This is a genomic window from Pseudomonas sp. Fl4BN1, assembly GCF_009908285.1.
Taxonomy (GTDB): Bacteria; Pseudomonadota; Gammaproteobacteria; order Pseudomonadales; family Pseudomonadaceae; genus Aquipseudomonas.
In genome coordinates this window covers 56,637-113,875 of the sequence record NZ_JAAARM010000019.1, presented here as the reverse complement: position 1 = coordinate 113,875, position 57,239 = coordinate 56,637, and the positions used below count along the sequence as shown (strand labels likewise).

The following is a 57,239-nucleotide window of genomic DNA, read 5'->3' as shown; positions in this document are numbered from 1 at the left end:
GATGTGCAGGCAGACGAATCCCAACTGGCCATGATCATCATGGGCCAGTCGCACATCCATGTGCACGTCGGCATCAGGACCCAGATGGATATCCGCTTCAAAGGCGCGCTCGGGATCTCCCAGCCAGGGATCGGGGCGCTCGATCAGCAAGCCCTTGAGGGACAGGTCCAGCAGTCGCACCGGCCAGCGGTGGGGGCCCTGGCTCAGTTCGGTCTTTGCATCGAAGGCGATGCGTTTGAAGCGTCGGCGGTTGGTGTATTGCTCGCTCATGGACAGGCCCTCTGAGTGGTGCACTGACTATAGACTCCGGTTTATGACTGTCGCTACAACCCGCACCGCACCTTGGGCGATAGTCGTCAGAACCCTTGCCGAGGCATCTGCAACTGAAAGTCCTGACCGAGGTTTCTCGCGTAAGGCGGTTCAGCTGAAAATGTTCCGAAAAAACCTGCTCATAAGCTAAAAGAAGGCTCTAGACCAACGTGGGGGTGGTCTTTGGTAGCAGTAGCGCTACACTCGCAGACGCGGTCTTTGTGTCCAACCTGGCTGGAATATAAAAATGAAAAACAATAATAGCCTGGCACGCCATATTCCCTGGCTGCTGCTGGCAATCGTAGGAGCGTGCGCCCTCGGCGTCGTTGCATTACGTCGCGGAGAAGCAATTAACGCCTTATGGATTGTGGTGGCTGCAGTGGCCATCTATCTGGTGGCGTACCGGTATTACAGTCTGTTCATCGCCAACAATGTGATGCAGCTGGACCCGCGTCGAGCCACCCCCGCCGTAGTCAACAATGATGGTCTGGACTATGTGCCGACCAACAAACATATTCTCTTCGGTCACCATTTCGCGGCCATTGCTGGTGCCGGCCCCCTGGTGGGCCCGGTCCTGGCGGCGCAGATGGGCTACCTGCCCGGAACCCTGTGGCTGATTGCCGGTGTGGTCCTGGCTGGTGCGGTTCAGGACTTCATGGTGCTGTTCCTTTCCACCCGGCGTAACGGCCGCTCCCTAGGCGACATGGTCCGTGAGGAAATGGGCCGTATCCCGGGGACCATTGCGCTGTTCGGCTGCTTCCTGATCATGATCATCATCCTCGCGGTGCTGGCGCTGATCGTGGTCAAGGCCCTGGCCGAGAGCCCGTGGGGCATCTTCACGGTGATGGCGACCATCCCGATCGCCGTGTTCATGGGCGTCTACATGCGTTACATCCGCCCGGGCCGGATCGGCGAGATCTCGCTGATCGGCGTGCTGCTGCTGCTCGGCTCCATCTGGCTGGGGGGCCAAATAGCGGCCGATCCGGTGTGGGGCAAGATGTTCACCTTTACCGGCATCCAGATCACCTGGATGTTGATCGGCTACGGTTTCGTCGCTGCGGTGCTGCCGGTGTGGTTGATCCTGGCCCCTCGCGACTACCTGTCGACCTTCCTCAAGATCGGTACCATCATCGCCCTGGCGATCGGCATCCTGATCACCATGCCCGAGCTGAAAATGCCGGCCCTGACCCAGTTCACCGACGGCACCGGCCCGGTGTGGAAGGGCGGCCTGTTCCCGTTCCTGTTCATCACCATTGCCTGCGGCGCGGTGTCCGGCTTCCATGCGCTGATCGCTTCGGGGACCACGCCCAAGCTGCTGGATAACGAAGCCAACGCTCGTTACATCGGTTACGGCGGCATGCTCATGGAGTCCTTCGTGGCGATCATGGCCATGGTTGCGGCCTCGGTAATTGAGCCCGGTGTGTACTTCGCGATGAACAGCCCGGCGGCAATTGTCGGCGCTGATGTGGTCTCTGTGGCCCAGACCGTCAGCAGCTGGGGCTTTATCATCAGCCCCGAGCAGTTGCAGGCGGTGGCCAGGGACATCGGTGAAAACACCATCCTGGCTCGTGCCGGCGGTGCGCCGACCCTGGCGGTGGGGATCGCGCAGATCCTTCACCATGTGCTGCCGGGCGAGAACACCATGGCGTTCTGGTACCACTTCGCAATCCTGTTCGAAGCGCTGTTCATCCTGACGGCGGTGGACGCCGGTACCCGTGCCGGGCGTTTCATGTTGCAGGATTTGCTGGGGTCTTTCGTTCCGGCGCTCAAACGCACCGAGTCCTGGACCGCCAACCTGATCGCCACTGCAGGCTGCGTGGCCATGTGGGGCTACCTGCTGTACCAGGGCGTGATCGATCCGCTGGGCGGTATCAATACCCTGTGGCCACTGTTCGGCATCTCCAACCAGATGCTCGCCGGTATCGCCCTGATGCTTGGCACCGTGGTCCTGATCAAGATGAAGCGTCACCGCTACATCTGGGTCACTCTGTTGCCAGCTGTCTGGCTGCTGATCTGCACCACCACCGCGGGCTTCATCAAGCTGTTCGATGCCAACCCGGCGATCGGCTTCCTGTCGCTGGCGAAGAAATACAGCGATGCTTTGGCCAGTGGCCAGATCCTCGCTCCGGCCAAGGACATCACGCAGATGCAGCACGTGATCTTCAATGCCTACACCAACGCGACCCTGACGGCATTGTTCCTGCTGGTGGTGTTCAGCATCCTGTTCTACGCGCTCAAGGTCGGTATCGCGGCCTGGGGCAGCAAGGAGCGTACGGATAAAGAGTCGCCCTATCAGGCTTTGCCGGACGCGTAACTGAGGATTGCAAATATGTTCAATGACCTGAGTCGCCTCGGTAAGTACCTCGGTCAGGCCGCGCGCTTGATGGTCGGCATGCCCGACTACGACAACTACGTCGAGCATATGCAAACCAAGCACCCGGACAAGCCGGTGATGTCGTACGAGGCGTTCTTCCGTGAACGCCAGGAAGCTCGGTACGGCGGCAAGGGCGGTCCGAAGTGCTGTTGAAGCACTGCGTTTAAGCCACACCCATGTAGGAGCCGGCTGGCCGGCGATAGCGATCTCATCGACGCCATCGCCGGCCAGCCGGCTCCTACGTTTTTATGCGTGGGAGATCCTGTTTTGCAAAGTCCTATTCCCGTCACCGTGCTCAGTGGTTTTCTTGGTGCCGGAAAGACCACCTTGCTGCGCTACCTGCTCAAGGCCGAACACGGCTTGAAGATTGCCGTGATCGAAAACGAATTCAGCGATGCCGCTATCGACACCCAGTTGCTGGGCGACGAGCCGGTCCAGGTCATGACCCTGTCCAATGGTTGCGTCTGCTGCACCATCCACACTGATCTGACCAAGGCCCTGTACCTGCTGCTGGAGCGCCTGGACAGCGGTGAGATCGCCTTCGACCGGTTAGTGATCGAGTGCACCGGGCTGGCGGATCCGGCGCCAGTGGCGCAGACCTTCTTCATCGATGAGGAACTGCGTGAGCGCTATATCCTCGATGGCATCATCACGTTGGTGGACGCCAAGCACGCCGAGTTCCACCTGACCCAGACCATCGCCCAGGCGCAGATCGGCTTTGCCGACCGCCTGCTGGTGAGCAAGCGTGACCTGGTGGATGACGCCGCGTTCGATGCCCTCAGCCAGCGCCTTACGCGGATCAATCGCCGGGCCCCGATCCACGTGGTCGAGCACGGCCAGATCGACCTGGCGCAGATGCTGGATGTCCGGGGATTCAACCTCAATGCCGACCTGGGCGGCGGTATCAGCCTGCGGCCGGTGAACACTGCGCCGTCGCTGGATCGGATTTCCAGCCTGGTGCTGCGTACTGGGCAGGCACTGGACTTGGATCGTCTCAGCGGGTTCATGAATGAACTGCTGGAGGACCATGGCAAGCAATTGCTGCGCTACAAGGGCGTGTTGAACATCATCGACGAACCCCGGCGGATGGTGTTCCAGGGCGTGCTCAAGTTGTATGGCTTCGATTGGGATACCGAGTGGGCCGAGGGTGAGGCGCGGGAAAGCGTGATGGTGTTCATTGCCGACGATTTGCCGGAGCAGAAGATCCGCCAGGGCTTTGAGCGGATGCTGGCCGGCTGAGGCTGTCGTCAGCCGGCGGAGCTCCACCCTTCCTAGAGGTTGCCTAGCAGTCGCTGCTCCAGGTGTTCGAGGTGCCGGTTCATCAGGGCCTCGGCCGCTGCCGCATCGGCATCCTGCAGTGCATCGATAATGGCTGAGTGTTCTTGCCAGGCGCAGTAGTTGCGAGCCTGGCCTTCGATCTGGGCAATCGCCAGGGAGGTCAGCGGCACCAGGCTGCCGAGGAAGTGTGCCAGTGGCCCGTTGCCGGCGATGTGCGCCAGTTGCAGGTGGAACTCCCCGGAAAGCCGGATTGCCGTGCCGCGCTGGTTGCGCTCGATGGCTTCGCGTTCCTGGGCGATCAACTGTCGTAGGGGCTGCAGCTGGCGTCGGGGTTGCTGGCAGGCCAGGCGCACCAGGGTGATTTCCGTCAGGCGTCGGGCATGCAGGATCTGCCGGGTCTGTTCCAGGTCCGGGGCGGCGACCTGGGGCCGGTGATTGGGCCGCAGGATGATCACCTGCTGGTGCGACAGGCGCGCCAGCACCTGGCGGATGATGCTGCGGCTGACGCCAAAGGCCTGGCCCAGGCTGTCCTCGGTGAAGCGGCTGCCGGGGGCGATGCGTTGTTCGAGAATGGCGTCGAAAATCTGCGGGTAGACATCGTCCACCAGCAGCGTTTTCTCGCCGCACTGGCGCCGCGGCAGGCTGGCTACCAGGGTGAAGGGATTATTTTTCAGGGCGTAGCTGACCATGGCCTGTCTCCAGTCCAGTTGCTGACACAGGGGGAGATTACGAGGCGTTCGAGCCTAGGTGATCGTCCGGAATATTCAGTTCGATGCCCATGCGCAGGCCTTCCTGGAGAATGTGCCGGCGCATCTCGGCGCTGGCTAGGGCACTGTTCTTGTTGCGGATCGCCCGCACCACGGCTTCATTTTCCTCCAGGCGCTCGGCCAGGTGCTGCGGCGAATTGCGCAGGATCTGCGCACTTTGCTTGAGGGCATTGCTGGTCTGTTGCACCACGTTCTGGAAGATCGGGTTGGAGGTCAGGGTGAACAGCTCCTCGTGGAAGGCAACATAGGCGTTGACCCCGGCTTCGCTGTCATTGGCCTCCAGGGCCTCACGCATGTCCATCAAGGTCAGGCGCAGTTGGCCAACCTCCTTGCTGCTGATGGATTGCGCCACCAGCCCGACGATGAACGGCTCCAGGGTATAGCGCAGTTGCAGCACGTCTTCGAGGCTGGCGCCGGCCACTGCGCTGTCGGCGTTCTGGGCTTCGCCCAGGGGCGCGTCCAGCACCACCACGCCTTTGCCGGGCATCGAGCGCACCAGGCCCAGGGTTTCCAGGACAATCACTGCTTCGCGCAGGCTCGGGCGGCTGATGCCCAGTTGCTCGGCCAATTCACGTTGCCCTGGCAGCATGTCGCCGGAGCGCCACTGGCCTCGGGCCAGGGCGGCCCGGAGCTTTTCTACCACTGAATTCACAACCGTTGACGAGCTGATCACTGTTGACTCCATGAGCTATCGATAGCGCGATGTTCCCGCGCTGATTGTTGTGCCTGCCTGCGGCTGGCACAAGGTCGGATCAAAATTCCTGCTGGTGGGCGCCAGCAATCGGTTTTCGTGCCTGGAAGGTATAACCCTGCTGCCCGCTCAGGACCTTATTGGCGCGTTGTACGTCGATGTCCTTTTCCCAGCGGGCGATGGCCACGGTGGCCACGCAGTTGCCGATCAGGTTGGTCAGCGCGCGACCGATACCCATGAACCAGTCCACTGCCAGCACCAGCACCAGGCCCACCACCGGAATCGCCGGAATCGCGGTCAGGGTCGCCGCCAGAATCACCAGGGCCGAACCGGGAATACCGTGGGCGCCTTTGGAGGTGATCAGCGACACCAGGAGGATGGTCAGCAGGTCCGAGATGGACAAGGGCGTGCCGGTGGCGTTGGCGATGAACACGATGGCCAGGGTCAGGTAGATGGAGAAACCGTCCAGGTTGAACGAGTAACCGGTGGGAATCACCAGGCCCACGGTGGAGCTGCCAATCCCCAGGTGCTCCAGCTTGCGCATGATCTGCGGCAGGACCACGTCGGAGGAGGCGGTACCGAGGACGATCAGCAATTCTTCCCGCAGGTATTTGATGAAGGGCAGCATGCGCAGGCCCGATAGGCGCATCACCAGCCCGAGGACCACTGCGACAAAGGCGAAGCAGGTCAGGTAGAACAGGCCCACCAAACTGCCCAGGTGCTGCAGCGAGTCCAGGCCGTATTTGCTGGTGGTGAAGGCGATGGCGCCAAACACGCCGATGGGCGCCAGGCGCACGATCATGCCCATGATGCGGAAAATCACGTGGCTCAGCTCATTGATCAGCCGGGAGATACCGGAAGCGGCTTCGCCCACCAGGTTCAAGGCGCTACCGAACAGCACCGAGAACAGCAGCACCTGGAGGATATTGTTTTCAGCAAAGGCGCCGATTACCGAGGTCGGAATCAGGTCCATGAGGAACTGGGTGGTGGTGTGCATGTGCTGGCTGCGCTGGGCGATATCGCTCATGTCCGCAGGGGACAGCTGCTCCAGGTGGATGTTGGCGCCGCTGCCGATACCGGTGCTGAAGGCCATGATCAGGCCGATCACCAGGGCAATGGTGGTGAGTACTTCAAAGTAGATCACTGACTTGAGGCCGATGCGGCCGACCTTCTTCAGGTCACCAGCGCCGGAGATGCCGCTGACCACGACGCAGAACACGATCAGGCCGATCAGCATCTTGATCAGCTTGATGAAGCCATCGCCCAGTGGTTTGAGTTGTGAAGAGTATTCGGGGAGGGTGAGTCCGCAGACGATGCCGAGCATCAATCCGAGCACAACCTGGAGGAAAATCGAACGCGAGCACCATCTGAGCATGGGGAGAATCCTGGTCGGTGTCCTGTCTGCCGTGCGCTATCTAGGCGCAGCGGATGGAGGACTTAATTATTGTGGTCTTACCGGTATGTCCAGTGCAGGCGCAGTCTACGCTCGGGTTTTATGGGTTTACAAGAGGGGTGTCGCAAATTTGCATGACCGGTCTTACCAGTTGGAATCCTCTGGTCAGTCATGACCTGCGAAAAACAGGTGGGTGTGGTCGGGGGGGATTTTGCAGGCGTAAAAAAGCCCGGCGCAGGGCCGGGCTTCTCGTACTGCGATCTGCGGGCTGATTAAGCGCCGTACACCGGCAGCTTCTTGCAGATGGCTTTGACTTTCTCGCGAACCGCGTCGATGACCGACTGGTTGTTCAGATCAGCCAGGATGTCGCAGATCCAGCCAGCCAGCTCTTTGCACTCGGCCTCTTTGAAGCCGCGAGTGGTCACGGCTGGAGTGCCGAAGCGCAGGCCGGAGGTGACGAACGGGGAGCGTGGGTCGTTTGGTACCGAGTTCTTGTTCACGGTGATGAAGGCGGCGCCCAGAGCGGCGTCGGCGTCTTTACCGGAAATGTCCTGCTTGATCAGCGAGAGCAGGAACAGGTGGTTTTCAGTACCGCCGGAAACCACGTCAAAACCGCGCTCGATGAACACGCCGGCCATGGCCTTGGCGTTCTTCAGCACTTGCTGCTGGTAGGTCTTGAACTCAGGCTGCAGGGCTTCCTTGAAGCAGATCGCCTTGGCCGCGATCACGTGCTCCAGTGGGCCGCCCTGGGCGCCCGGGAATACTGCGGAGTTGAGTTTCTTCTCGATGTCGGCGTTGGCGCGAGCCAGGATCAGGCCGCCACGTGGACCGCGCAGGGTCTTGTGGGTGGTGGTGGTCACCACGTCAGCGAATGGCACCGGGTTCGGATAGATGCCTGCGGCAACCAGACCGGCCACGTGGGCCATGTCGACGAACAGGTAGGCGCCGACTTTGTCAGCGATTTCGCGGAAGCGCGGGAAGTCGAGGATCTGCGAGTAGGCAGAGAAACCGGCCACGATCATTTTCGGCTTGTGCTCGACTGCCAGGCGCTCGACTTCGTCGTAGTCGATCAGGCCGTTAGCGTCGATGCCGTATTGAACGGCGTTGTACAGCTTGCCGGAGGACGAAACGCTGGCGCCGTGGGTCAGGTGACCGCCGTGGGCCAGGCTCATGCCCAGGATGGTGTCGCCGCCTTGCAGCAGGGCCAGGTACACGGCGCTGTTGGCTTGGGAGCCGGCGTGCGGCTGGACGTTGGCGTAATCGGCGCCGAACAGTTCCTTGGCGCGATCGATGGCCAGCTGTTCAACCACGTCGACGTATTCGCAGCCGCCGTAGTAGCGCTTGCCTGGGTAACCTTCGGCGTATTTGTTGGTCAACACCGAGCCTTGAGCTTCCATCACCGCTGGGCTGGTGTAGTTTTCCGAAGCGATCAGCTCAATGTGCTCTTCCTGACGCTGAGCTTCTTGCTCCATGGCGGCAAAGAGATCTGCGTCGTACTTGGCAATAGTCAAATCACGGCTGAACATGGCGGTCCTCAAGGATCGGGGGCAGAAAAGGGAGGCATTCTACCCCAATGGGTTTTAGATGGCATATGAAAGGACATCATGTCGCAGACAAGTGGCCTTCACGTCACGGCTTAGCTCCCGTAGGAGCTGGCTTGCCAGCGAAGAGGCCCCTGAGAGCGCCTTCGCCGGCAAGCCGGCTCATACAGAGGGTCGGGGTCAATCGAACATGAACAGGGCGTCGTTGCTGAACTGCGCCTCGAAGCGGTTGGCCGGCATCGGCCGGCCGAACAGGTAGCCCTGGACTTCGTCGCAGCCATGCTCACGGAGGAAATCCAATTGCTCGTGGGTTTCCACGCCCTCGGCGATCACCGCCAGGTTCAGGCTGTGGGCCATGGCGATGATGGCGCGGGCGATCTGCGCATCCTGTTCGCCGGACGGCAGGCCGTCGACGAAGGTACGGTCGATCTTCAGCACGTCGATGGGGAACTGCTTGAGGTAGTTCAGTGATGAGTAACCGGTGCCGAAGTCGTCCACCGCGATGCTCAGGCCGAGGTTCTTCAGGCCGTCGAGGATCTGCATGGCTTCGCTGACTTCGCGCATCAGGATACTTTCGGTCAGTTCCAGTTCCAGGCACGCCGGCGGCAGGCCGGTGTCCTTGAGGATGGTGGCGATACGCGTGCCCAACTGGCCATCGGAGAACTGCCGGGCCGAGATGTTCACCGAGACCTTCGGCACCCGCACCTTGGCTTGATGCCAGGCCTTGAGTTGACGGCAGGCTTCACTGATTACCCAGTCGCCCACATCCACCACCAGGCCCAGCTCTTCCAGTACCGGAATGAAGTCCCCCGGCGGCACCAGCCCGCGTCGTGGATGGCGCCAGCGCAGCAGCGCCTCGGCACCGGTCAGGCGTTTGCCGTCACCGCTGAATTGCGGTTGGTAATACAGCACGAATTCTTCCTGCTCCAGGGCGTGGCGCAGGTCGCTTTCCAGCTCCAGACGTTCCAGGGCGCTGGCGTTCATGTCCGCCTGGTAGAACTGGAAGTTGTTCTTGCCGCGCTCCTTGGCGTGGTACATCGCGGTGTCGGCGTTCTTCATCAACTGGCTCAGTTCATTGCCGTCCTGAGGGCTCAGGGCAATGCCGATGCTGGCGGTGACGAAGAACTCCCGACCTTCCAGGACAAAGGGTCTGACCAGGCTGGCAAGGATCTGCTCGGCCACATTAATCGCCCGGTTCAGAGCCATTTCCCGGCTGGATCGGGGTTGCAGGAGCAGGGTGAATTCGTCGCCGCCCATGCGCGCCACGGTGTCGTCATTGTCGACGCAGCCCAGCAGGCGGGTGGCCATTTCCTTGAGCATGCGGTCGCCGGCGGCGTGGCCCAGGGAATCGTTGATCGGTTTGAAACGGTCCAGATCGAGGAACATCAGCACTACCCAGGACTTTTGTCGCTCCGCTGATTGCAAGGCCGTGTGCAGGCGGTCCTGGAACAGTGTGCGGTTGGGCAGGTGAGTCAGGGCGTCGTAGTAGGCCAGGCGATGAATCCGCTGTTCGCTGGCCTTGCGCTCGCTGATGTCACTGAAGAAACACACGTAACTGGCCAGGTCGCCTTCATCGTCGAGCACTGCCGTGATCCCGACCCAGGCCGGGTAGTGCTCGCCATTGCGCCGTTTGAGCCAGACTTCGCCTTCCCAGGTACTGTGCTGGTTCAACTGTTTGAGCACGTAGCGCAGATGGGCTTCCTGCTGGTCGTCGACGGTGAGCATATTCGGCAGTTGGTCGAGCACTTGGGACACGGCGTAGCCGCTGACCCGGCTGAAGGCTTCGTTGGCCTGGACGATGTAGCCGGCGGGGTCGGTGATCAGGATGGCCGAGGTCGAGTGTTCGAATACCGTGGCCGCCATGCGCAGGTCTTTTTCCGCCCGGCGTTGCTGGCTGATGTCGCGCCCAACCCCGAGCACGCCTTCGAATACGCCATGCTCGTCCCAGACCAGCACCAGGCGCAATTCGATGGGGATCTTGCGGCCGTCGGCCCGCAGGCAGTCGAACAGGAACAGTTGGGTCTGCACCTGGCTGCGCAGTTGCGCCAGCTGTTCGGGTTTGTCCAGGGCCTTGCTGACCCGATCCATCAGGGCATAGATGCCACTCAATTGCTGCGGGTTGGCAATGGTCGACTGCCAGCCATTCTGGAAGATCCACTCCACGTCGTAGCCCAGCACCGCGTGTACCGAAGGGCTGACGTAGTTCAGCGAGAGTTTGCTGTCGGTGGAGAAAATCACATCGCTGATGCTTTCAGCCAGCATGCGGTAGCGCTGCTCGCTGTCACGCAGGGATTCGCTGGCTTCGATCTGGTCGGTGATGTCCTTGGCCACGCCGATGATCCGTGTCACCTGGTCGTAGCGATCTCGGGCCAGGGCTTGCTCACGGATCTCGAAGCGCCGCCAATCGCCGCTGCGGTGGCGAAAGCGCAACTGGCACTGCAGGAGTTGGGCGTAGGCCGTGTGTCGTTGTTCCTGGCGCAGGCGGTGATAGAGGTCGGCGTCTTCCGGATGCAGGAGAATTTCCCAGAAGTACTCGCCCATCTGGTGCAGTTCGGTCTTGTTGTAGCCGAGGGTCTGGCCCAGGTGGTGGTTGCTGAAGATCATCCGCTGGCTGATCACGTCCTGAACGTACAGGTGATCGGGTACGGTACGCACCACATCCGACCAGAAGCCCTCGCGCTCCAGCAGCGACAGTTCGATCAGCTTGCGGCTGGTGATATCGCTGATACTGAGGATGACCGCGTTGTAGTCCTGGGTCCGCTCCGGCAGGCGCAATACGAGCCACAGATGCTGGTCGTTGCCGTGGGCGTCACTGAGCTTGATCTCCAGCTCCAGCTGTTTCTGCTGGTTGATCACGGTCTCCAGCAACTGGCTGCCGATGGAGCTGCCGTTTTTTGGACAGCCGTCGATCAGTAACTGCCAGGCCTGCTCGCTGGACTCGACATTGAGCAGGCGCAAGGCAACCTGGTTGACCTCGGTGATGCGCAATTCCTGCAGCAGTTGTTGCCGCTGTTCCGGGTGGCTGTTCTGCCAGTGTTTGAGTTGGTCGCTGGTGTGCAAGTGGTGCTTTTCAAGGAACCCCGGAAGCCCGGAGATATCCAGTACGCACAGGGCCACGCCAGTGCCCTCGAAAATATCCTGATAGCGGCGCCGACCTTCGTGCAGTTGGCGCTGGCGCCGGCGCATGCCTAGCAGGGCAATCACCGGTAGCAGGGAGAAGGCCAGGCCCAGCAGGCACTTGCCAATAAAGGCCGGCAGCAGTTCTTCGATCACCGCGCGCTGGTCAAACAGGCCACGCAGTTGCCAGTCGCTGTTGCTCAGGGGAGCCAGCAGGATGCTGCTGGCCATTTCGTCGGGGGCGAGCATGCCCGGAGTCGGGCTGCTGCGGTCATCGCGTTTGATTACCTGGTGGGTCAGGCGGTTTTCGATTGCCCAGGTGGGTTTGAAGCCTTCTTCACTCTGCCGGACCAGGGTCTGGAGGAAGCTGGGCGCTATGCGCAGGATCCAGTAGCTGCGGGTCGAACCGCTGGTTTGATGCAGCAGCACATACACCACTGAGCCGTCAGCAGCATTGCTGTAGTAATAACGTTGCGAGTGACTGCGTTGCACTAGCTCAGCCAGCCAGAGCGCGTCCTGGCTGTTGGTAGCGCTGTCGCTGAGGATCTGTCCCTGGGAATCCAGCAGGGCGAAGCTGCGTACATCGGGTAGCGAGCGCCGGAGTTTCTGCAGCAGTTGCTGCTGTTGCTGGCTATCTTCGGGGGCTGCGACGATCGGCAGCAGATTGAGGGCGATCTGCGCATTGAGCGCCAGGTTCAGGCTCAAGTGGTCGGCCAGGTCGGCGCTATAGTCGATGGCGTGCTGATGCTGGTCCTTGCGGGTCTGCTGCAGTTGATCCAGCAGCTGCCAGAACAACAGGGCCAGGAGCAGCAGCACCAGCGTCGCCAGTGCTCCCTTGAGTGTGCCCCGCAAAGGATAAGCCAACGCAGAGGCATTGACGCGCGCGGGCTGTGGCGAAGAGACATTGGGCAAGCTGTGATCCTGCGGTTTGGCTGGGCTGGCGCGACGTGCACTATAAGCCGGACGCCCGAAGGGCGGCTAGCATGCCTGGAGTTGTGGCAAAGTGCCAGGCCTGCTTGGCTGGACCTGGATCGTGCATTGAGGTAGTTTTGCCGGTTACGCGGGAGCGTTCCAGCTCCAGACAATCAGGCTTTTTCCGCCCGCCGGTATTGATCATGGTCAATGTCGGCGCAGCGCATGGCCTGGCACGGGCCTCGCCCGTTCTATTCATCAGTCACTGACGCTAGGTTCACCATGGCTCAATACGTCTTCACCATGCATCGGCTGGGCAAAGTTGTTCCGCCGAAGCGGGAAATCCTGAAAAATATCTCCCTGTCATTCTTTCCCGGCGCCAAGATCGGCGTATTGGGCCTCAACGGTTCGGGTAAGTCCACGCTGCTGAAAATCATGGCAGGCGTCGACACCGAATTCGAAGGCGAAGCCCGTCCGATGCCGGATCTGAACATCGGCTATCTGCCCCAGGAGCCGCAGTTGGATCCGACCAAGACCGTGCGTGAAGTGGTCGAGGAAGCGGTCAGCGTGATCAAGGACGCCCAAGCGCGCCTGGACGAGGTCTACGCGGCCTACGCCGAGCCGGATGCCGACTTCGACAAGCTGGCGGCCGAGCAGGCCAAGCTGGAAGCGATTCTGCAAGCCAGCGATGGTCATAATCTGGAGCGTCAGCTGGAAGTCGCTGCCGATGCGCTGCGTCTGCCGGCCTGGGACGCCAAGGTCGAATTCCTGTCCGGTGGTGAAAAGCGTCGTGTGGCCCTGTGCCGCCTGCTGCTGTCCGCCCCCGACATGCTGCTGCTCGACGAACCAACCAACCACTTGGACGCCGACTCCGTCGCTTGGCTGGAGCACTTCCTGCACGACTTCCCGGGCACTGTGGTTGCGATCACGCACGACCGTTACTTCCTGGACAACGTTGCTGGCTGGATTCTCGAACTCGACCGCGGCGCCGGTATTCCTTACGAGGGCAACTACTCGGGTTGGCTGGAAGCCAAGTCCGATCGTCTGGCTGCCGAGTCCAAGCAGCAGTCGGCCCACGAAAAAGCCATGAAGGAAGAACTGGAGTGGGTGCGCAAAGGCGCCAAGGCCCGCCAGTCGAAGTCCAAGGCTCGTCTGCAACGCTTCGAAGAAATGCAATCGCAGGAATTCCAGAAGCGCAGCGAAACCAACGAGATCTACATCCCGGCTGGTCCGCGCCTGGGTGACAAGGTCATCGAGTTCAAGAACGTCACCAAGGGCTACGGCGATCGCGTATTGATCGACAACCTGTCGTTCTCCATGCCTAAAGGCGCCATCGTTGGCGTGATCGGCGGTAACGGTGCCGGTAAGTCGACCCTGTTCCGCATGCTGATGGGCAAGGAAACACCGGACTCCGGCACCATCGAAGTCGGCGAAACCGTGCAGCTAGCCTGTGTGGATCAGAGCCGCGAAGACCTGGACGGCAGCAAGACCGTGTTCCAGCAGATCTCCGACGGTTCCGACCAGATCCGTATCGGTAACTACGAGATCCCGTCGCGCACTTACGTTGGTCGTTTCAACTTCAAGGGCGGCGACCAGCAGAAGTTCGTCAAGGACCTGTCCGGTGGTGAGCGCGGTCGTCTGCACTTGGCCCTGACCCTGAAAGAGGGCGGCAACGTCCTGCTGCTCGACGAACCGTCCAACGACCTCGACGTTGAAACCCTGCGTTCCCTGGAAGAAGCCCTGCTGGACTTCCCGGGCGCTGCCATTGTGATCTCTCACGATCGGTGGTTCCTGGACCGGGTGGCCACTCACATCCTGGCGTACGAAGATGACTCCCAAGCGGTGTTCTTCGAAGGCAACTACACCGAGTACGAAGCCGATCGCAAGAAGCGCCTGGGCGAAGCCGCGGCACAACCGCATCGTGTGCGTCACAAGAAGCTGGCCTGATCGGGTCGCTGCTTGAAAAGAACGGAGCCTTCGGGCTCCGTTTTTTATGCCCGGTACAACAGTTTCCGATCTATTCTCCATGGGTTGTTGGCGTACAAAGTGGGTGCAAATCCGTCAATTTTTGTCACCAATTCGGTGCGTAAAAAACCTGAAAAACCAGCGTATTTATATTTATTGCACCATTTAAATTCAGAACTGCGACATTTTGCGCTGTCGCGGTGCGGACTGAGTTGATAAAGTCCCGGGCAAATCTCCCCTTAACGACAATAAATTTGCCGAGACTTCCCATGATCGAATCCGTCGAAGACTTCCTCGCCCGCCTGAAAAAGCGCGACCCGGACCAGCCTGAGTTTCACCAGGCAGTGGAAGAGGTGCTGCGTAGCCTCTGGCCCTTTCTCGAAGCCAATCCGCACTATCTGAGCTCCGGCATTCTCGAGCGCATTTGTGAGCCGGAACGCACCGTGGTGTTTCGCGTTTCCTGGGTCGACGATCAGGGCAAGGTCCGGGTCAATCGTGGCTTCCGCATCCAGATGAACAGCGCCATTGGTCCCTACAAGGGCGGCCTGCGCTTCCATCCATCGGTCAACATGGGGGTGCTGAAATTCCTCGCCTTCGAGCAGACGTTCAAGAACTCCCTGACCTCCCTGCCCATGGGCGGCGGCAAAGGCGGCTCTGACTTCAACCCCAAAGGTAAGAGCGACGCCGAAGTCATGCGCTTCTGCCAGGCTTTCATGACCGAGCTGTATCGCCATATTGGTGCCGATGTGGACGTTCCGGCGGGTGATATCGGCGTCGGTGCCCGGGAGATCGGTTTCCTTTTCGGCCAATACAAACGCCTGAGCAACCAGTTCACGTCGGTGCTGACCGGCAAGGGCATGAGCTATGGCGGCAGCCTGATTCGTCCGGAAGCCACAGGTTTTGGCTGTGTGTACTTCGCTGAGGAAATGCTTAAGCGTCGCGGTGATCGTGTCGAAGGCAAGCGCGTGGCGATTTCCGGTTCCGGCAATGTGGCGCAGTACGCGGCTCGCAAGGTCATGGATCTGGGAGGCAAGGTGATTTCCTTGTCGGACTCCGAAGGCACCCTGTACTGCGAGTCTGGCCTGAGCGAAGAGCAGTGGCTGGCGGTACTGGAGTTGAAAAACATCACGCGTGGGCGCATCAGCGAACTGGCGAGTCGCTTCGGCCTGGAGTTCCGCGCCGGCAAGACGCCGTGGGACCTGGTCTGCGACATTGCGCTGCCTTGTGCCACGCAGAACGAGCTGGACGCCGCCGCCGCCCATACCTTGTTGCGCAATGGTTGTACCTGTGTCGCCGAAGGCGCCAACATGCCTACCACCCTGGAGGCTGTGGATATCTTTATCGACGCGGGCATCCTGTTCGCCCCGGGCAAGGCGTCCAACGCTGGCGGCGTGGCCGTGAGTGGGCTGGAGATGTCGCAGAACGCCATGCGCTTGCTGTGGACCGCCGGTGAGGTGGACAGCAAGCTGCACAACATCATGCAGTCGATCCACCATGCATGCGTGCACTACGGTGAAGAGAATGGCCGGATCAACTACGTCAAGGGCGCGAACATCGCCGGTTTTGTCAAAGTTGCCGATGCCATGCTCGCCCAAGGCGTGGTTTGAGTTGCCTCAGGCCGGTTCGATGCGGATGATTTCGATCACCTGATCCCCCACCGGTCGCTGCCACAGGACTTCGTCACCGGGTTGTGCCCCCAGCAGGGCACGACCCAGGGGCGACGCCCAGTTGATCAGGCCCCTGGCCGCATCCGCTTGATCCTCTCCGACCAATTGCACGCTTTGCTGGTGATTCTGATCATCGGCGAAGGTGACCCGGCTGCCGATCTGCACCTTGTCGGTGGAGGTTGCTGCAGTGACCACCATGGCGCTGTGCAGGCGTTGGGAGAAGTAGCGCAGGTCGCGCTCCAACTCTGCCAGTCGTTGTGGATCGGCGGCATCACCCGAGTCGGTTTGCTCTATGTGCTGGCTATGCAGGTGGGCAACTCTGGCCTGCAGCTCGGCGAGCCCCTGAGGCGTGACGTAATTGGGTTGAGTGCTAATCTGGCGCTCCACCGGCTGCTCGGCCTGGGCGGCGGCCTGATCTTCATTGACGAAAGCGCGGCTCATGGTTTTCTCCTTGAGTGGAGGGTTGGGCCATGGTTGCAGGCTTTTGACTTCGACGGTTACCTGAAAACGACTTACTGCGAGCGATAGGCCCGGGCTGCGTCGCGCTCCTTTTCCTGTTGCCAGGCACGCTCGCGCTCATCCCAATGGTGATCCCGGTAGTCGTTGCGGTCCTGGTTCTCCAGCATGGCCTGGCATTGCCGAAAGCCATCGCTCCAGCCTGTCGCGTATTGACGATCCTTGAGGTCGCGGAGAACGTCCTTGCGAAACTCTCCGGTCATGGCCCCTGCCGCCTGGCGACCACTGATGCAGCCATCATCGAAGCCGTCGGCAAACGCCGGCGGATAGCCCAGCCTGAGCAAATGCTCGTGGGTCGATTCACAACCGCTGATCAGCACCAGCAACGGCAATGCCCACCCGTAACGCCACATTTTCGACTCCCAAGCTTGGTGTGAGTGAAGTCTAGAAGGGTGTTTGTCAGCGATCTGTGAAAGACGGATAAGCCTTGCGTGATTGCCATCGGGCCTCAAGAGTGGATCAGGCTTGATACTCGCCGCTACGTCTAATAGTGATACCACTTGAGTTCGAGCATGACTTCGTTGACCGGAGTGGCCAGTTGGCTGAACTCCCGCTGTGCACTCAGGCGCAGGCCCAGGTTGCGCGACAGCTCCCACTGTTGGTTAAGGCTCAGGCTGCGGCGGACTTCGCCATTGGTGAAGTAGTCGCCCTTGGCTTCGAGGCTGAAATTGCCCAGTGGATTTTTCCACAATAGCCCGGAATTGAAGCCCGCAGCCGGGGCGATGAAGCCGGCAAAGTCGGCATTGTGCTCAACCCGTACGGTGCCCAGGACAAAGCCCAGGGTATCTTGGCCCAGTTGCCAGGTGCCACCGGCACCGCCGTTGACGTGGCTGACCAGGGTTTCATCGTCATGCTTGCCCGGCACCCGTTCCAGGCCGCCGGTGACTTGCCAGGACCAGGGCTGTAGCAGTTCGTTGCGCGGTGTCAGGGAGCGAATGGTCGCCAGGTCCAGCTGTTGCAGCTGCCAGTGATTGCCCTCGTACTGGCGTAGCTTCATCTGCAGGATCTCGATTTGTGCACCCAGGGGGAAACCCTCGGCGTTGTCATTCAAGTCGTGATAGGCCATGCGCAGGCCATACTCGGCAAAAGCCTTGTCATCCCGGGTACCGACGCCCAGTTGCCAGGTACGGGACTGGTGGCCGTCTTCCGGTAGGCTAGGGCGTTCGATCTGCAGTTCCGGTGGGGGATTCTGGTTGATTGCCCGTAGCAGTTCGAAGCTGCGCTGGGAGCGCTCGGTATCGCGCTCCAGGCCGTTGGCTCGATAACGCTCAAGACGGTAGGCGGCATCGACGATCAAGGCCTGGCGATCCCGGGGCAGGGCTTTGAACCCGGCAGTCTGCAACTGTTTCTGATCGGTGCTGACGTTGAGTACCCACTGCTGCTCTTCGTGGCTCAGGGGCTGGGCGCGGCTGAGCAGCTCGCGCTCTCTGGACGGGCGATAGTCGATCCTCTCCACCAATCCGGCATCCTTGACCGCCTTGACCGTGTCGGTGGGGATGGCGGTCAGAGGGAATTGCTCGGTCAGACGCAAGCTGGGACGAGCCACTTGTAGCAGCTCCAGCAGCCGGTAGGAGCAGTTTTCATCGAAGAAGAAGTAGTCGAACTTGATCTGCTTCAGCTCCCAGACATGCTCGACCATGCGCTCGGTTTCAACTTGCGTCAGGTTCAGCCGGTATTCCCACAAGTCACGGTTTTCCAGGCTACGGTATTCCGCGAGCTTTTCCTGGTAGGGCACCAGGGCGAAAAGTCCGGGATAGCCGCCCATCAGGCCTTTCCAGGCGTAGAGGATGCTGTTGTCCGAACCTTCGATGTAGGCGCCGAAGTTGATTGCGTAGCTGAGCAGGGCGGTGTGGTTGCTTTGTACATCGGCTTGGTCGATGCGCAGCAAGGTATGGCCGAACATCGATGACGGGCTGTTCAGATAGGCCGCGGGGAAGATCATCACAGTGCTGTGCGGCGACACATCCTTGAACCACTGTTTGAACTCGGCGCACTCGATCTGGGGCAAGTCGTTCAGGCCCAGCTGTGCCTTGAGCCAGCGGGCGCGGGCCGGGTAGACGCATTGGGCATGTCGTTCGCTGGTGCTGGCCGGTGCATAAAGCGCGTTCAGGGTCGCGGCCAGCTCGGCGTCGGGATGGTGGGCACCGTCGCGGTCGAGAAAGAACTTCGGATCACTGACGTAACTGCGCCAGCCGCCAAGCTTGGCGGTTTCATAGTGGCCAATGGAAATCCAGAACGGATCATTGGCCAGTTGCTGCAAACGTTGTTGGTCGATGTGGGGCGCGGCATACAGCGGGGCGCAGACACAGAGCGCCAGGTAGGCAAGGCGTTTGAGCATGGTGAGCAACTTAAGTCGGAAATACAAAGACCCAAGATGGGCAAGGTCCAGAAGATAAAACCCGCTCCCCGGAAGGAGCGGGTGGGTCGAGCTTAAGCTTGGGTTGCGTATTTGGCCAGGCGTGGGTCGTTCTTCAGTACCGCCAGGGTATTGGTATGCACGTCTTCCGCGGTCACGTCAGCCTTGCTGAAGATCTGTTGGAAGTGTTCATGGGTGACCGCAGCAAAGTGCGCACGGTCTTCAGGGGCTACACCGAGTACCACGGCGTAGGTGGTCAGGGCTTCGCCTTGCCCCTTGGCCATGTCTTCGGAGAGTTCGTTCATCATGCCGTTCATGGCGAACCAGGACTTGCCACCGTAAGTCAGGGAGGCATTGGTGGCGCAACCGTTGGTGCCGGAGGTCATGCCAAATGTCGCGTTGCCGGAGGTGCCGTTGGTGGTGGAGGCCATGAAGTGCGCTGGAGTGCCGCGCTGGCCTTGGAACAGCATGTTGCCCCAGCCGCAATCCGGGCCGCCTGGCGCTTGAGCCATGGCGTTGAGGGACACAGCGGTGAAAAGAGTACCGAGAAGAATCCGTTTCATAGCGTTGATCTCTTTGTGTGCATACCAATGGACAGGGAGACTGGTCCGTGCAGGCACCAGTGGGCCGGTTATCTATCCAGCCTCGCAGTTTGGAGTTTAGGCAGGTTCGCTGGGTTCCGTACTTTTTTACAAAACAATGCCTGACACAGCAGGTTTTACTTGGCTTGAGTGGCGGTGCATGGCTTGGCTATGCTTTCCCCTGAGGCGCGCCTTGCCAGCCGGGCATACCCGGCGCCAGAATGCCGCCATCTGCCCCGCCTGATGTAAGGAAGCCCGATGCCTGATCCTGTTGCTGCCAGCTTGCGTCTAGCGCCTGAAGCGCTGACCCGTCCTTTCTCTGCTGAACAGTTCAGCTTCTCGACAACCAATGATTTGGAGCCCTTTCGCGGTGTGCTTGGCCAAGAGCGTGCGGTTGAAGCCTTGCAGTTCGGCGTGGCGATGCCGCGCCCCGGTTACAACGTATTTGTCATGGGCGAGCCGGGAACCGGTCGCTTCTCCTTCGTCAAACGCTATTTGAAGGCCGAAGGCAAACGCCTGCAGACCCCATCGGACTGGGTCTACGTCAACAACTTCGACGAGCCTCGGGAGCCTCGGGCGCTGGAACTGCCGGCCGCTGCCGCGGGGAGTTTCATCACCGACATCAACGGGCTGATCGATAACCTGCTGGCGACCTTTCCGGCGGTGTTCGAGCACCCGTCCTATCAGCAGAAGAAGAGCGCCATTGATCGAGCCTTCAACCAGCGTTACGACCGTGCTCTGGATGTGATCGAACGTTTGGCCCTGGAAAAGGATGTGGCGCTGTACCGCGACAGCAGCAACATCGCCTTTACCCCTATGTTCGAAGGCAAGGCCCTGGACGAGGCCGAGTTCGCCCAGTTGCCGGAGGTTGATCGCGAGCGCTTCCATGAGGACATTTCTGTCCTGGAAGAGCGCCTCAACGAAGAGCTGGCAAGCCTGCCACAGTGGAAGCGCGAGTCGAGCAATCAGTTGCGTCAGCTCAACGAGGAAACCATCACCTTGGCCTTGCAGCCATTGCTGGCGCCTTTGTCGGAGAAGTACGCAGAGAACGCCGCGGTCTGCGGGTATTTGCAGGCCATGCAGGTCTACTTGCTGAAAACCGTGGTCGAGCAACTGGTGGATGACAGCAAGACCGACGCGGTGGCGCGCAAGCTGCTGGAGGAGCAGTACTGCCCGAGCCTGGTGGTCGGTCACCCGGCCAACGGCGGCGCTCCGGTGGTATTTGAGCCCCATCCGACCTATGACAACCTGTTCGGTCGGATCGAGTACAGCACCGACCAGGGCGCGCTCTACACCACTTATCGGCAACTGCGTCCGGGCGCGCTACACCGGGCCAATGGCGGCTTCCTGATCCTGGAAGCCGAGAAGATGCTCAGTGAGCCTTTTGTCTGGGACGCCCTCAAACGCGCCTTGCAGTCGCGCAAGCTGAAGATGGAGTCGCCCCTGGGCGAGATGGGACGCCTGGCCACCGTGACCTTGACGCCGCAGATGATCCCGTTGCAGGTCAAGGTGGTCATCATTGGCGCCCGCCAGCTGTATTACACGCTGCAGGACCTGGATCCGGACTTCCAGGAGATGTTCCGGGTGCTGGTGGATTTCGACGAAGACATCCCGATGGTGGATGAGAGCCTGGAGCAGTTTGCTCAGTTGCTGAAAACCCGGACCTCGGAGGAGGGCATGGCTCCGTTGACTGCTGATGCGGTTGCGCGGTTGGCCACCTACAGTGCGCGCTTGGCGGAGCACCAGGGACGTCTGTCGGCTCGGATCGGCGATCTGTTCCAGTTGGTCAGCGAGGCTGACTTCATCCGTCATCTGGCTTCGGACGAGATGACCGACGCCGGGCATATCGAGCGTGCGCTGAAGGCCAAGGCCACTCGTACCGGGCGGGTCTCGGCACGGATTCTCGATGACATGCTGGCGGGTATCATCCTGATCGACACCGACGGTGCGGCCGTGGGCAAGTGCAACGGCCTGACGGTGCTGGAAGTGGGGGACTCGGCGTTTGGCGTGCCGGCGCGGATCTCCGCCACGGTCTATCCCGGTGGCAGCGGCATTGTCGACATTGAGCGTGAGGTCAATCTTGGCCAGCCGATTCACTCCAAGGGGGTGATGATCCTCACCGGTTACCTGGGCAGTCGTTATGCCCAGGAATTCCCCCTGGCGATCTCCGCAAGTATCGCCCTGGAGCAGTCCTACGGTTATGTGGACGGCGACAGTGCTTCGCTGGGTGAAGCCTGTACTTTGATTTCGGCGCTGTCGAAGACGCCGCTCAAGCAGTGTTTCGCCATCACCGGCTCGATCAATCAGTTCGGTGAGGTGCAGGCTGTGGGTGGGGTCAACGAGAAAATCGAGGGCTTCTTCCGTCTGTGCGAAGCTCGTGGCTTGACCGGAGAGCAGGGCGCGATCATTCCCCAGGCCAACGTCGCCACCTTGATGCTCGACGAGAAGGTGCTGCAGGCAGTGCGTGCCGGGAAGTTCCACGTGTATGCGGTGCGTCAGGCCGATGAGGCCCTGAGCCTGCTGGTGGGGGAGCCGGCCGGAGAACCGGATGCCGAAGGACAGTTCCCAGAGGGCAGCGTCAACGCACGGGTGGTGGAGCGCCTGCGGGTGATTGCCGAGATGATCAGTGAAGAGGACTTGAAAGAGGCGGAAAAGGAGCTGGCACAAGAGGCGCTAACGGAAATCAAGCCGGCATGACGCCAGCCATTGGCGAGGACGTTGAACCTCGCCATTGGTGTCAGCCGGATGACGTCAATTTTTCAAGATAGACCATTCGGCGCCTGTTGAATCGGTCAACTTTGCTTATCAGGCTTTTCTTCTATTCTCAGGGCAAGGAGAACGACAGTCGTCGCTGGATCGAAACAGCCTTCTGCTGAAGGCTGAATAGTGGATCTACCGAGGGTCGCCGCCATGTCGCGCAACCTTTGTCTCACTCGCCAATGTCTTGGCCTGGTTACTCGTATCGAATGCATCGTCCGCCCGCTGGCGGGAGACAACGGTATGTGGACCCTGCTCTTCGCCGCCGGAATGGCCGGTGAACAACCCTCAGCAATCAAGTCACAGGGCCCGTTCTGCGGTCCTGTGGTGGCGGAGTCCATTCTTGATTCGATCGTTGAAAGCCTGACGACTCACGGTTACCGGTTAGCCGATGATCCACAGATCTGGTGCCTGCATTTGCAGGCCCAGCTGCGTCAGATCAACGGCGAGCGCGGACGCAGCGCCGGTGACTTCCAGTTCCCTTGAACGCTGACCCCTATGGGCTGTTGATGTGTGGCCAGCAGCACCGCGGGTCATCACCGTCCTTAAGGGGCAGGGGGCGTCGATTCGGTCTTGTCCAGTTTGACTTCGAAGCCGTATTCGACGGTATTGAGTTCGCTGCGTTCGTAGCTTTCCAGTTGGCTGGGCTGACCGTAGAAGTAGTGCACGTCGAACAGTGCGTGGCCGTTGTTCGGGGCGCCATGGCTGACCGCAAGAATCTCCTTCAGATACTGGCCGCTGTCATCCTTGGCGTAAAAGCGCCACGCGTCCGCGGGAAAAAGTTTCTGGTCGACAATCAGCGCGTTGCCCTTGAACTCCAGGCCTTTGGGCAGCTGTTGGGTGCTGATGGTTTTTTTCTCGATGCTGGCCAGGAACAGCGGAATGGAGCCAACGGCGTACGCTGGGGTTTCCGGGAACAGGTTCAGGTCGTAGGTGATGACGCCACGTATGGGGTCGATTTCGAACGCCTCGTCCGGTAGTTCGATAGGTTCGCCGCGTTGGCCCTTGTCGTTCTCGGTGAAGAAAGTCAGCGGGGTGTCGCCGGCACTGAACTCCGATCCCAGCAGTTCGTCATTGAAGGTCCGTGGGTGACTGAACTCGATACGCGCGGCACTGGCGTCTTCCACCGATTGGCTGATGGTCACGGTTTTTTTCAATGTATCTTCGTCAAGCTCCGCCCCTTTGAGGTAGTTGGCGGCTTGATCGTCATAGACCATCACTGGCATGGGTAGCGGCTGGATCGTCTTGTCGGTGGTGCTCCGGTCAAAGCGATGTACCGGCAGGTCCAAGTCCTTGAGCGTTACGCTGGCCTGGGCAAAGTCGAGTACGGCAACCTCCAGTTTGTCCACCAGGCCGTTGAAATACACCTTGGCGTAATGAGTGGTGTGTTGTTGATCGAAGGCTTTTTGCTCGTCCTCCAATTGTTTCTCGAATTCATTGCTCCAGCTTTTCTGCTTTTGCATCTCGGCCAGTTGCTGTCTGTAGAAGGCGATTTGCGGGGCGCTTTCGTTGATCGAGCCCGCGCGGGAGAGGATCTGCCCAGTGCTGTCACGGGCCTGTGCCAAAAAAGGATTGAGCGAAGCGTCATTGGCCTCTTCAGGCAGCGGAGTGCTGTTGTTCAGTTCGATTTCAGCGACGTTTTTCTCCAGCGACAGCAGGGTCAGGCTGATGTTGCCGTCCTGGCGAGGTTTGCCGATATCGGCCTTGGTCAGTTCGAAGTTGAGCACGCGACTGGGGGCAATCACTTCGAGCTTGCCGAGCAAGGAGACTGGTTGCGGCTGGTTCTTGTTGTCGACCTCCAGGCCCTCGATGAAGGGGTAGGTTATGGTCAGGTCATCCGGATTGGTCAGGTTGGAGCTTGAAGGGCTCAGTTGAATTCCGGGGTCGGTCTCTGACCACTCAGGTTGGAACGGGATGACCTTCTTGTTGCTCAGGGTGACTGATTGCCACTCCAGCCCGTGAGGGAAGGGAAACTGTGCCGGCATTTCGAAACTGAAGGGAAACACCGGCTGCAGATCGGTCAGGTAGTCCGAGCTGGAAGGCTTGCGCAGCACGAACAGGCCATTGACGTAGGTGTCCACCAGGGCTTGTGGCGTGGGGTAGTGCTTGAGCAGGACCAGGCTGTCGTCGCCGTATTCGGTGTCGATCGGCTTGTTGGCAAGCTTGACCTGTGCACGCTCAAGCAGCAGCAGCGAGCCGCCAAGGTCGGTAATGGCTTCTTTGAGCTTGGGGTCCTGGATGGCATCCAGGGATTTTTCAAATTGCGTGGTGCGTTCTTCTAGGCTGGCCTGTTTCTTTTCGTCGCTGGGCGAACAGCCGCTGCTGCTCAGCAGCGCCACACAAAGGGCGAGGCTCGCCAAAGGCAATCGCAAATCCATTTTCCAGTCTTCCTGTCCAATGTCAGTGAGCGGTATGAATGACTTCGACACTAGCAGAAAAAACGCTGGGAAAAACCCGTGGATCAGGCGCTTATCTGTGGTTTATGGCCTTTTGGAGCGCTGATATACTCGCTGCCGTTTTTTATCCTGGTACGAGATTCAATGGAACGTTTTATCGAGAATGCGATGTATGCCTCGCGCTGGCTGCTGGCGCCGATCTACTTCGGTTTGTCCCTGGGGCTGTTGGCATTGGCACTGAAGTTCTTCCAGGAAGTCTTCCACGTTATCCCCAATGTGTTCTCCATGGCCGAGTCCGACCTGATCCTGGTTCTGTTGTCGTTGATCGACATGGCGCTGGTCGGCGGTTTGCTGGTGATGGTGATGATTTCCGGCTACGAGAATTTCGTGTCGCAACTGGACATCGATGAAGACAAGGAAAAACTCAGCTGGCTGGGCAAGATGGATTCCTCTTCGTTGAAGATGAAGGTGGCGGCCTCTATCGTGGCAATCTCCTCGATCCACCTGTTGCGAGTGTTCATGGACGCCAAGAACACCCCCACCGAGTACCTGTTGTGGTACGTGGTGATTCACATGACTTTTGTGATTTCGGCGTTCGCCATGGGTTACCTGGATAAACTGACCAAGCACTGATTGCTTTTTTGATGAAGCGAGCGCCGCCCGGCCGTTGCAAAACGGACGGGCGGCGTTGTTTACGGCTTGTGCTTTTCCTGGGCGGGGCATATCCCTGTAGCTGTCACGGGCTCCAATTGCACGAGGTGCACTCATGAACCTGCAGGAAATGAATGCCTACGCCATTGCTGGAAAAGTCGACGAGTTGAACCTGATCTCCCTTGAAGGCGGGATCTATCTGCTTGAGGCACGCATGCACGGGGCGGCGTACCCGCTGAGTGATGCTCGTGGACAAATGTTTCATCTGCGTTCGGTGGAGCATGCCCGTGAAGTGCTGCAGTCCTTCCCCAAGCTGCCGTTCAACCTGATTCACACTTCGGTGCATGACGAGATGTGTGGTTTGTCCGCCAGCGCCGAAGAAAGCCTGAAGGTACCGATCACCCTGCGCTCCGGCTGGTAGTGCCGGGGTTGCGCTGATTATCGCCGAACTTCTGTGCTAGTCTGCTCGCCCTTTTGGTTCCGGGCGCTCCGGAAGGCCCTGTGTTTCCACGGCCTTTCCCGAGCCGTCCGCACAGCGGAGCAGTGTCATGTCCGAAGTAAATCTGTCCACCGACGAAACCCGCGTCAGCTACGGCATTGGCCGTCAGTTGGGCGACCAACTGCGCGACAACCCGCCACCGGGTGTGAGCCTGGATGCGATCCTGGCTGGTCTGACCGACGCTTTCGCCGGCAAGCCAAGCCGTGTGGATCAGGAAGAAATGTCCGCCAGCTTTAAAGTCATCCGCGAAATCATGCAGGCTGAAGCAGCTGCCAAGGCCGAAGCGGCAGCAGGTGCCGGCCTGGCATTCCTGGCTGATAACGCCAAGCGTGAAGGCATCACTACTCTGGCTTCCGGCTTGCAATTCGAAGTACTGACTCAGGGCGACGGCGCCAAGCCATCCCGTGAAGACAGTGTGCGCACTCACTACCACGGCACTCTGATCGACGGCACTGTGTTCGACAGCTCCTACGAGCGCGGCCAACCTGCTGAGTTCCCGGTAGGTGGCGTGATCGCTGGCTGGACCGAAGCGCTGCAACTGATGAACGCCGGTAGCAAATGGCGTCTGTACGTGCCGAGCGAACTGGCTTACGGCGCACAAGGTGTGGGCAGCATCCCGCCGCACAGCGTTCTGGTGTTCGACGTCGAGCTGCTGGACGTTCTGTAACCGGTGCAGGAGCCAGCTTGCTGGTGGTGAGGAGGCCGCATCGGCGGTCTGTTCATCGCAAGCAAGCTTGCCCCTTGATCGGTTTAGGTTTCATAGACGGATTTTTGCGCTCAGGCCTTGGCCATCGGTGCCGGTCGGCCGTAAGGCTCTGGCGTAGCAGAACAAAAACAGGTTGCGCACCAATTCCTTGAGTACCAGCGGCTCGCTGGAGCTCAAACCATTCAGGTCCAGATCTCCCTGGTCCTGCAGCTCGCTCAGGGCTTCTTCTTCCAATACCGCACAGACTTCCCCGGTTTCCCGATGCAGGATTCGCAGGTAAGGGTGTGGGCGGTCCAGCCAGGCATCAATCAAATAAGTCATGGTTCTCGTCTCCTTGAATGGGATTCAATGAGAATAATTCTTATTCAATGAATAGCAAGTGCCTATTGGCGGTTTCTGCTTTTTTCTGTGCAGAAATTGTTTTTGGTCAAACCGACTGGCTTTTTGCTAGCAAGTGTTCGGATCAGGCGGGGGGGGCAGCGACTTGGGGGGGGATCCTCTCGCGGCGGGCGCGAGAGGGAGCGCAAGTCAAACTTTACGGACGAATTCGGACTTGAGCTTCATCGGGCCGATGCCGTCGATCTTGCAGTCGATATCATGGTCGCCATCGCACAAGCGGATATTCTTGACCTTGGTGCCGACCTTGACCACCAGGGAGGTGCCCTTGACCTTGAGGTCCTTGATCACGGTGATGGTGTCGCCGTCTTGCAGCACGTTGCCCACCGAATCTTTCTTCACGGCTTCATCGGATGCGGCTTCGGCTTCGCCGTTGGCGGACCACTCGTGGGCGCACTCAGGGCAGATCAGCTGGGTGCCGTCCTCGTAGGTGTATTCGGAATTGCATTTTGGGCAGGGTGGCAAAGTGCTCACTTAAGCTCCTCAAAGTCAGGATGGCTAAAAGCGCACATTATATAGGGTTTTGCAGGGCCGGGGGGCGATGAGGCGTTGCGTCGACAAGCCGGCTCCTGCGGCTAGCAGGAGCCGGATCTTCTTAGTGAGTGCGGGCTACGGCAAATTCGCTCAGCTCTACCAGGGCATCGCGGTACTCGCTGGGTGGCAGGGCCTCCAGGCAGGTAATGGCGCGAGCGACGTAGTCGCGGGCCAGTTGCGCGGTGTAGTCCAGAGAGCCTGAGGCCTCAACGGCTGCACGGATGCTCTCCAGGTCTTCGATGCCACCCTTCTGGATGGCCTGGCGAACCAGGGCCGCTTGCTCCGGAGTGCCTTCGCGCATGGTGTAGATGAGCGGCAGCGTGGGCTTGCCCTCGGCCAGGTCATCTCCGACGTTCTTGCCCAGCGTCTCGGCGTCGCCGCGGTAGTCCAGCAGGTCGTCCACCAGTTGGAAGGCTACGCCCAGGTGATCGCCGAAGGTACGCAGTGCCTCGGCTTGTTCCTGTGTCGCACCGGCCAGGGCGGCGGCGCTGTGGGTCGAGGCTTCGAAGAGCATCGCAGTCTTGCCGCGGATGACTTCCATGTAGGTTTCTTCGGTGGTGCTGGCGTCACGCACCTTGGACAGCTGCAAGACTTCGCCTTCGGCGATGATCCGGGTGGCCTGGGACAGGATGCGCATGACCGGCATCGACCCCAGTTCAACCATCATCTCGAACGAGCGGGAATACAGGAAGTCACCCACCAATACGCTGGGCGCGTTGCCCCACATGGCATTGGCCGTCGAGCGGCCGCGGCGCATGCCGGACATATCGACCACGTCGTCGTGTAGCAGGGTGGCGGTGTGCAGAAACTCGATGGTAGCGGCCAGCAGGCGCAGGTCATCGCCTTCTCGGCCCAGGGCCTTGCCACACAGCAGCACTAATAAAGGACGCAGGCGTTTGCCTCCGGCCGAAGTGATGTAGTCGCCGATTTTTGATACCAGCGGTACTCGGGAAGTCAGCTGTTTCTTGATGATGCCGTCGACGGCACTAAAATCGTCCGCCACCGTGCGGTAGAAAGCTTGGGGTTGCATCAGCGACAGGTGCTCCAGAAGGGTTGCGCGGCATGCTAGGACCCGCGTCCGCAGGTGTCAAGGCGCGGTCCGGGGCGGTTAAAGCACCGGCAGGCGGTAATTTGTCAGGGTAAAACACTGAGGTATAGTCTTTTGCAGTCATGAAACCCTGATTTCAGAGGGCTCCTTTTCTCGCCAAAAGGGCGCGGCACAGTCCCCGGCGACGCCTGAACGGCACTTGCATCGCCATTGTGCCTTGCGTACAATCGCGCACCCTGAACTTCCTGGGCAGCACCTGCCTTACGCAATTGCACTTGGGCCGTTCCAGCCCCATGCAGCCATGCCAGCCAATACCTCTTCTTATAAAGAGCTGGGTGAGCAGGATTATCGGAGAAATACCATGTCTTATGCAGTAATCGTTACTGGCGGCAAGCAGTACAAAGTCGCTCCAGGTGAATACCTGAAGATCGAAAAACTGGAAATCGCTACTGGCGAATCCGTTACCTTTGATCGCGTTCTGTTGGTTGCCAACGGTGACGACGTGAATATCGGTGCTCCTGTTGTTGCTGGCGCTACCGTTGTGGCTGAAGTGATCTCCCAAGGTCGTCACGATAAAGTCCGCATCATCAAGTTCCGTCGTCGTAAGCACCACATGAAGCGTATGGGCCACCGTCAGTGGTACACCGAGATCAAAATCACCGGTATTCAGGCTTAATTTTCAGCCTAATCCCCTTTTTGGAGAATTGAACTCATGGCACACAAAAAAGCTGGTGGTAGTACCCGTAACGGTCGCGACTCAGAGGCTAAACGCCTTGGCGTGAAGATGTATGGCGGCCAGAAAATCATTCCGGGCAACATCATCGTGCGTCAGCGCGGCACCCAATTCCACGCTGGCTACGGCGTTGGCATGGGTAAGGATCACACCCTCTTCGCGAAAATCGAAGGCGTGATCAAGTTTGAAGTAAAGGGCGCTTTCAACCGCCGTTACGTGAGCGTCGTCGCAGCTTAATTGCGCGATCGCTGGAAAAGCCCTGTCTCGCGACGGGGCTTTTTCGTTTGTGGGATGAGTCTCTTGCAAAGCTGTTTGTACGGGCTGCCAGCGTTGGATGTTTCGGTCGTTGATTGAGGTCGCGGCGCTCATTTTTGCAAGAGTCTTATGTCTTAGTGTTTTTCAGCTCGCCCGAGCGGCGAGAGGCGTTTGATCATGAAGTTTGTAGATGAAGTTTCGATTCGAGTAAAAGCTGGTGATGGCGGTAATGGCTGCATGAGTTTCCGTCGGGAAAAATTCATCGAAAACGGTGGTCCTAACGGCGGTGACGGCGGTGATGGCGGCTCGATTTACCTGATTGCCGATGAAAACCTCAACACTCTGGTGGATTACCGCTATACCCGGCATTTCGATGCCGAGCGTGGTTCCAACGGCGGCAGCACCGACTGTACTGGCAAGAAGGGGGAGGATCTGGAGCTGCGGGTTCCGGTAGGCACCACGATAATCGATGCCGGTACTCAGGAGGTCATTGGCGACCTGACCAAGGCTGGCCAGCGTCTGATGGTCGTGCAGGGTGGTTGGCACGGTCTGGGTAATACCCGTTTCAAGTCCAGTACCAACCGGGCTCCACGTCAGACCACTCCTGGTAAGCCGGGTGAGCAGCGTGACCTCAAGCTGGAATTGAAAGTGTTGGCGGATGTCGGTCTGTTGGGCTTGCCGAATGCTGGCAAGAGTACCTTTATTCGTTCGGTTTCCGCGGCCAAGCCGAAAGTGGCTGACTATCCGTTCACGACCCTGGTGCCGAACCTTGGTGTGGTCAGTGTCGACCGTTGGAAGAGCTTTGTGATTGCCGATATTCCAGGCCTGATCGAAGGTGCCTCCGGTGGTGCTGGCCTGGGGATCCGCTTCCTCAAGCACTTGGCTCGTACTCGCATTCTGCTGCACTTGGTAGATATGGCTCCGCTGGATGAAACCAGTCCGGCAGATGCGGCGGAAGTGATTGTCAGCGAGTTGGTCAAGTTCAGCCCGTCCCTGGCGGAGCGTGAGCGTTGGTTGGTGCTGAACAAGTGCGATCAGATTCTTGAAGAAGAGCATGAAGAGCGGGTCAAGGAGATCGTAGATCGCTTGGAGTGGACTGGGCCTGTGTATGTGATCTCGGCCATCTCCAAGGATGGTACCGAGCGCTTGAGTCGCGACATCATGCGTTATCTGGAGGATCGTGCTGATCGTCTGGCGGCCGATCCGGTCTTTGCCGATGAGTTGGCTGAGCTGGATCAGCGCATCGAGGATGAGGCGCGTGCCCAGTTGCAGGCTCTGGATGATCAGCGTGCCTTGCGCCGCAGTGGTGTGAAGAGCGTCCATGACATCGGTGACGATGATTGGGATGAAGAAGGTGTGGATGATGAGGATGGTCCGGAAATCATTTACGTCCGCGACTGATTCCGTGGTCGTGGGCTGGTCTGCGAAGACGGTTTATCTGGTTTGATGCGGTGTTATCATCGCTGGCAAGCCAGCTCCCAAGGCGCCGCTCATTTGAGCGGCGTTTTGGTGTCTGCAAGGTGCAAATACGAATAATCCCATGGGGGGCGCTCGGTCGCGTCGCTCGCTGGCAAAGGTTGAATAAGATGCGGAGCAAGGTGACGGGTGCGCAGCGCTGGGTCGTGAAGATCGGCAGTGCACTGCTGACGGCGGATGGCAAAGGGCTGGATCGCGCGGCAATGGGCGTGTGGGTCGAGCAGATGGTGGCGCTGCACGAGGCTGGCGTCGAGTTGGTGCTGGTTTCCTCGGGTGCCGTGGCGGCCGGTATGAGTCGCCTGGGCTGGACCGCACGACCGAGTGCGATGCATGAGCTGCAGGCGGCTGCGGCCATCGGCCAGATGGGCTTGGTGCAGGCCTGGGAGTCAAGCTTTGCCGAGCATGGCCGGCATACTGCGCAGATTCTCCTGACTCATGATGACCTGTCTGATCGCAAGCGTTACCTAAATGCCCGCAGTACCCTGCGGGTGCTGGTGGAGCTCAAGGTGATTCCGGTGATCAATGAAAACGACACCGTGGTAACCGATGAAATCCGCTTTGGCGATAACGACACCTTGGCGGCGCTGGTGGCTAACCTGGTGGAGGCTGATCTGCTGGTGATCCTTACTGATCGTGACGGTATGTTCGATGCAGATCCGCGTAGCAATCCCGATGCTCAGCTGATTTACGAGGCGCGAGCTGATGATCCTGCCCTGGATGCGGTGGCTGGTGGTACTGGCGGTGCCCTGGGGCGTGGCGGTATGCAGACCAAGTTGCGTGCCGCGCGTTTGGCGGCGCGTTCCGGGGCGCACACCATCATTGTTGGTGGGCGCCTGGAGCGAGTGCTGGATCGCCTGAAGGCGGGTGAGCGCCTCGGTACCCTGCTGTCGCCAGAGCGCGGCATGCTGGCAGCGCGTAAGCAGTGGCTGGCAGGGCATCTGCAAACCCGTGGCACTCTGGTGTTGGACGAGGGAGCGGTATCGGCCTTGTCCCAGGGCAACAAAAGTTTGCTGCCGGTGGGGGTCAAGCAGGTCCAGGGCGGTTTCCGTCGTGGCGAGATGGTGGTTTGCGTGGCGCCGGATGGTCGTGAGATTGCTCGTGGCCTGGCTAACTACAGTGCGCTTGAGGCGCAGAAGATTATCGGTCAGTCGTCTGATGCGATTGTCGGTGTCCTGGGTTATATGGCTGAGCCGGAGCTGGTTCACCGCGATAACCTGATTCTGGTGTAAGGAAAAGCGAATGCGTTTGGCAAAAGTATTGTTGGGTTTGCTCGTGGCGATGCCGTTGATGGCCTCGGCGGAGGAGATTGGCCAGGTATCTACGGTGTTCAAGTTTGTCGGGCCGAACGACCGGATTGTGGTCGAGGCGTTCGACGATCCCAAGGTTGAAGGGGTGACGTGTTACCTGTCGCGGGCCAAGACCGGCGGCCTCAAGGGTGGGCTTGGCTTGGCGGAAGATCGCGCGGAGGCGTCCATCGCTTGTCGTCAGGTGGGGCCGATCGCGTTCAAGGGTGAGCTCAAAGACGGTGATGAGGTGTTCAAGGAGCGCACGTCGCTGGTGTTCAAGACCATGCAGGTGGTGCGCTTCCTGGATAAGAAGCGCAATACTCTGGTGTACCTGGTCTACAGCGATCGCTTGATCGAGGGCAGTCCGCAGAATGCGGTGACGGCGATCCCGATCCTGCCTTGGCCGCATCAGTGAAGCATTGATTGTTGGCGGGCCGGCTCCCGTGGATAGAGGAGCTGGCTTGCGGGTTGGGTAAATCGCGGGCAATAAAAAACCGACCCTTGGGTCGGTTTTTTAACAAGCGTGTCGCTTAGGCTGCAGCAGCAAGGTTCAGAGCCTTGATGTGGCCATTCAGACGACCTTTATGGCGAGCAGCTTTGTTCTTGTGGATGATGCCTTTATCGGCCATACGGTCGATAACTGGTACGGCCAGAACATAAGCAGCTTGCGCTTTTTCGGCGTCTTTTGCGTCGATGGCTTTCACTACATTCTTGATGTAGGTACGAACCATGGAACGCAGGCTGGCGTTGTGGCTGCGACGCTTCTCAGCCTGTTTTGCACGTTTTTTGGCGGAAGGTGTGTTGGCCACCGTCGAGCTCCTCGAAAGACTTTTTGGGAAATAGCAAACAAAATAGGCCGCGAATCATGCCGATGAGTTGAAGTCTTGTCAAGGGCGGGTGATGCGTTCCGCTGAGTGGTCGATCTGAAGAGGCGGGATATTTATTTCCGGCGCTTGACCTGTAAACTCGCGAGCTTTGGCTCTGTGCTGTTGCGGCGCGGAGTATCGCATAAGTGGGCGTCATTTCGCCTGCTGTTTATCTACAGGCAAACAACCTTTTCATGAATCTGCTCAAGTCGTTGGCCGCGGTCAGCTCTATCACGATGCTTTCCCGGGTGCTGGGGTTCGTCCGTGACACCCTCATCGCGCGCATATTCGGCGCCGGTATGGCCACGGATGCCTTCTTCATTGCCTTCAAGTTACCCAATCTGTTGCGGCGGATTTTTGCCGAGGGCGCTTTTTCCCAGGCGTTTGTCCCGATCCTGGCGGAGTACAAGAGCCAGCAAGGCGAAGAGGCGACCCGTACCTTCATCGCCTATGTCTCCGGCCTGCTGACTCTGGTGCTGGCGGTGGTTACCGCGCTGGGCATGATCGCTGCGCCCTGGGTGATCTGGGCCACCGCGCCGGGGTTTGTCGATTCCCCGGAAAAGTTTGCCCTGACCTCCGATCTGCTCCGGGTGACTTTTCCTTATATATTGCTGATCTCCCTGTCCTCTCTGGCTGGGGCGATTCTCAATACCTGGAATCGCTTTTCGGTGCCGGCCTTCGTGCCGACCCTGCTCAACGTCAGCATGATTATCTTCGCGGTGTTCCTGACGCCTTACTTCGATCCGCCGGTGATGGCGCTGGGCTGGGCGGTGCTGGCCGGTGGCCTGGCGCAGCTGCTTTACCAACTGCCGCACCTGAAGAAGATCGGCATGCTGGTGTTGCCGCGCCTGAATCTGCGGGATACCGGGGTCTGGCGGGTGATGAAACAGATGCTGCCGGCGATCCTCGGGGTCTCTGTCAGCCAGATCTCACTGATCATTAACACCATCTTCGCCTCATTCCTGGTGGCCGGATCTGTGTCCTGGATGTATTACGCCGACCGGCTCATGGAGTTGCCATCCGGCGTGCTGGGTGTCGCGCTGGGCACCATCTTGCTGCCGACCCTGGCCAAGACCTATGCCAGCAAGGACCACCATGAGTACTCGCGGATTCTCGATTGGGGTCTGCGCCTGTGTTTCATCCTGGTGTTGCCGTGTTCCCTGGCGCTGGGGATTCTTGCCGAACCGCTGACCGTATCGCTGTTTCAATATGGTGAGTTCAGCGCCTTTGACGCTTCCATGACTCAGCGTGCGCTGGTGGCCTATGCCGTGGGGCTGCTGGGGATCATTGTGATCAAGGTGCTGGCGCCTGGCTTCTATGCGCAGCAGAACATCCGCACGCCGGTGAAAATTGCCATTTTCACCCTGATCGTCACCCAGTTGCTCAACCTGGCCTTTATCGGCTCGTTGAAGCACGCCGGCCTGGCCTTGGCAATCAGTGTCGGAGCCTGCATCAACGCCGGCCTGCTGTTCTATCAATTGCGCAAGCAGCAGATGTTTCAGCCGCAGCCTGGCTGGGGAGGGTTTACCCTGAAGCTGTTGCTGGCAGTGGCGGTCATGTCAGTGGTATTGCTGGGGCTGATGCACTTTATGCCAGCCTGGGACCAAGGCCACATGCTCCAGCGCTTCCTGCGTCTTGGGGTTCTGGTGGTGGCCGGAGTGGTAGCGTATTTTGGCATGCTGGTCCTGTTGGGCTTCCGTTTGCGCGACTTCAATCGCAAGGCCTTGAACTGATGACTGTTTAGTCGTCGGGTTGGGCTGGACACTGGTTTTGTCGGTTCGATCACGTTGGGTGACGGTGCTGCCTGTCGTCGGCCGTCGGGTGTGGTTATAATCGACCACTTTATGAGCAAGAAGCGCGTTATGCAGCTGGTTCGAGGCCTCCACAATCTGCGCCCCCAGCATCGGGGCTGCGTCGCCACTATTGGCAACTTTGACGGTGTTCACCGTGGTCACCAGGCTATCCTGGGTCGGCTGCGTGAACGTGCGCTCGAGTTGGGCGTGCCCAGCTGCGTGGTGATTTTCGAGCCGCAGCCGCGGGAATTCTTTGCTCCCGATACCGCTCCGGCCCGTCTGGCTCGCTTGCGGGACAAGCTGCAGTTGCTGGCGCAAGCGGGCGTCGACCGGGTGTTGTGCCTGGCGTTCAACCAGCGCTTGAGCAAGCTCAGCGCCACCGAGTTCGTCGAGCGGATCCTGGTGGATGGCTTGGGAGTACAGCACTTGGAGGTCGGTGACGACTTCCGTTTTGGTTGCGATCGGGTCGGTGATTTCCAGTTCCTGCAGCAGGCTGGCGCTACTCACGGGTTTACCGTCGAGGCCGCGCAGACTGTTGAGCTGGATGGCTTGCGCGTCAGTAGTACCCAGGTCCGCAACGCCCTGGCGGCAGCCGATTTTGCCTTGGCCGAGCGCTTGCTCGGTCGCCCGTATCGGATCGCCGGTCGGGTCTTGCACGGACAGAAGCTCGCGCGCCAGTTGGGCACGCCTACTGCCAACGTGCAGTTGAAGCGCCGCCGTGTACCGCTTTCCGGGGTGTACCTGGTGAGCGTCGACATCGACGGGAAAAGCTGGCCCGGTGTCGCCAATATAGGCGTTCGGCCCACAGTTGCAGGTGATGGCAAGGCCCACCTGGAAGTCCATCTTTTAGATTTTGCCGGCGACTTGTATGACCGGCGTTTGACGGTGGTTTTCCACCAGAAGCTGCGTGAAGAGCAGCGTTTCGCCTCCCTGGAGGCGTTGAAGACGGCGATCAATGCGGATGTTGCCGCCGCCCGTGCCCAAGTGGCACGTATCCATAGCGCCAATCGCTAATGAAGAGCCTTAAATGACCGACTATAAAGCCACGTTAAACCTTCCGGACACCGCCTTCCCAATGAAGGCCGGCCTGCCTCAGCGCGAACCACAGATTCTGCAGCGTTGGGACAGCATTGGCCTGTACGGAAAGTTGCGCGAGATTGGCAAGGATCGTCCGAAGTTCGTTCTGCACGACGGTCCTCCCTATGCCAACGGCTCGATTCACATCGGTCATGCGGTCAACAAGATTCTCAAGGACATGATCATCCGCTCGAAAACCCTGGCGGGTTTCGACGCGCCTTATGTTCCGGGTTGGGACTGCCACGGCCTGCCGATCGAGCACAAGGTCGAGGTGACCCACGGCAAGAACCTGTCCTCGGATCAGACCCGTGAGCTGTGCCGCGCCTACGCGTCGGAGCAGATCGAAGGGCAGAAGTCCGAGTTCATTCGCCTGGGCGTGCTGGGTGACTGGGCAAACCCTTACAAGACCATGAACTTTGCCAACGAGGCTGGTGAAATCCGTGCCCTGGCGGAAATGGTCAAGGGCGGCTTCGTGTTCAAGGGCCTGAAGCCGGTGAACTGGTGCTTCGACTGTGGTTCGGCCCTGGCTGAAGCGGAAGTCGAGTACCAGGACAAGAAGTCCGCCACCATCGACGTGGCCTTCCCAATCGCCGATGAAGACAAATTGGCCGCCGCCTTCGGCCTGGCCAAGCTGGCCAAGCCTGCTGCGATCGTGATCTGGACCACCACGCCTTGGACCATCCCGGCCAACCAGGCGCTGAACGTCCATCCGGAGTTCAACTACGCCCTGGTCGACGCTGGCGAACGCCTGCTGGTACTGGCCGAGGAGTTGGTGGAGTCCTGCCTGGCTCGTTACAACCTGGAGGGCTCGGTGATTGCCACAGCACCAGGTTCGGCGCTGGAGCTGATCAACTTCCGTCACCCGCTCTACGATCGCCTTTCGCCGGTGTACCTGGCCGAGTACGTGGAACTGGGCGCGGGTACCGGCGTGGTTCACTCGGCTCCGGCCTACGGTGTAGACGACTTCGTGACCTGCAAGCGCTATGGCATGGTCAACGACGATATCCTCAGCCCGGTGCAGAGCAATGGCGTCTATGCGCCTTCGCTGGAGTTCTTCGGCGGCCAGTTCATCTGGAAGGCCAACCCGGCCATCGTCGACAAGCTCAGCGAAGTCGGCGCGTTGATGCACACTGAAACCATCAGCCATAGCTACATGCACTGCTGGCGCCACAAGACGCCGCTGATCTATCGCGCGACCGCGCAATGGTTCGTCGGCATGGACAAGCAGCCAGAAACCGGCGACACCCTTCGCCAGCGTGCCCTGCAAGCCATCGAAGACACTCAATTCGTACCGGCCTGGGGCCAGGCACGCCTGCATTCGATGATCGCCAACCGTCCAGACTGGTGCATCTCCCGCCAGCGCAACTGGGGTGTGCCAATCCCGTTCTTCCTGAACAAGGAAAGCGGCGAACTGCATCCGCGTACAGTTGAGCTGATGGAAGAGGTGGCCCAGCGCGTCGAACAGGAAGGCATCGAAGCCTGGTTCAAGATGGACGCTGCCGAGTTGTTGGGCGCCGAAGCGCCTCTGTACGACAAGATCAGCGATACCCTGGACGTTTGGTTCGACTCTGGTACCACCCACTGGCACGTGCTGCGTGGTTCGCACTCGATGGGCCATGAGACCGGGCCGCGTGCCGACCTGTACCTGGAAGGTTCCGACCAACACCGTGGCTGGTTCCACTCTTCGTTGCTGACCGGTTGCGCGATCGACAACCACGCGCCGTACCGCGAACTGCTGACCCACGGTTTTACCGTGGACGAGAACGGCCGCAAGATGTCCAAGTCCCTGGGCAACGTGATCGCGCCGCAAAAGGTCAACGACACCCTGGGCGCAGACATCATGCGGCTGTGGGTTTCGGCCACCGATTACTCGGGTGAAATGGCTGTCTCCGATCAGATCCTGCAGCGTAGCGCCGACGCCTACCGGCGTATCCGCAATACTGCGCGTTTCCTGCTCTCCAACCTGAGCGGTTTCAACCCGGCCACCGACATCCTGCCAGCTGAAGAAATGCTCGCGCTGGACCGTTGGGCCGTAGACCGTACCTTGCTGCTGCAGCGCGAGCTGGAACTGCATTACGGCGAATACCGTTTCTGGAACGTCTACTCCAAAGTGCACAATTTCTGTGTGCAGGAGCTGGGCGGTTTCTACCTGGACATCATCAAGGATCGTCAGTACACCACGGGTGCCAACAGCAAGGCCCGCCGTTCGTGCCAGACCGCGCTGTACCACATCTCCGAAGCCCTGGTGCGCTGGATCGCGCCGATCCTGGCATTCACCGCCGACGAGCTGTGGCAGTACTTGCCGGGCGAGCGCAACGAATCGGTGATGCTCAATACCTGGTACGAAGGCTTGAGCGAGTTGCCGGAAGGCTTCGAACTGGATCGGGCTTATTGGGACCGGATCATGGCGGTCAAGGTTGCGGTCAACAAGGAAATGGAAATCCAGCGCGCGGCCAAGGCCGTCGGTGGCAACCTGCAGGCAGAAGTGACGCTGTACGCCGAAGAGGCCCTGAGTGCCGACCTGGCCAAGCTGAGCAACGAGCTGCGCTTCGTGCTGATCACCTCGACCGCCAGCGTTGCACCGTTCGTGCAGGCGCCAGCCGACGCAGTGGAAACTGAAGTTGCCGGTCTGAAACTGAAAGTGGTCAAGTCGAACTTTGCCAAGTGCGCCCGTTGCTGGCACTGCCGTGAAGATGTCGGCGTGCACCCGGAGCATCCGGAAATCTGCGGTCGTTGCGTAGACAACATCAGCGGTGCAGGCGAGGTTCGTCACTATGCCTAACGCCGCGGGCCGTTTTGGCCGTCTGGGCTGGTTGTGGTTGAGCGTGCTGGTCCTGGTCATTGACCAGGTCAGCAAGTTCCACTTCGAAAGTTCGCTGACCATGTACCAGCAGATTGTGGTGATCCCGGATTACTTCAGCTGGACCCTGGCCTACAACACCGGTGCTGCATTCAGTTTCCTGGCTGACAGCTCAGGCTGGCAGCGCTGGCTGTTTGCCCTGATCGCGATTGTGGTCAGTGCGGTGCTGGTGGTCTGGCTCAAGCGCCTGGGGCGCAACGAAACCTGGTTGGCCATCGCCCTGGCCCTGGTGCTGGGCGGTGCCCTGGGCAATCTGTATGACCGCATCGCCCTGGGCCATGTGATCGATTTCATCCTGGTGCACTGGCAGAACCGCTGGTACTTCCCGGCGTTCAACTTCGCTGACAGTGCTATCACTGTTGGTGCGGTGATGCTGGCCCTGGATATGTTCAAGAGCAAGAAAACCGGAGAAGCCGTTCATGACTGAACAGGTATTGACTGAGCAACGCATCGGTCAGAACACGGAAGTCACTTTGCATTTCGCATTGCGCCTGGAGAACGGCGACACCGTAGACAGCACCTTCGACAAGGCCCCGGCGACCTTCAAGGTCGGCGATGGCAACCTGCTCCCAGGGTTCGAGGCCGCGCTGTTCGGCTTCAAGGCCGGTGACCAGCGCAAGCTGACCATCGAGCCGGAAAATGCCTTTGGCCAGCCCAACCCGCAGAACGTGCAGGTCATCCCGCGTTCGCAGTTCCAAGACATGGAGCTGTCGGAAGGCCTGCTGGTGATCTTCAATGATGCGGCGAACACCGAATTGCCCGGTGTGGTCAAAACCTTCGATGACGCTCAAGTCACCGTCGATTTCAACCATCCGTTGGCGGGCAAGACCTTGACCTTTGACGTGGAAATCATCGACGTCAAAGCGCTTTGACAGCATCGCCGGCATGCCGCCCCTATTGTCTAGGAGTCGGCTTGCCGGCGATCCGCTGTCTACAACGATCTAACTTCTTGCGCGCAAGACACGAGGCACAGCATGCAAATCAAACTCGCCAATCCCCGTGGCTTCTGCGCCGGAGTGGACCGGGCGATCGAAATCGTCAATCGCGCCCTGGAAGTCTTCGGGCCGCCGATCTACGTGCGGCATGAAGTGGTGCACAACAAATTTGTCGTCGAAGACCTGCGTAGTCGTGGTGCGATCTTCGTCGAAGAACTGGACCAGGTGCCAGACGACGTCATTGTCATCTTCAGCGCCCATGGTGTTTCCCAGGCGGTGCGCAGTGAAGCCGCTGGCCGCGGCCTCAAGGTGTTCGATGCCACCTGCCCGCTGGTGACCAAGGTGCATATCGAAGTGGCGCGCTACAGCCGCGACGGTCGCGAATGCATCCTGATCGGCCACGCCGGCCATCCTGAAGTCGAAGGCACCATGGGCCAGTATGACGTCAGCAACGGCGGCGCCATCTACCTGGTGGAAGACGAAAAGGATGTTGCACAGTTGCAGGTGCACAACCCGGAGCGCCTGGCATTCGTGACCCAGACCACCTTGTCCATGGATGACACCAGTCGGGTGATCGATGCCTTGCGCACGCGTTTCCCAGCCATCGGCGGGCCACGCAAGGACGATATCTGCTACGCCACGCAAAACCGTCAGGATGCGGTCAAGCAACTGGCCGATGAGTGCGACGTGGTGCTGGTGGTGGGGAGTCCCAACAGTTCCAACTCCAATCGCCTGCGTGAATTGGCCGAGCGCATGGCCACTCCGGCCTATCTGATCGACGGTGCCGAAGACTTGCAGCGCAGTTGGTTCGACGGTGTCGAGCGCATTGGCATTACCGCCGGTGCTTCGGCCCCTGAAGTCCTGGTGCGCGGGGTGATCCAGCAACTGCAAGCCTGGGGCGCCACCGGCGCAGATGAACTGGCCGGTCGTGAAGAGAACATCACCTTCTCCATGCCCAAGGAACTGCGGGTCCGCTCCCTGCTTTGATCAGCCGGCTCCCGTGCACAGAGCCTGCTCGGCGGTTTCGCTGCGCAGGCTGATCCGCCCGCTGCGTGACAGCACTACCTGATGACGGCTGTACTCCTGCTCGGTCTGGCACACATGCAGGGTGCCGGCCTGGAAGGCTCCGCTGGGTAGCAGCGGGTTGCCCAAGGTGCTGAAACGCACGAAATGCTGGACCGGGCGATTGCCTACAATCAGCACCTGCCCACCGCTCTGCCGTTCGATCAGCAGCGGATTCTCCGGGTCACCCGGCCCTTTGCCACTGATATCCAGAATAATTCGCCAGCCCCGGCTCCAGTCGCCGTCGAGGCTGTGGATCAGTGCAGTGTGTTGGTACAGGATGGCCGCCGCCCGTGCATTGCGCATGCCGCTGGCAAGCATCTGCGCTGCGTCCAGTTCTCGGTTGGCCCGCAACAGCTCGCTGAAGGTCGTGCTGGAAAGTTGCAGCAACAGCGTCAGCAAGGCCAGTGTGGTCAGCAGTTCAATCAGGCTGAAGCCCTTTTCATGCATGATCTCTCCCTCCCTGGAAATGGTGGTTTCAGGCGATCCGTGCCTGCTCATCGAGCCAATGACCGAAGTGCCTATCTACGACTGATCGAGGCACTTGCCTGTTATAGCCGATGACGGTTCTAAGGCCGCTGGTGAACTTGCATACAAAGGGTTTCAACCTGCTGGAATTGCTTATGGCCCCCGGCTGTTGCTGCTGTGCTTTTAGGGCTGCTGGTGCCGACCTATTGCATAACCTTGCAATGCACCCGCGCAGACACCGAGGCCCATCAGTTGGGTCATGCCCTGGGTTAGGCGTACTTGGTTGTCGGCAGGGCGGGGGATTGTCATCGAGGAGAGTCTTTGGCGCAGGGAGCTGAAGGCGGGTGCGGGCAACAAGCCCGCAGCAATGTATTGCCGGTTGTTCCTGTCCTCAGTCAGGGGGCGACTCTGGCGCTAACCTCATGAATCGACAGCATCGACTTCAATCGCCTCGGCGGGCCGGTGGTTGGGTATGTGCTGAGCATTGTCTATGGACTCGATCAGCAGCGGCGGGTGATCAGTACCTGTCTCAATGGACGGTAGTAATAGCGGAGAGCGGCGGATGAACGAGTGGCATGCACAGGATGGCATGACCCTGATCGAGGTGCTGGTGGCGTTGTTGATTCTCGTAGTGGGGCTGCTTGGGGCGGCGGCGATCCAGATCAAGGCGTTGCAGTACACCGACAGCGCGCGGATGAGCACCCAGGCCAGCTTTATCGCCTATGACATGCTCGACCGCATCCGCGCCAACGCGGCAGCCGACTATACGCTGGCAGCACCTGCCGAAGGAGCCCCGGGCAATGTGCGCGATCAGGACTTGCATGACTTTGCCAGCAATGTCGCGAACTTCGGCGGCCCCAGTGCCAGGGGTAGCATCAGCGCGAGCCAGCAGGTTTATACCATCCATATCACCTGGGACGATTCCCGCGCCGAAGGTCGGGTGGACAGCCAGCGCAGCCTGGTGCTCAGCAGCCGGATAGCGCTGGGCCCGGGAGGCGTGCAATGAGCCGCAGAAATGCGGGCTACGGTTTGGTGGAAATGATGCTGGCGCTGGTCATGAGCCTGGTGCTGATACTGGGGGCGGCCCAGGTATTCATCTCGGCAAAGAACACCTATCTCAGTCAGAACGCTTCGGCCCACCTGCAGGAGGATGGGCGTTTTGTCCTGAGTAAGATGCTCCAGGAGATTCGCATGGTGGGTTTGTTTGGTTGCCTGCGCAGCATCAGCGACGCCACTGCTGCAAGCGAGTTCTCCCGCTATGCCGCAACGCCGATTCAGTGGGATGTCGCCGATCAACAACTGACCCTGATCACCGCCGATGTCGGTGACGAGGGCGTGACACCGACCTGGAGTGTGGTCACCGACTGTCAGCGCAGCGCCGTGGCCTACTCGGGCGCTCGTCGTGGCACTGGCGCAGAGCAGGTGTTTGCTCTGCGCCGACTCTTCTATAGCTTCAAGAATCATCAGTTGTTGCTGGGCAGCGGCCTAGGCAAGCAGCAGGCGGTGCTGCTGGATAATGTTGAAGCCTTTGAGGTCAGCTTCGGTATGGCCCGCTCTGCAACGGAGACTGCTGCCTCCAGCTACACCCGCAACCCGGGAAATCCCGCGCGCATTCGCAGCGTACGTCTGCGCCTGACCCTGGCCGACCCCTATGGCGCCGTGCGCCCACAGAGCTTCACGGTGGTTGCGGCATTACGCAACAGGTTGCCCTGATGCGGCGCATGTGCGACTTCAAACATAACCGGGAGCAAGGCATGGCGTTGCTGGTTAGCCTGGTATTCCTGTTGCTGCTGACAATGATCGGCATTTCATCGCTGCAGAACGCCACTTTGCAGGAAAAAATGGCCGCCAGCCTGAGCTTGCACAATCGCTCGTTCCAGGCAGCCGAAGCGGCGCTGCGGATCGGGGAAAGTGCCATCCGAGTGGAAGATTATCGCTTGCCAGTGTGTGCCGGCCCCGCTCGATGTGCGCCTCCCGCGGAGTCGACGGTGGTCAGTGCCGCAGGGGCGCGTGGGGCTTCTGGGGTGCTATGGATTGCCACCGACGATGGCTTCTATGGGGTGCAGAACCTCGGCGCCTCGCTGGATGCGGTCCACGTGCCGAGTACCATTTCAGCCACCTTGTATCGGGTGACGGCCATCGGACTGGCTGGTCAGTCACGCAGTGTGTTGGAGAGTATCTATGCCAAGTACTGAATGTTGGCCCGGCTGGCTGCGGAGCGGGCTCAAAGGTATGGGCGGGATGTTGTTCGGTATTGGTTTGGTGCTGCCGGTCCAGGCGTTCAATACCGCTCAACTGCGGACGGAGGCTTCTTGCACAAATGCCGGCAGCGGGAAATTGATCGAGCTGGCAGCGTTCAGCGGTAAGATGCTCGACGCTGCGGTGCTCGTCACCCATGGCGAAGGTGTTGTGGATGACCCGGGCACGCCCTCCAGCGGGGTCCGCTTCATTGGCAGCATGCCCAGCCTCGGCGGCGTTGCCAGTAATGGCGCACGCAAGATCAGCAGTGACTCCAGTGGCGGCCTCGGCGCCCTGGTGGAAAGGCCCGGCAGTGGCGGCCGGCGCATCCTTTGGCGACAAATCCAGTAAGCGAGATTCTTGACCATGCGCAGATCCAACCAAGGTTTTACCCTGATCGAAATCATGATCGTGATTGCGATCATCGGTCTGGTCCTTACCTTGAGCCTTCCCAGCATTACCGAGTACATGAAGAAGCCCCATCGCAGCGAAATCGCGGTGCTGCTCACCGAGCAGGCGCAGCAGCTAGAGCGCCATCACTCCAAGTCCGGGGTTTACAGTAATGCCCCCGACCTGAGTGCGGGCAACGAGTACTACAGCATCACTCCGACGCTGAGCGACACCGGCTTCTCGCTGATCGCGACGCCGAAAGTCGACGGCCTGATGGCGGCTGACAAATGTGGCAGCTTCAGCATCGACCAGGCCGGGGCCATCGGCATCAGCGGTCAGGCCGAAGGGCTGACGGCGAAGGATTGCTGGGGACGCTGAGTGGCTGTTTCGGGGCCTCGGAGCCCACTGTCTTTCTCATGATTGGATCGGACTATGGCTAAGCAACAGCAAGTGCTGGTGGTAGGCGGCGGGGTGATCGGCCTGCTCAGTGCATTCAACCTGGCTTCCCAGGGACAACAGGTACGGCTTGTGGAGCGTGCGGAGTTGGGGCGTGAGTCGTCCTGGGCTGGCGGCGGGATCGTTTCGCCACTTTATCCCTGGCGCTACAGTCCGGCGGTCACGGCCCTGGCCCATTGGTCCCAGGACTTTTATCCACAGTTGGCGGAGCAGTTGTTCAGGGTCACCGGGGTCGATCCGGAGGTGCATACCACAGGACTCTACTGGCTGGACCTGGAAGACCAGGCCCAGGCTCTGGAGTGGGCACAGCGTGAAGACCGGCCCTTGAGCACCGTGGATATCTCGGCGGTGCATGATGCGGTGCCCGCGCTGGGGGCGGGTTACCAGCAGGCGATCTATATGGCCAATGTGGCCAATGTGCGTAATCCGCGCCTGGTCAAATCCCTCAAGGCCGCCTTGCAGGCCCTGCCTAACGTGCAGATCGATGAGCAGTGCACGGTCAGCGGTTTTATCCGTGATGGTCAGCGGGTGGTGGGAGTGAACAGTTCGCTGGGTGAGATTCACGCTGATCAGGTGGTGCTCTGTGCTGGGGCCTGGAGTGGCGAACTGCTGGGCAGCCTGGGACTGGCGCTGCCCGTGGAGCCGGTCAAGGGGCAGATGATTCTGTACAAATGCGCCGCCGACTTCCTGTCCTGCATGGTCCTGGCCAAGGGGCGCTATGCGATTCCTCGGCGTGATGGACATATTCTGGTGGGCAGTACCCTGGAACACGAAGGCTTTGACAAGACTCCGACCGCTTCAGCCCTGGAAAGCCTCAAGGCCTCTGCGGTCGAGTTGATCCCCGCCCTGGCTGATGCAGAGGTGGTGGGGCACTGGGCCGGACTACGCCCGGGTTCTCCCGAGGGGATTCCCTACATTGGGCCGGTCCCCGGGTTTGCCGGTCTGTGGCTCAATTGCGGGCATTACCGCAACGGCCTGGTGCTGGCGCCGGCCTCTTGCCAGCTGTTCTGCGACCTGCTGCTGGGGCACCCGCCAATCATTGATCCAACGCCTTATGCTCCCGCAGGCAGGATCTAGTCCAGCCCGAGTTTTTTCATGCGATAGCGCATCGAACGAAACGACAGGCTCAGCCGTTGAGCCGCGGCGGTGCGGTTCCAGCGGGTCTCCTCCAGAGCCTGGAGCAGCAATTGGCGCTCCACCTGTTGCAGGTGCAGCGCCAGGTCGAGGTTCGGCGAGGCTGGCGCTGGGGCGTCATCGACGGTTTCGGCGGGCAAGTGCAAGTCGGCCAGTTCTATCCACAGCCCCTCGCAGAGGGTTTGTGCCCGCTCCAACAGGTTCTCCAGTTCACGCACGTTGCCGGGAAAGTTGTAGCGCTCCAAGGCTTGCAGTGCTTCGGGTCGCAATTGGGCGACCGGTACACCGCTGTCCCTGGCCAGGCGCTGGAGGATGTGTCGCGCCAGTGCCTGGATGTCGCCACGGCGTTCGCGCAGCGCGGGTACCGGCAGTTCTATAACGTTCAGGCGGTAATAGAGATCCAGGCGGAAACGTCCAGCCTCGACCTGGCTTTTCAAATTCTTGTGGGTGGCGCAGAGAATCCGTACGTCAACGGCTCTTTCCTGCTGGCTGCCCACCTGGCGCACGGACTTTTCCTGCAGTGCACGTAGCAGCTTTACCTGCATGGCCAGGGGCAGATCCGCAACTTCGTCGAGGAACAGCGTGCCTCCGTGAGCCGCCTGGAACAGCCCCGGCTGATCTGTCATGGCACCACTGAAACTGCCTTTGCAGTGACCGAAAAACTCACTTTCCATCAGTTCGGAAGGAATTGCGCCACAGTTGACCGGAATGAACGGTTGTTGGGCTCTGGGGCCAAGTTGATGGATCAGGCGGGCCGCTCGTTCCTTGCCGCTGCCGGATTCGCCGCTGATGTAGACCGATGCCAGGCTAAGGGCCAGTTTGTCGATGTGGCGGCGCAAGGTGTCCATGGGCGGCGAAGCCCCCAGCAATTGACCGTCGGGGTTGCTACCCGTGGAGGCTGCTGGTCGCTTCAATGTGTCGCCTACCAACTCTCGCAGGCGTGCTAGGTCGAGGGGTTTGTGCAGCAGATCGCAGGCTCCGGCCTGTAGGGCGCTGGCGGTAGTTTCCGCGTTTGTGCTGCTGCTTAGCACCGCCACAGGCAGTTGGGGATGAACCTGGCGGATATGCCGCAGCAACTCCAGCCCGCTGCCATCCGGTAGCTGCAGGTCAGTCAGGCACAGGTCGAAGCGATCCTGGGCCAGGCGGCCGCGGGCCTCCTGCAGGGTGCGGGCGCTTTGGGTGTGCAAGCGCATCCGGCCGAGGGTGATCTCCACAAGGGCGCGGACTTCCGTGGCCTCATCGACCACCAGCACCGTTTGCCGTGGGTTCATGGCGGCTGCAATTTCATCCGTGAGTGAAGGGCGGGCAATAGCGCTCGTCTTGCGGGCGCGTGTTGAAGTCTAGGCCTGGCAGGCTGGGTGCGCAGTGAACCGCGAGTCGGCGAATGCTTGAGTGCGGGCTTCGGGCACCGCTACTGGATTGCCGTGAGCCCCGGATATATGGGGCGGAAGAGGAGCGTGGCGCGGATGAGTTGGGGGGGGAGAATGCGTGGAGGACTTTGTCGCCAATTGTTCGGGCGATGCTGTCGGCTGGATATTTTTGTGGATATCCGTGGTCCACGGCAAAGATTGAAAGCCTAGGGGCTGCTTAGAAATCAGGGGGCAGCGAGCCGGTTCATGTGCTGACCAGGTCCGGAATGGTCTGTGTCAGAGCTTTTTTGCCCCTGAGTTACTCACTGCCGGCGGGCAGTAGCGAGCCCCTTGCGGTCAGCGATTCTGGCTGCCCGGCCCTTGTTCCAGGTGTGACTGGCTGCAATACCACTGTTGCGACAGGCTTAGCGCCCGCTCTTGAGGCAGGTGCACGCCGCAATGGGCGCAGCGCACCATGGGCATGCTGGCCGGCTCGCTCGGCGAGTTGGGTGGCGCAACGGGGCGTTTGAATTTGCGCCAGAACCATACCGCGGCAGCAATCAGAGCGATCCAGAACAGTAGACGAACCATGGTGACCAGCTTTGTAGGGAAAGAGCCGCAGTTTAGCCAAGCGGCTGCCGGGCGCACAGGCCCATAAAGCTTCGGGCATGAAAAAGGGAGACATGAAGTCTCCCTTTTTTACCTGCGGTCGCTATCAGTCGAACACACCGAAGGTCATGTAGCTGAACCAGGAGCGGTCGCTGTTGTTGCCAGCAGCTTCGTGATTTTCTTCTTCGATGGCATCACCGTTGCCATCTTTAGGCTTGAGCTCTGAAGGAATCGCATCCTTGGCATCCTGGTACTGCTTCATCACGTCCTGGTTGGCGCGGGTTTCTCCCGGCGGCAGCGGTGGACGGGATTCGATCATGCCCAGGGTGGCCTTGCTCAGCCATGAGCGGTTGTCGGCCTCGGCGACCCGCGGCACGAACTGACCGTCCACCAGGCTAGGATGGTTCGGGTAGTTGAGCTTCAGGGTTTCCAGGCTGGTGGCGGCCAGCTCGTCCAGATGCAGACGCTGGTAAGCCTCGGTCATCACGGCCAGGCCATCACCCACAGATGGGGTCTCCTGGAAGTTTTCCACTACGTAGCGACCGCGGTTGGCGGCGGCTACATAGGCCTGACGGGTCAGGTAGTAGTCGGCTACGTGGATTTCATAGGCCGCCAGCAGGTTGCGCAGGTAGATCATGCGCTGCTTTGCGTCCGGCGCGTAACGGCTGTTGGGGTAGCGGCTGGTGAGCTGGGCGAACTCGTTGTAGGAGTCGCGGGCAGCGCCCGGGTCACGCTTGGTCATGTCCAGCGGCAGGAAGCGCGCCAGCAGGCCAACGTCCTGATCGAACGAGGTCAGGCCCTTGAGGTAGTAGGCGTAGTCGACGTTCGGGTGCTGGGGGTGCAGGCGAATGAAGCGTTCGGCAGCGGACTTGGCGGCTTCCGGCTCGGCATTCTTGTAGTTGGCGTAGATCAGCTCGAGCTGTGCCTGATCGGCGTAGCGACCAAAGGGATAGCGCGATTCCAGGGCCTTGAGCTTGGCGGTGGCACTGGTATAGCTGTTGTTGTCCAGGTCGGTCTGCGCCTGCTGGTACAACTCGACTTCGCTCAGGTTTTCGTCAACGACTTCCTTCGATGAGCAAGCAGCGGTCAGTGCGAGGATGGCGATCAGCAGCAGGTGTTTCACTTGCATGGCGGCTTGCGTCCCTATGACGGCCGCTGTCTTGGGCGGGGCCGTCCTGTTATGATGAGCGCCCCGTTGAAAGCCTCGGGGCAAAAGACGCCGTATTTAACCACAAGCGCGCAGCCGAAACCAAAGGCTGTGCCGACGCCCAGTCCGAGCATGTCCGATAAAATTGAACTTCGCGCAGAGGTGCCGTCCGAACTGGGCGGTCAACGCCTCGATCAAGTCGCCGCACAACTATTCGCTGAGCACTCGCGCTCGCGCCTTTCCGCCTGGATCAAAGACGGCCGCCTGACTGTGGACGGAGCGGTAATTCGCCCTCGTGACATCGTGCATGGCGGTGCCGTTCTTGAGCTGACTGCCGAGCAGGAGGCCCAGGGCGAGTGGATCGCCCAGGACATCGAACTGGATATCGTCTATGAAGACGACGACATCCTGGTGATCAACAAGCCTGCGGGCCTGGTGGTGCACCCGGCTGCCGGCCACGCTGATGGCACCTTGCTCAATGCCCTGCTGCATCACATTCCCGACATCGTCAATGTGCCGCGGGCCGGTATCGTCCACCGTCTGGACAAGGACACCACCGGTCTGATGGTGGTGGCCAAGACCATTCAGGCGCAGACCCAGCTGGTAGCCCAGTTGCAGAGCCGCAGTGTCAGCCGCATCTATGAATGCATCGTGATCGGTGTGGTGACTGCGGGGGGCAAGATCAACGCCCCTATCGGTCGTCACGGCCAGCAGCGCCAGCGCATGGCGGTGATGGAAGGCGGTAAGCAGGCAGTCAGCCACTACCGGGTGCTGGAGCGCTTCCGTTCCCACACTCATGTACGGGTCAAGTTGGAAACCGGACGTACCCACCAGATTCGGGTACATATGGCCCACATCAACTTCCCGTTGGTCGGCGATCCGGCTTACGGCGGTCGCTTCCGCATTCCGCCGGCGGCCAACCCGACCATGGTCGAGTCGTTGAAGAGTTTCCCGCGTCAGGCGCTGCATGCGCGTTTCCTGGAGCTGGATCATCCGACCACCGGTATACGCATGAGCTGGGAGTCGCCGTTGCCGGACGACTTCGTCTGGCTGCTGTCGCTGCTCAAGCAGGACCGTGAGGCGTTCGTTGGATGAGTGACTGGCTGATTCCTGACTGGCCCGCGCCGGCTGGGGTCAAAGCCTGTGTCACCACTCGTGGGGGCGGCGTCAGCCTGACGCCGTTCGACAGCCTCAATCTGGGCGACCATGTTGAAGACCACCCTGAAGCGGTGGCTGAAAACCGCCGTCGCCTGACGGATCATTTCGGCGTTGCCCCGGCTTGGTTGCACCAGGTACACGGGATCGCTGTGGCCCATGCTGATCCCTCAGTGGTGGCTACCGCTGATGCCAGTTGGTCTGCCACCCCGGGAGTCGCTTGTGCGGTGATGACCGCCGATTGCCTGCCCGCCTTGTTCTGCAATCGAGCTGGAACCCGGGTCGCCGCAGCCCATGCGGGTTGGCGTGGCTTGGCGGCCGGCGTGCTGGAAGCTACCCTCGACAGCCTGGATGTACCTGCGGCCGAGGTTCTGGTGTGGTTGGGGCCGGCTATTGGCTCGCAGCGCTTTGAGGTTGGGGCTGAAGTGCGTGAAGTTTTCGTTGCCCAGTTGGCCGAAGCCGAGCAAGCCTTTGTACCCAGCGTGAATGCCGGACGCTTCATGGCCGATATCTACCTGCTGGCGCGCCTGCGTCTGGCGGCCCGGGGAGTCACCTCGGTCTATGGTGGTGGGTACTGTACAGTGACCGATCCACGCTTCTTTTCTTATCGGCGCAGCCCGCGTACCGGTCGTTTTGCCTCCCTGATCTGGCTTGAGCGTTAAACTGATCTGACCTGCGTCAAGTAACGGGTGCTTGAATCTCCCAGAATCGACCGCATCTAGAGATACATCTGGCAGGTTTCTCTATTTAGGTGTGTCCATCGCTCCGGCCTGCTCAAAAGGAAGGTGACTAATGCGTATAGACCGATTAACCAGCAAGTTACAGCTGGCCTTATCCGATTCTCAATCTCTGGCGGTTGGCCTCGATCATCCGGCCATTGAACCGGCGCACCTGATGCAGGCGCTGCTGGAACAGCAGGGTGGTTCGATCAAGCCGCTGCTGATGCAAGTAGGCTTTGACGTTAATAGCCTGCGCAAGGAACTGAGCAAAGAGCTCGACCAACTGCCGAAAATCCAGAACCCCACTGGCGACGTCAACATGTCCCAGGATCTGGCGCGCCTGCTCAACCAGGCCGACCGCCTGGCACAGCAGAAAGGTGACCAGTTCATCTCCAGCGAGCTGGTGCTGCTGGCCGCCATGGATGAAAACAGCAAGCTCGGCAAGTTGTTGCTGGGGCAGGGCGTGAGCAAGAAAGCCCTGGAAAACGCCATCAACAACCTGCGCGGCGGCGAGGCGGTGAATGACGCCAACGTCGAAGAGTCGCGCCAGGCCCTGGACAAGTACACCGTCGACCTGACCAAGCGCGCAGAAGATGGCAAGCTCGATCCGGTGATTGGTCGTGACGACGAAATTCGCCGGACCATCCAGGTGCTGCAACGCCGGACCAAGAACAACCCGGTGCTGATTGGCGAACCTGGCGTGGGTAAAACGGCCATCGCTGAAGGCCTGGCCCAGCGCATCATTAATGGTGAAGTGCCTGATGGCTTGAAGGGCAAGCGCCTGCTGTCCCTGGATATGGGCGCGCTGATCGCCGGTGCCAAGTACCGTGGCGAGTTCGAAGAACGCCTGAAATCCCTGCTCAACGAGCTGTCGAAGCAGGAAGGGCAGATCATTCTGTTCATCGACGAACTGCACACCATGGTCGGCGCCGGCAAGGGCGAAGGTTCGATGGATGCGGGCAATATGCTCAAGCCGGCCCTGGCCCGCGGTGAGTTGCATTGCGTCGGTGCGACCACGCTCAACGAGTACCGCCAATATATAGAGAAGGATGCAGCCCTTGAGCGGCGCTTCCAGAAGGTACTGGTGGACGAGCCGAGCGAGGAAGACACCATCGCTATCCTCCGAGGCCTGAAAGAACGCTACGAGGTGCACCACAAGGTGGCGATCACCGACGGCGCGATCATTGCCGCGGCCAAGCTCAGCCATCGTTACATCACCGATCGGCAACTGCCGGACAAGGCCATTGACCTGATCGACGAGGCTGCCAGCCGTATTCGCATGGAGATCGACTCCAAGCCGGAAGTGCTGGACCGTCTGGAGCGGCGCCTGATTCAACTGAAGGTCGAATCTCAGGCGCTGAAGAAAGAAGATGACGAAGCGGCGATCAAGCGTCTGGAGAAACTCCAGGAAGAGATCATCCGTTTAGAGCGTGAATACGCTGATCTCGAAGAGATCTGGACCTCGGAAAAAGCCGAAGTGCAGGGCTCCGCGCAGATCCAGCAGAAGATCGAACAGTCGCGTCAGGAGTTGGAGTCGGCGCGCCGCAAGGGCGATCTCAATCGCATGGCCGAGTTGCAGTACGGGGTAATCCCGGACCTGGAGCGCAGCCTGCAGATGGTTGACCAGCACGGTCATAGCGAAAACCAGCTGCTGCGCAGCAAGGTCACCGAAGAAGAGATTGCCGAAGTAGTGTCCAAGTGGACCGGCATCCCTGTGTCGAAAATGCTCGAAGGCGAGCGTGACAAGCTGCTGCAGATGGAAAGCCTGCTGCATCAACGGGTGATCGGCCAGAACGAAGCGGTGGTGGCAGTGGCCAACGCTGTACGGCGTTCACGTGCCGGGTTGTCGGACCCGAACCGGCCCAGCGGGTCGTTCATGTTCCTTGGCCCGACCGGCGTGGGTAAGACCGAGCTGTGCAAGGCCCTGGCGGAATTCCTCTTCGATACTGAGGAGGCCATGGTGCGGATCGACATGTCCGAGTTCATGGAGAAACACTCCGTGGCTCGTCTGATCGGCGCGCCGCCGGGCTATGTCGGTTATGAAGAGGGTGGCTACCTGACTGAGGCTGTGCGTCGCAAGCCGTACTCGGTGATTCTGCTGGACGAAGTCGAGAAGGCGCACCCGGATGTGTTCAACATCCTGCTGCAGGTACTGGAAGATGGCCGGCTGACGGACAGCCACGGGCGTACCGTGGACTTCCGCAACACCGTGATCGTCATGACCTCCAACCTGGGTTCGGTACAGATCCAGGAGCTGGTAGGGGATCGTGAGGCACAACGTGCAGCTGTGATGGATGCGGTGTCCACTCACTTCCGGCCGGAGTTCATCAACCGGGTGGATGAAGTGGTGATTTTCGAGCCGTTGGCACGGGATCAGATCGCCGGCATCACTCAGATCCAACTGGGCCGTTTGCGCAGCCGCCTGGCGGAGCGCGAACTGAGCCTGGAACTGAGCGACGAGGCTTTGGACAAGCTGATCTCCGTGGGTTACGACCCGGTGTATGGTGCGCGGCCGCTGAAGCGGGCAATCCAGCGCTGGATCGAGAACCCTCTGGCGCAGATGATCTTGTCTGGCAGCTTCCTGCCAGGTGCGACAGTTACCGCTTCGGTGCAGGACGACGAAATCGTCTTCATCTGATCGTCTGGCAGCGTGTTGATGAAGAGGCCTCGCACCGCGAGGCCTTTTTTTCACTAGGGTGTTGAACTGTAAGGAAAAGGCTTGTAAAGTGCGCCCCGCAGTCAGTCACCCCCGAGGTTTTTTCTGATAAGGAAGAAACCGACAATGAAGTCGCAAATCATTGTCTTAAAAGCAATTTAAGGGGTTGACAGGGTCGTTTAAGATTGTAAAATAGCGCGCCTCAGAGGGATGAACGTAGCGATACGGACAAGCCGAAGAGGATGGAAGCAATATGTTGTAACTTGAAATATGTAGTTCCGTGATAGCTCAGTCGGTAGAGCAAATGACTGTTAATCATTGGGTCCCAGGTTCGAGTCCTGGTCACGGAGCCAATTTCAAACCGGGGTATAGCGCAGTCCGGTAGCGCGCCTGCTTTGGGAGCAGGATGTCAGGAGTTCGAATCCCCTTACCCCGACCATTTTTGGGTCGTTAGCTCAGTTGGTAGAGCAGTTGGCTTTTAACCAATTGGTCGTAGGTTCGAATCCCACACGACCCACCATTTTTGAGACCAGCTCGCTGGAATCGAATCTTAAGAACAGAGGCCAAAAGCACTGTTCGAAGAAGGCGCCTTTCGAAGGTGCCTTTTTTTTACCGGGGTATAGCGCAGTCCGGTAGCGCGCCTGCTTTGGGAGCAGGATGTCAGGAGTTCGAATCCCCTTACCCCGACCATATTCACGAAGAAGGGCACCTCTCGAGGTGCCCTTTTTCGTTTGTCTGCGAAAAGTCCGATTGCTCGGGGCGATGCCGGATGCAGTTCAAGGCGCTGCATCCGCTGCTGTCACTGGGTGGATGGCTCCTCGCTGATCTGGTGTTGTTCCAGCAAGTGCTGTTCCAGGGTCTCGATCGCCTGTTTCACCTGCTCCACACATTCCGTCACGACGAGCAGGGACAGGTCCGGGCTCAAGCAGGCGTCTTCCAGTTGGCGGCAGCTTTCCACTAGTTGCTCGCCTTTCACCATCCGCGCTGCTCCCTTGATCCGGTGTGCCAATTCTGCAAGCTCTGCTGTTGACTGCTCCTGGAGCAGGGAGGTCAGGGTCTGCAAGTCTGTGCGGTTGTTGCTGAGTAATTCGCTCAATATGTGATTCAGCGTCGTTGGCTCGCTGCCCACCAGGGTATGCAGTGACTCGAGATCGAACACCTGTGGGGAGCGGGCACTGGTTTGCGCTGGTGGCGGGAGGTGTTCTCGATCGTCATCGTCAACCTGTCCCATGGATAGCAGGCGCTCCTCCAGTTCATCCAGGCTGATGGGTTTGACCAGGCAATCATTCATCCCGGCCTGGATGCAGCGTTCCACTTCCTCCGGCTGAGCGTCAGCGGTCAGGCCGATGATCATCATCGGTTCGCTGGCGTTGTCGCGCTCGTCCTGGCGAATCGCCCGGGCCAGTTCGGCGCCATTCATGATGGGCATGTGGCAGTCGGTGATGACCATGTCAAAATCCTGCTCGCGCCAGATGTTCAGCGCATCCAGGCCATTGCCTGCTTCTACTACGTCATGCCCGAGGAAGCACAGTTGCTGGTGCAGGACCTGACGGTTTACCGAGTGATCGTCAACCACCAGGATCTGCAAGCGGTACATGTGACGCTTCTTGACCTGCAGCGGACGCTCAACGGTAGCTATGCGCTCCAGCATCTGCAGGCGCAGTTCCACATCCACTCGGGTGCCGTGCCCCAGGGAACTGCTCATCGTCACCTCTCCGCCCATCATTTCGCACAAGGAGCGGCAGATCACCAGGCCCAGGCCGGTGCCTTCGATGTTTTGTACATTGCGCTCCACCTGGGCAAAAGGTTGGAACAGACGTTTCTGGCTGTTGGGCGAAATACCGATCCCTGAATCCTCGACACTGAGCTTGACCCGTAGCAACGAGCCTTCCAGCAAGTCGCCAGTAATGGTGATTCTGATGAAGCCGGCCTCGGTGAACTTGATGGCGTTGCTCACCAGGTTGGACAGGATCTGTTTGAAGCGCATTCCGTCTACTAGTACATCGCCGTTGATGCTGGAGTCGATTTCGAGGATCAGGCTCAGGCATTTCTGTCGGGCCAGCCCCTCGAACACTCGGGCCACGGACTCCACCAGCTCTCGCAGGTTGGCGCGTTTGGGCGAAAGGCTCAGGCGGCCGGACTCAATGCGGGCGATATCGAGAATGTCGCCGATCAACTCCAATAAACTTTTGGCCGAGCTGTAGGCTATCTCGATGCTGGAGGGTTCGATCTGATCGCTACCAGCACGCTTCAGCGCCAGTTCCAAAATACCGATGATCGCGTTCATGGGAGTGCGTATTTCATGGCTCATGGTGGCCAGGAAGGTGGTCTTGGCCCGGCTGGCCTCGTCAGCGAGATTCTTTGCTTCTTTCAACTCCTGGACCAGGTGGCGATGTTTGGTAATGTCCAGCCAACCGCAGATCACGCCCTTGTTGACACCGTTGGCGTCCTGGAATGGCTGGATCCAGTGTTCGATCCAGGCTTCCTTGCCCTGCAGCTGAACCGCGTACACCGAAGTAATGGTCTGGCCGTTGGTGATCGCTTGCAGGTAGTTCTGATGCAGGTCGGGTTCTGCTACGAAGTGCTCACTAGGCAGTTGCTGCACGGTCTTGTTCAGGACCTGTTTGGCATTCAGTCCGACACTCTGCAGATAGCTGCGGTTGCAGGACAGCATTTTGCCGTCGATGTCTCGAATATAGAGCGCCGGAGGCATGTTCTCGGCCAGGGTCTCGATAAAGCGCAATTGGTCATTGAGGGTTTTTTCGGCCTTGACCCGGCGCCGCAGATTGAAGACCCAGACCAGCAGGAGCAGGAGCAGCAGTGATGCCCCTGCGATAATTTCAGCGATCATCAGCGCGTAGTCGCGCCAGGTTTCGCTACTCATTCCCGGTGGTGAGCGCCAGTGGCTGGCAATTGCGTTCAGGTCGTCCGCCGGGAGACTGAGCAAGGCCTTGTCGAGGATGGATTGCAGCTCCGAGTCGCCTCGGCGCAGGGCAAAGTTGGCCGTTGCCTGGCTCGTGTGAATCAGGTCGGCGATGGCCAGGCGGTTCTGAAACAGGCGAACAATGTAGTAGCGCGAGGCTGGTAGTGAGACCACCGCTGCATCGGCGCTGCCGGCATAGACCCTGTTCATGGCATCCAGCGAGGCACCTGCTTCGATTACTTCGGTTTTCGGGTAGAGCTCGCGTACATGCTGCAGTGTCACGTGCCCGGTTGGAATAGCCAGGCGCTTGCCGATCAAGTCGCCTGCTGGTTGTGCTTTGCCCTCGCTGTCGGTCTGGGTTACGAGGACGAAGGGGCTTGTCAGAAAGGGACGGGTGAAGCGCAGGCTTTCCTCTCGTTTCGCGCTGGCGGTCATGATAGCCAGGTCCGCCTCTGATTTTTGCAAGGCCTCAATCTGTTCTGGGTACCCGCCATTACGGGCCGTCACCTGGAAACGCAGCCCGGTACGTTGCGCAATCACTTCCAACAGTTCGGCGGATACACCCGAGAACACGCCATTGGCGTCGAAGAAGGCAATGGGCGCCAGGTCATCGTTGATCACCAGGCGCACCACCGGATGCCGTGCGATCCAGCGTGACTCCTCTTGAGTCAGCGCGATGCGCTGATCTGATGGAATGAAACCGCTTCCCACCCAGCGGCGAGTCAGGTTGACGAGTTTTTCTTTGCCGATGGCGTCGATGCTTTGGTCGAGAATCCGTTGTAGGCGCTGATTGTCGCTCATCACCGCATAGCCGTAGCCGCCCTTCGAAAAGTCTGCGAAACGTTCAAATTTGAGAAAACCATAGTAGGAACGGTTAATTCGGAAGTAAGCGCTGAGTACGTCGTCCACGTAGATATCGGCATGACCAAAAGCCGCTGCGGCTATTGCCTCGTCATGGGTGGGGTAGATCAGAAGGTGTGCCTGAGGAAGCTGTGACTGCAACTCGGCGGCGTGTTCCTTGACGACGGATACTCGTAGTCCAGCGAGGCTGGAGGGAAGGTTGGGTAACTCACCGTTCCGTTTGAACAGGGCCAAGCGGCCCTCGGCGAACGGCCGGGAGAGTCTGATGGAGTCGGTAAGTTGTTTGGAGGTGTGGCTGCCCAGCAGGTCGATGTTGCCCGCCTGTAAGGCCTGCATG

50 protein-coding genes and 4 tRNA genes (2 of these 54 cut by a window edge) are annotated in these 57,239 nt (G+C 59.8%); 34 read left to right on the top strand and 20 right to left on the bottom strand.

Annotated features, from left to right (window positions below; translation table 11 throughout):
* A protein-coding gene (locus tag GV818_RS21260; protein WP_161756636.1) for a PilZ domain-containing protein crosses the window boundary here: on the bottom strand, positions 1-270 show its 5' portion. 99 nt of this gene lie to the left of the window's left edge; only the first 270 of its 369 coding nucleotides appear in the window; its start codon is at positions 268-270; the stop codon falls past the left edge of the window.
* Between the two features lie 286 nt (positions 271-556).
* On the opposite strand from GV818_RS21260, the gene GV818_RS21255 reads away from it, so the two are divergent.
* The 3 genes from GV818_RS21255 to yjiA all read left to right on the top strand — a co-directional run bounded on the left by GV818_RS21255 (position 557) and on the right by yjiA (position 3,922).
* On the top strand, positions 557-2,623 hold the full coding sequence (locus GV818_RS21255; RefSeq protein WP_161756447.1) for a carbon starvation CstA family protein: 2,067 nt from the start codon (positions 557-559) through the stop codon (positions 2,621-2,623).
* A gap of 15 nt (positions 2,624-2,638) precedes the next feature.
* Positions 2,639-2,836 (top strand): YbdD/YjiX family protein, encoded by a 198-nt coding sequence (locus tag GV818_RS21250; protein ID WP_007937254.1) that lies wholly within the window; start codon positions 2,639-2,641, stop codon positions 2,834-2,836.
* Between the two features lie 114 nt (positions 2,837-2,950).
* On the top strand, positions 2,951-3,922 hold the full coding sequence (gene yjiA / locus GV818_RS21245; RefSeq protein WP_161756446.1) for a GTPase: 972 nt from the start codon (positions 2,951-2,953) through the stop codon (positions 3,920-3,922).
* Between the two features lie 32 nt (positions 3,923-3,954).
* Here yjiA and GV818_RS21240 read toward each other — a convergent pair whose 3' ends face one another.
* The 5 genes from GV818_RS21240 to GV818_RS21220 all read right to left on the bottom strand — a co-directional run bounded on the left by GV818_RS21240 (position 3,955) and on the right by GV818_RS21220 (position 12,382).
* On the bottom strand, positions 3,955-4,650 hold the full coding sequence (locus GV818_RS21240; protein WP_161756445.1) for a GntR family transcriptional regulator: 696 nt from the start codon (positions 4,648-4,650) through the stop codon (positions 3,955-3,957).
* 37 nt (positions 4,651-4,687) lie between these two features.
* The gene (locus GV818_RS21235; RefSeq protein WP_161777414.1) at positions 4,688-5,401 is read right to left on the bottom strand and encodes a FadR/GntR family transcriptional regulator; all 714 of its coding nucleotides are present in this window, start codon (positions 5,399-5,401) and stop codon (positions 4,688-4,690) included.
* Positions 5,402-5,480: 79 nt separating this feature from the next.
* Positions 5,481-6,794, bottom strand: a complete 1,314-nt coding sequence (locus GV818_RS21230) for a C4-dicarboxylate transporter DctA (protein ID WP_161756443.1) — start codon at positions 6,792-6,794, stop codon at positions 5,481-5,483.
* Between the two features lie 290 nt (positions 6,795-7,084).
* On the bottom strand, positions 7,085-8,338 hold the full coding sequence (gene glyA, locus GV818_RS21225; protein ID WP_161756442.1) for a serine hydroxymethyltransferase: 1,254 nt from the start codon (positions 8,336-8,338) through the stop codon (positions 7,085-7,087).
* A gap of 195 nt (positions 8,339-8,533) precedes the next feature.
* Positions 8,534-12,382: a sensor domain-containing protein gene (locus tag GV818_RS21220; protein WP_161777413.1), complete on the bottom strand. Its 3,849-nt coding sequence runs from the start codon at positions 12,380-12,382 to the stop codon at positions 8,534-8,536.
* A gap of 282 nt (positions 12,383-12,664) precedes the next feature.
* On the opposite strand from GV818_RS21220, the gene ettA reads away from it, so the two are divergent.
* Positions 12,665-14,329: an energy-dependent translational throttle protein EttA gene (gene ettA / locus GV818_RS21215; protein ID WP_161756440.1), complete on the top strand. Its 1,665-nt coding sequence runs from the start codon at positions 12,665-12,667 to the stop codon at positions 14,327-14,329.
* A 287-nt stretch (positions 14,330-14,616) separates the two neighbouring features.
* A complete protein-coding gene (gene gdhA / locus GV818_RS21210; RefSeq protein ID WP_161756439.1) occupies positions 14,617-15,954 on the top strand; it encodes an NADP-specific glutamate dehydrogenase in 1,338 nt (445 codons plus the stop codon).
* A 6-nt stretch (positions 15,955-15,960) separates the two neighbouring features.
* On the opposite strand, the gene GV818_RS21205 is transcribed toward gdhA, so the two are convergent.
* From GV818_RS21205 to GV818_RS21190, 4 genes are all read right to left on the bottom strand, one after another.
* A complete protein-coding gene (locus GV818_RS21205) occupies positions 15,961-16,455 on the bottom strand; it encodes a GreA/GreB family elongation factor (RefSeq protein WP_161756437.1) in 495 nt (164 codons plus the stop codon).
* A gap of 71 nt (positions 16,456-16,526) precedes the next feature.
* Positions 16,527-16,883, bottom strand: coding sequence for a hypothetical protein (locus GV818_RS21200; RefSeq protein WP_161756436.1), 357 nt, complete (start codon positions 16,881-16,883; stop codon positions 16,527-16,529).
* 131 nt (positions 16,884-17,014) lie between these two features.
* Positions 17,015-18,868, bottom strand: coding sequence for an Lnb N-terminal periplasmic domain-containing protein (locus tag GV818_RS21195; RefSeq protein WP_161756434.1), 1,854 nt, complete (start codon positions 18,866-18,868; stop codon positions 17,015-17,017).
* A 92-nt stretch (positions 18,869-18,960) separates the two neighbouring features.
* Positions 18,961-19,449 (bottom strand): DUF3015 domain-containing protein, encoded by a 489-nt coding sequence (locus GV818_RS21190; protein WP_161756433.1) that lies wholly within the window; start codon positions 19,447-19,449, stop codon positions 18,961-18,963.
* Between the two features lie 276 nt (positions 19,450-19,725).
* On the opposite strand from GV818_RS21190, the gene GV818_RS21185 reads away from it, so the two are divergent.
* Positions 19,726-22,164, top strand: coding sequence for a Lon protease family protein (locus tag GV818_RS21185; protein ID WP_161756432.1), 2,439 nt, complete (start codon positions 19,726-19,728; stop codon positions 22,162-22,164).
* Positions 22,165-22,377: 213 nt separating this feature from the next.
* Complete coding sequence (locus GV818_RS21180; protein ID WP_161756431.1) at positions 22,378-22,710, top strand: hypothetical protein; 333 nt, start codon at positions 22,378-22,380, stop codon at positions 22,708-22,710.
* A 59-nt stretch (positions 22,711-22,769) separates the two neighbouring features.
* Here the strand turns inward: GV818_RS21180 and GV818_RS21175 are convergent, their stop codons facing one another.
* Positions 22,770-24,602 carry a hypothetical protein gene (locus GV818_RS21175; RefSeq protein ID WP_161756430.1) on the bottom strand — a complete coding sequence of 611 codons (1,833 nt, stop codon included), beginning with the start codon at positions 24,600-24,602 and terminating at the stop codon, positions 22,770-22,772.
* Between the two features lie 162 nt (positions 24,603-24,764).
* Here GV818_RS21175 and GV818_RS21170 point away from each other — a divergent pair, with 162 nt between their 5' ends.
* The 3 genes from GV818_RS21170 to GV818_RS21160 all read left to right on the top strand — a co-directional run bounded on the left by GV818_RS21170 (position 24,765) and on the right by GV818_RS21160 (position 26,437).
* Positions 24,765-25,253 carry a TIGR00645 family protein gene (locus tag GV818_RS21170; RefSeq protein ID WP_015637095.1) on the top strand — a complete coding sequence of 163 codons (489 nt, stop codon included), beginning with the start codon at positions 24,765-24,767 and terminating at the stop codon, positions 25,251-25,253.
* Positions 25,254-25,386: 133 nt separating this feature from the next.
* Entirely contained in the window at positions 25,387-25,692 is a 306-nt protein-coding gene (locus GV818_RS21165; protein WP_161756429.1) for a DUF6482 family protein, read from the top strand.
* Positions 25,693-25,819: 127 nt separating this feature from the next.
* Positions 25,820-26,437 (top strand): FKBP-type peptidyl-prolyl cis-trans isomerase, encoded by a 618-nt coding sequence (locus GV818_RS21160; RefSeq protein WP_161756428.1) that lies wholly within the window; start codon positions 25,820-25,822, stop codon positions 26,435-26,437.
* Positions 26,438-26,527: 90 nt separating this feature from the next.
* On the opposite strand, the gene GV818_RS21155 is transcribed toward GV818_RS21160, so the two are convergent.
* From GV818_RS21155 to GV818_RS21145, 3 genes are all read right to left on the bottom strand, one after another.
* Positions 26,528-26,797 carry a PA4570 family protein gene (locus GV818_RS21155; protein WP_025129186.1) on the bottom strand — a complete coding sequence of 90 codons (270 nt, stop codon included), beginning with the start codon at positions 26,795-26,797 and terminating at the stop codon, positions 26,528-26,530.
* A 207-nt stretch (positions 26,798-27,004) separates the two neighbouring features.
* A complete protein-coding gene (locus tag GV818_RS21150; protein ID WP_161759316.1) occupies positions 27,005-27,346 on the bottom strand; it encodes a zinc ribbon domain-containing protein YjdM in 342 nt (113 codons plus the stop codon).
* A 121-nt stretch (positions 27,347-27,467) separates the two neighbouring features.
* A complete protein-coding gene (locus GV818_RS21145; protein ID WP_161759315.1) occupies positions 27,468-28,436 on the bottom strand; it encodes a polyprenyl synthetase family protein in 969 nt (322 codons plus the stop codon).
* 379 nt (positions 28,437-28,815) lie between these two features.
* On the opposite strand from GV818_RS21145, the gene rplU reads away from it, so the two are divergent.
* The 5 genes from rplU (at position 28,816) to GV818_RS21120 (ending at position 32,619) form a co-directional block, all read left to right on the top strand.
* Entirely contained in the window at positions 28,816-29,130 is a 315-nt protein-coding gene (gene rplU, locus GV818_RS21140; protein ID WP_003176051.1) for a 50S ribosomal protein L21, read from the top strand.
* Positions 29,131-29,166: 36 nt separating this feature from the next.
* Entirely contained in the window at positions 29,167-29,424 is a 258-nt protein-coding gene (gene rpmA, locus GV818_RS21135) for a 50S ribosomal protein L27 (RefSeq protein WP_003176049.1), read from the top strand.
* Positions 29,425-29,619: 195 nt separating this feature from the next.
* Entirely contained in the window at positions 29,620-30,843 is a 1,224-nt protein-coding gene (gene cgtA, locus GV818_RS21130; RefSeq protein WP_161777412.1) for an Obg family GTPase CgtA, read from the top strand.
* A gap of 185 nt (positions 30,844-31,028) precedes the next feature.
* The gene (proB, locus tag GV818_RS21125) at positions 31,029-32,147 is read left to right on the top strand and encodes a glutamate 5-kinase (protein ID WP_161777411.1); all 1,119 of its coding nucleotides are present in this window, start codon (positions 31,029-31,031) and stop codon (positions 32,145-32,147) included.
* A 10-nt stretch (positions 32,148-32,157) separates the two neighbouring features.
* Complete coding sequence (locus GV818_RS21120; protein WP_161777410.1) at positions 32,158-32,619, top strand: CreA family protein; 462 nt, start codon at positions 32,158-32,160, stop codon at positions 32,617-32,619.
* A 115-nt stretch (positions 32,620-32,734) separates the two neighbouring features.
* On the opposite strand, the gene rpsT is transcribed toward GV818_RS21120, so the two are convergent.
* Positions 32,735-33,013 carry a 30S ribosomal protein S20 gene (gene rpsT, locus GV818_RS21115; protein WP_003215870.1) on the bottom strand — a complete coding sequence of 93 codons (279 nt, stop codon included), beginning with the start codon at positions 33,011-33,013 and terminating at the stop codon, positions 32,735-32,737.
* Positions 33,014-33,264: 251 nt separating this feature from the next.
* Here rpsT and murJ point away from each other — a divergent pair, with 251 nt between their 5' ends.
* From murJ to ispH, 6 genes are all read left to right on the top strand, one after another.
* Positions 33,265-34,803 (top strand): murein biosynthesis integral membrane protein MurJ, encoded by a 1,539-nt coding sequence (murJ, locus tag GV818_RS21110; protein WP_161777409.1) that lies wholly within the window; start codon positions 33,265-33,267, stop codon positions 34,801-34,803.
* Positions 34,804-34,932: 129 nt separating this feature from the next.
* Positions 34,933-35,877, top strand: coding sequence for a bifunctional riboflavin kinase/FAD synthetase (ribF, locus tag GV818_RS21105; RefSeq protein ID WP_178125037.1), 945 nt, complete (start codon positions 34,933-34,935; stop codon positions 35,875-35,877).
* Between the two features lie 13 nt (positions 35,878-35,890).
* A complete protein-coding gene (gene ileS / locus GV818_RS21100; RefSeq protein ID WP_161759309.1) occupies positions 35,891-38,722 on the top strand; it encodes an isoleucine--tRNA ligase in 2,832 nt (943 codons plus the stop codon).
* Positions 38,715-39,227 (top strand): signal peptidase II, encoded by a 513-nt coding sequence (gene lspA / locus GV818_RS21095; RefSeq protein ID WP_161759308.1) that lies wholly within the window; start codon positions 38,715-38,717, stop codon positions 39,225-39,227. Before ileS ends, lspA begins: the two co-directional genes overlap by 8 nt.
* Positions 39,220-39,672 carry an FKBP-type peptidyl-prolyl cis-trans isomerase gene (fkpB, locus tag GV818_RS21090; protein WP_161759307.1) on the top strand — a complete coding sequence of 151 codons (453 nt, stop codon included), beginning with the start codon at positions 39,220-39,222 and terminating at the stop codon, positions 39,670-39,672. Before lspA ends, fkpB begins: the two co-directional genes overlap by 8 nt.
* Positions 39,673-39,774: 102 nt before the next feature.
* Positions 39,775-40,722 carry a 4-hydroxy-3-methylbut-2-enyl diphosphate reductase gene (ispH, locus tag GV818_RS21085; RefSeq protein ID WP_161759306.1) on the top strand — a complete coding sequence of 316 codons (948 nt, stop codon included), beginning with the start codon at positions 39,775-39,777 and terminating at the stop codon, positions 40,720-40,722.
* Here ispH and GV818_RS21080 read toward each other — a convergent pair whose 3' ends face one another.
* A complete protein-coding gene (locus tag GV818_RS21080) occupies positions 40,723-41,247 on the bottom strand; it encodes a GspH/FimT family protein (RefSeq protein WP_161759305.1) in 525 nt (174 codons plus the stop codon).
* Between the two features lie 580 nt (positions 41,248-41,827).
* Here GV818_RS21080 and pilV point away from each other — a divergent pair.
* The 6 genes from pilV to thiO are packed head-to-tail and all read left to right on the top strand — an operon-like array spanning position 41,828 to position 45,426.
* Positions 41,828-42,271, top strand: a complete 444-nt coding sequence (gene pilV, locus GV818_RS21075; RefSeq protein WP_161777407.1) for a type IV pilus modification protein PilV — start codon at positions 41,828-41,830, stop codon at positions 42,269-42,271.
* Complete coding sequence (locus GV818_RS21070) at positions 42,268-42,978, top strand: PilW family protein (RefSeq protein ID WP_161777406.1); 711 nt, start codon at positions 42,268-42,270, stop codon at positions 42,976-42,978. The genes pilV and GV818_RS21070 overlap by 4 nt, the downstream gene beginning before the upstream one ends.
* 41 nt (positions 42,979-43,019) lie before the next feature.
* On the top strand, positions 43,020-43,460 hold the full coding sequence (locus GV818_RS21065; RefSeq protein ID WP_161777405.1) for a pilus assembly PilX family protein: 441 nt from the start codon (positions 43,020-43,022) through the stop codon (positions 43,458-43,460).
* A gap of 46 nt (positions 43,461-43,506) precedes the next feature.
* Complete coding sequence (locus GV818_RS21060) at positions 43,507-43,854, top strand: hypothetical protein (protein WP_256679504.1); 348 nt, start codon at positions 43,507-43,509, stop codon at positions 43,852-43,854.
* Between the two features lie 15 nt (positions 43,855-43,869).
* Positions 43,870-44,271: a type IV pilin protein gene (locus GV818_RS21055; protein WP_161759301.1), complete on the top strand. Its 402-nt coding sequence runs from the start codon at positions 43,870-43,872 to the stop codon at positions 44,269-44,271.
* A gap of 54 nt (positions 44,272-44,325) precedes the next feature.
* Positions 44,326-45,426 (top strand): glycine oxidase ThiO, encoded by a 1,101-nt coding sequence (thiO, locus tag GV818_RS21050; protein WP_161777404.1) that lies wholly within the window; start codon positions 44,326-44,328, stop codon positions 45,424-45,426.
* Here thiO and GV818_RS21045 read toward each other — a convergent pair.
* From GV818_RS21045 to GV818_RS21035, 3 genes are all read right to left on the bottom strand, one after another.
* Positions 45,423-46,754, bottom strand: coding sequence for a sigma-54-dependent transcriptional regulator (locus GV818_RS21045; protein ID WP_161777403.1), 1,332 nt, complete (start codon positions 46,752-46,754; stop codon positions 45,423-45,425). The genes thiO and GV818_RS21045 overlap by 4 nt on opposite strands.
* A 435-nt stretch (positions 46,755-47,189) precedes the next feature.
* Positions 47,190-47,423: a PP0621 family protein gene (locus GV818_RS21040; RefSeq protein WP_161759298.1), complete on the bottom strand. Its 234-nt coding sequence runs from the start codon at positions 47,421-47,423 to the stop codon at positions 47,190-47,192.
* Between the two features lie 124 nt (positions 47,424-47,547).
* On the bottom strand, positions 47,548-48,570 hold the full coding sequence (locus tag GV818_RS21035) for an outer membrane protein assembly factor BamD (protein ID WP_161759297.1): 1,023 nt from the start codon (positions 48,568-48,570) through the stop codon (positions 47,548-47,550).
* Positions 48,571-48,720: 150 nt separating this feature from the next.
* Between GV818_RS21035 and rluD the strand changes: the two genes are divergently transcribed.
* The 7 genes from rluD (at position 48,721) to GV818_RS21000 (ending at position 53,808) form a co-directional block, all read left to right on the top strand.
* Positions 48,721-49,683: a 23S rRNA pseudouridine(1911/1915/1917) synthase RluD gene (rluD, locus tag GV818_RS21030; protein WP_161759296.1), complete on the top strand. Its 963-nt coding sequence runs from the start codon at positions 48,721-48,723 to the stop codon at positions 49,681-49,683.
* Positions 49,680-50,405, top strand: coding sequence for a peptidoglycan editing factor PgeF (gene pgeF / locus GV818_RS21025; RefSeq protein WP_161759295.1), 726 nt, complete (start codon positions 49,680-49,682; stop codon positions 50,403-50,405). Before rluD ends, pgeF begins: the two co-directional genes overlap by 4 nt.
* 130 nt (positions 50,406-50,535) lie before the next feature.
* The gene (gene clpB / locus GV818_RS21020; RefSeq protein WP_161759294.1) at positions 50,536-53,100 is read left to right on the top strand and encodes an ATP-dependent chaperone ClpB; all 2,565 of its coding nucleotides are present in this window, start codon (positions 50,536-50,538) and stop codon (positions 53,098-53,100) included.
* A 295-nt stretch (positions 53,101-53,395) separates the two neighbouring features.
* Positions 53,396-53,471: transfer RNA gene (locus tag GV818_RS21015), tRNA-Asn, on the top strand.
* Between the two features lie 9 nt (positions 53,472-53,480).
* Positions 53,481-53,557: transfer RNA gene (locus tag GV818_RS21010), tRNA-Pro, on the top strand.
* A gap of 5 nt (positions 53,558-53,562) precedes the next feature.
* A tRNA-Lys gene (locus tag GV818_RS21005) sits at positions 53,563-53,638 on the top strand.
* A gap of 93 nt (positions 53,639-53,731) precedes the next feature.
* Positions 53,732-53,808, top strand: a tRNA-Pro gene (locus GV818_RS21000).
* 109 nt (positions 53,809-53,917) lie between these two features.
* Here GV818_RS21000 and GV818_RS20995 read toward each other — a convergent pair.
* Positions 53,918-57,239, bottom strand: partial view of a transporter substrate-binding domain-containing protein gene (locus GV818_RS20995; RefSeq protein ID WP_161777402.1) — the 3' portion only. The gene runs 326 nt beyond the window's last position; the window shows 3,322 of its 3,648 coding nt (coding positions 327-3,648); its start codon lies beyond the right edge, outside the window — the gene reads right to left on this strand; it ends in the stop codon at positions 53,918-53,920.

Coding starts and splice junctions, on each gene's coding strand:
- cgtA (WP_161777412.1), top strand. CDS start 29,620: ATGAAGTTTGTAGATGAAGTTTCGATTCGAGTAAAAGCTGGTGATGGC.
- fkpB (WP_161759307.1), top strand. CDS start 39,220: ATGACTGAACAGGTATTGACTGAGCAACGCATCGGTCAGAACACGGAA.
- GV818_RS21155 (WP_025129186.1), bottom strand. CDS start 26,797: ATGACTTATTTGATTGATGCCTGGCTGGACCGCCCACACCCTTACCTG.
- GV818_RS21080 (WP_161759305.1), bottom strand. CDS start 41,247: ATGCATGAAAAGGGCTTCAGCCTGATTGAACTGCTGACCACACTGGCC.
- GV818_RS21060 (WP_256679504.1), top strand. CDS start 43,507: ATGTTGTTCGGTATTGGTTTGGTGCTGCCGGTCCAGGCGTTCAATACC.
- rplU (WP_003176051.1), top strand. CDS start 28,816: ATGTCTTATGCAGTAATCGTTACTGGCGGCAAGCAGTACAAAGTCGCT.
- GV818_RS21255 (WP_161756447.1), top strand. CDS start 557: ATGAAAAACAATAATAGCCTGGCACGCCATATTCCCTGGCTGCTGCTG.
- clpB (WP_161759294.1), top strand. CDS start 50,536: ATGCGTATAGACCGATTAACCAGCAAGTTACAGCTGGCCTTATCCGAT.
- glyA (WP_161756442.1), bottom strand. CDS start 8,338: ATGTTCAGCCGTGATTTGACTATTGCCAAGTACGACGCAGATCTCTTT.
- GV818_RS21045 (WP_161777403.1), bottom strand. CDS start 46,754: ATGAACCCACGGCAAACGGTGCTGGTGGTCGATGAGGCCACGGAAGTC.
- gdhA (WP_161756439.1), top strand. CDS start 14,617: ATGATCGAATCCGTCGAAGACTTCCTCGCCCGCCTGAAAAAGCGCGAC.
- GV818_RS21035 (WP_161759297.1), bottom strand. CDS start 48,570: ATGCAAGTGAAACACCTGCTGCTGATCGCCATCCTCGCACTGACCGCT.
- GV818_RS21250 (WP_007937254.1), top strand. CDS start 2,639: ATGTTCAATGACCTGAGTCGCCTCGGTAAGTACCTCGGTCAGGCCGCG.
- rluD (WP_161759296.1), top strand. CDS start 48,721: ATGTCCGATAAAATTGAACTTCGCGCAGAGGTGCCGTCCGAACTGGGC.
- GV818_RS21170 (WP_015637095.1), top strand. CDS start 24,765: ATGGAACGTTTTATCGAGAATGCGATGTATGCCTCGCGCTGGCTGCTG.
- GV818_RS21180 (WP_161756431.1), top strand. CDS start 22,378: ATGTCGCGCAACCTTTGTCTCACTCGCCAATGTCTTGGCCTGGTTACT.
- GV818_RS21165 (WP_161756429.1), top strand. CDS start 25,387: ATGAACCTGCAGGAAATGAATGCCTACGCCATTGCTGGAAAAGTCGAC.
- GV818_RS21040 (WP_161759298.1), bottom strand. CDS start 47,423: ATGGTTCGTCTACTGTTCTGGATCGCTCTGATTGCTGCCGCGGTATGG.
- GV818_RS21200 (WP_161756436.1), bottom strand. CDS start 16,883: ATGTGGCGTTACGGGTGGGCATTGCCGTTGCTGGTGCTGATCAGCGGT.
- GV818_RS21120 (WP_161777410.1), top strand. CDS start 32,158: ATGCGTTTGGCAAAAGTATTGTTGGGTTTGCTCGTGGCGATGCCGTTG.
- pilV (WP_161777407.1), top strand. CDS start 41,828: ATGAACGAGTGGCATGCACAGGATGGCATGACCCTGATCGAGGTGCTG.
- GV818_RS21055 (WP_161759301.1), top strand. CDS start 43,870: ATGCGCAGATCCAACCAAGGTTTTACCCTGATCGAAATCATGATCGTG.
- GV818_RS21145 (WP_161759315.1), bottom strand. CDS start 28,436: ATGCAACCCCAAGCTTTCTACCGCACGGTGGCGGACGATTTTAGTGCC.
- GV818_RS21065 (WP_161777405.1), top strand. CDS start 43,020: ATGGCGTTGCTGGTTAGCCTGGTATTCCTGTTGCTGCTGACAATGATC.
- GV818_RS21195 (WP_161756434.1), bottom strand. CDS start 18,868: ATGCTCAAACGCCTTGCCTACCTGGCGCTCTGTGTCTGCGCCCCGCTG.
- GV818_RS21205 (WP_161756437.1), bottom strand. CDS start 16,455: ATGAGCCGCGCTTTCGTCAATGAAGATCAGGCCGCCGCCCAGGCCGAG.
- GV818_RS21070 (WP_161777406.1), top strand. CDS start 42,268: ATGAGCCGCAGAAATGCGGGCTACGGTTTGGTGGAAATGATGCTGGCG.
- murJ (WP_161777409.1), top strand. CDS start 33,265: ATGAATCTGCTCAAGTCGTTGGCCGCGGTCAGCTCTATCACGATGCTT.
- GV818_RS21175 (WP_161756430.1), bottom strand. CDS start 24,602: ATGGATTTGCGATTGCCTTTGGCGAGCCTCGCCCTTTGTGTGGCGCTG.
- proB (WP_161777411.1), top strand. CDS start 31,029: ATGCGGAGCAAGGTGACGGGTGCGCAGCGCTGGGTCGTGAAGATCGGC.
- GV818_RS21185 (WP_161756432.1), top strand. CDS start 19,726: ATGCCTGATCCTGTTGCTGCCAGCTTGCGTCTAGCGCCTGAAGCGCTG.
- ileS (WP_161759309.1), top strand. CDS start 35,891: ATGACCGACTATAAAGCCACGTTAAACCTTCCGGACACCGCCTTCCCA.
- pgeF (WP_161759295.1), top strand. CDS start 49,680: ATGAGTGACTGGCTGATTCCTGACTGGCCCGCGCCGGCTGGGGTCAAA.
- rpmA (WP_003176049.1), top strand. CDS start 29,167: ATGGCACACAAAAAAGCTGGTGGTAGTACCCGTAACGGTCGCGACTCA.
- GV818_RS21160 (WP_161756428.1), top strand. CDS start 25,820: ATGTCCGAAGTAAATCTGTCCACCGACGAAACCCGCGTCAGCTACGGC.
- lspA (WP_161759308.1), top strand. CDS start 38,715: ATGCCTAACGCCGCGGGCCGTTTTGGCCGTCTGGGCTGGTTGTGGTTG.
- ispH (WP_161759306.1), top strand. CDS start 39,775: ATGCAAATCAAACTCGCCAATCCCCGTGGCTTCTGCGCCGGAGTGGAC.
- thiO (WP_161777404.1), top strand. CDS start 44,326: ATGGCTAAGCAACAGCAAGTGCTGGTGGTAGGCGGCGGGGTGATCGGC.
- GV818_RS21240 (WP_161756445.1), bottom strand. CDS start 4,650: ATGGTCAGCTACGCCCTGAAAAATAATCCCTTCACCCTGGTAGCCAGC.
- ettA (WP_161756440.1), top strand. CDS start 12,665: ATGGCTCAATACGTCTTCACCATGCATCGGCTGGGCAAAGTTGTTCCG.
- ribF (WP_178125037.1), top strand. CDS start 34,933: ATGCAGCTGGTTCGAGGCCTCCACAATCTGCGCCCCCAGCATCGGGGC.
- GV818_RS21230 (WP_161756443.1), bottom strand. CDS start 6,794: ATGCTCAGATGGTGCTCGCGTTCGATTTTCCTCCAGGTTGTGCTCGGA.
- GV818_RS21190 (WP_161756433.1), bottom strand. CDS start 19,449: ATGAAACGGATTCTTCTCGGTACTCTTTTCACCGCTGTGTCCCTCAAC.